Source organism: Stieleria sedimenti (genome assembly GCF_025060895.1).
Taxonomy (GTDB): Bacteria; Planctomycetota; Planctomycetia; order Pirellulales; family Pirellulaceae; genus Stieleria; species Stieleria sedimenti.
Genome location: NZ_JANZKV010000141.1, coordinates 1 through 46,013 on the forward strand (window position 1 = coordinate 1; position 46,013 = coordinate 46,013).

The following is a 46,013-nucleotide window of genomic DNA, read 5'->3' on the forward strand; positions in this document are numbered from 1 at the left end:
GCGCAGCGCCACCTCCGGGACGCGCGTCCCCACCCCCCCTCGACCCCGGACGGGGTCGCAGCGAATCAATCCGACGTCGGTGCCGCAGTCCGCGTTTGCAAAAGAGTTGATCGGGCGGCTCGTCCCCTCGGGGAAGCAGGCCAACTTCGAGGGCTCTGGCGTGATTTGCTTCGACACCCTTCGGGGTCGTGTCAGCCGGGGGCCGGATGTCCGGAGGTGTCGCTGCGCTCACCTCCGGCTACTGGCTTTGACCCCGCCGGGGTCATGCCGCGTACATCGGCGTTGAAGCTGTTAACGGAACGGCGCGAGCCGTCCGGCCTCGGTGTGACGCAAGCCTAAGAGACCGGAGGGCTCGGGCCCTGCCGCCAACCAAAAGAACTCGTTTGTTGTCACCGCCGAGTGCCAGCGAACCGAGTATCCACGTCGGCGTTTGCTGCGTGGTAAACTGCCGCCGAGTTTTTTCCCCGACGAAATGCTGAGGTCGCCGAACGAATGCCTGCCAGCCGTATCCGTTTTCTTCGTGCAAGGGTCATTGCCAGCACACTCGCTCTCGTATTACCGGGACTTCATCCGGCAACCAAAGTCTGCGGCCAAGACCCGGCGCCGATCGATTTGGTGCTACGCAATGGCATCTTGCACCTCGGTGATGGCAGCCCTCCTACGACAGGTGACGTCGCGATATCCGGTGACAAAATCGTGGCCGTCGGCGAGATTGATCCGGGCCGTTCGCCGATCCGCGAAATCGACTGCACCGGTCTGATCATCTGCCCCGGTTTCATTGACCTGCACAATCACAGCGACGGCGAGATTCAGGAGAAGGAAACGGCGTCGGGCATGAACTATCTGACGCAAGGTTGCACGACCCTGGTCACCGGCAACTGCGGCAGTGGTCCGGTCGACGTCGGCCGGTATTACGATGAAATCGACGAGCGAGGTGCCGGTCCGAACATCATGCACTTGTTGCCCCAGGGCAGCCTGCGTCGCAAGGTCATCGGTAGCGAACAACGCAGCGCAACCGCCGACGAGCTGCAAGAAATGCGCCGGTTGGCCGAACAGGCGATGACTGACGGAGCGTGGGGAATGTCGACCGGGCTGATCTATGTCCCCAGCTCGTACGCTGATACCGACGAACTGGTCGCGATTGCCGAAGTGGTCGCCGAGCACGACGGAATCTACGCCAGCCACATCCGCAACGAGGGCACGGGATTGCTCGATTCGGTGACCGAAGCCTTGGAGATCGGCAGCAGGGCGAAACTTCCCGTCCACATCTCGCACTTTAAATCCTCCGGCCAAGACTCCTGGGGACTGGTCCGCAGGGCCGTCGAACAAATCAACAAGCGACGCGGCGAAGGGCAAGTCATCACCGCCGATCAGTACCCCTACACCGCATCGAGCACGTCGCTCGGTGCGACCTGCATCCCCGCTTGGGCACGCGCCGGAGGACGCAAAGAGATGATCGCGCGGATCGACAAGGCCGATGAGCAAACCAAGCGGATCATCAACGCCATCGGCAAGAAACTTGAAATCACCGACAACGGGCATCGCATTCAAATCGCCTCCTATGCGGTCCAACCGGACTGGGCAGGACGCCGACTAGACGAAATCGCCGCCGAGCAAGGTGTCGACACACTGGATCTGGTCCTGCAGATCGAGCGCAGCGGCGGCGCGTCGGTCGTCAACCACAGCATCAATGAGAGCGACGTGCGGTTCGTGATGCAGCAACCCTGGGTCGCGACGGCGTCGGACGGTTCGGCGAAGTTGCCGTCGGGCTCGGTGCCGCATCCTCGCAACTACGGCACCTTCCCACGACGAATCGGCTACTACGCCCATCGTGAAAAGGTCATTCCCCTGGAACAGGCGATCTACAGTGCGACCGGATTGCCGGCGGAGATTTTGGAAGTCCAGGATCGAGGATTTCTTCGTGTCGGGTACGCCGCGGATATCGCCGTCATCGATCTGGACGCCTTTATCGATCGGTCCACCTTCGTCAATCCGCATCAGTACAGCGATGGGTTGGTGCACTTGTGGGTCAATGGCAGACCGGCGATCGCTGATGGCAGGGCGACAGGCGGCTTGGCCGGCCGCGCGATCCGCAAGAGCATCGATGACCAATAAACCTCAATCACGATCAACCATGAATTCCCCGACTTCCGCTTCCCGATCTGCCGCTGGTCCGTCAGCCCGGCAGTGCCTCTGGCGTTTTTTTGATCTGGCCGTTCTGGCCGTCCTGCCTTGTGTCGGCTTGGTCGCCCAGGACAAACTTTCGGATGACTTGGCCGGACGCATCACGCCACTGATCAGCGACTACCAGGGTGATGTGGGAGTCGGAATCAAGAATTTGTCCGGCGACGGAGAATTTTGGTACCGCCGCGATCAGCCGATGGCAACGGCCAGTCTGATCAAGTTGCCGCTGCTGGTCGCAACGTACCAACAAATTGATTCGGCGACCTTGGATCCCGCCCAATTGATCGAGTTGACGCGCGAGGACAAAGTGCCCGGCTCGGGGATCTTGACCCGACATTTCAGCCCGGGATTGAAGCTTCCGCTGATCGATGCGATTCGGTTGATGATCCGTTACAGCGACAACACGGCGACCAACTTGGTGATCGACCAGGTGGGGCTGCCGACGACCACTGAATCGATGAAATCGCTCGGGCTGCTTCACACGCAACTTCATGCCAAGGTCTATCGCCGCGACACGTCGATCGCTCCGAAGCGTAGCCAACGGTACGGGCTGGGCAGCACCTCGGCCGCCGACATGATCACCTTGCTGGAAGGAATTCATACGCATCAAGTCGCCAGCAAGTCATCTTGCGAGGCCATGATCGCACATCTGTTGAGCTGTGATGACCAGGTCAAATTGCCGGCGGGACTGCCATCGGGAACCAAAATCGCGCACAAAACCGGCGGCGTCTCCTCGGTTCGTACCGACGCGGGGATCATCTATGGTCCCGGTAAAGACCAAGCGTTTGCCATTTGTGTGTTGACCGAGAACAACAAGGATCGCGGTTGGTCGGCCGACAGCGCGCCGCATCGATTGATCGCCGACATCGGCCGCGCCGCCTACCAAGCCTTTTACGGAAACGACGACTCCGCCGACTCGGCCGAATCCACGCGGCTCAAACTGGGGGCCCACGGTGACTTGGTCGAGTCGCTGCAACGCACCCTGAACGCACGGATGACGCCGTCGCCCGGACTGTCGATCGATGGCGACTTTGGACCGATGACCGAAGCGGCCGTGATGCGTTTTCAGGAATCGAAGCAACTGCGATCGACCGGCATTGTCAACGAAGAAACATTTGCGGCACTGGGGACGTTGATCGATCAAGACGAAGCGGTCCCTGAGCCCGCGACGTTGAATTCTCAGTGGCCCGAAAAGGAACCCGCCGATCCACTCCAAGACGCTCCGTTCGTCACCGCCAAAGCGTGGGCGATCGTCGACGCGGCTAGCGGCGCGCTGATCGCCGGCCATCATGAAAACGACCCGCGACCGATGGCCAGTACCACCAAGCTGATGACCGCCATGGTGATTAGTGAATTGGCCAAACATGATCCGGGCATCTGGAGCCAAACGGTCACGTTTTCCAAACGCGCTGACGACACGATCGGTTCAAGCACGCGGCTCGGTGTCGGCGAGTCGCTGACCGTCGAGCAACTAATGTATGGGCTGTTGTTGCCCTCGGGGAACGATGCCAGTGTTGCCTTTGCCGAACACTTCGGGGCTCAGCGTGAATTGCTCGCCACCGCGTTTCCCGAGGCAACGTGGACGGCAACCGCGGCCTACGATCGCTTCATCGAAGCGATGAACGTGTTGGCGGAGCGCCATGATCTGCAACACACGACGTTTGTCAATCCGCATGGCTTGACCGAACCGGGACACCAGGCCAGCGCGAGTGATCTGGCCAAACTGGCTGTCGCGGCGAGTTCACGTGAGAAAATCATGCGTGTCGTCGCGACTCCGCAATACGGCTGCGTCGTAACCGGTCCCGGCGGCTATCAACGTAACGTCGCGTGGTACAACACCAACCGACTCCTGAAAATCAACGGCTACGAAGGCGTCAAGACCGGTACCACCGGTGCTGCGGGCGCGTGCTTGATTGCCAAGGGAACACGCGATGGACAGTCGCGGATCGTCGTGGTCCTCGGGTCGACCTCCTCGGATGCCCGCTACAGCGATACGCGCAACCTGTTTCGTTGGGTCTGGAATCGCTATCTTTCGGGCCAGGCGGACACGGACCGCCGGTAGCAGACATCAGCAAGTCGCTCGAAAACCGGCCAACCGCGCGACGCGGGAGCGCGTGTTGCGACCCGAACGCTGCCGTCGACCGATTCCCTATTTACCTGAATCAATCCCTTGAACGATCATCCCTACGGCTGGTTCAGCTTACTGCCCCCGCTGGTCGCCATCGTGCTGGCGATGGTGACCAAGCGGGCCGCGTTGTCGCTGTTGATGGGCATTTTTTGCGGCGCGTTGATCACCAACGGCGGTGACCCGATCGGGGCATTGGTCGATTTTTGCGAAGTCCATTTGTGGCCGACTCTGGCCGACCCCGGAAAGCTGCGAATCTTTTCCTTTACCCTGCTGATGGGGGCGATGATCGGCGTGATCAGTCGCAGCGGCGGGATGCTGGGGCTGATCCAATTAATTTCCCCGATCGCCAAAACACGGCGGGGCGGACAACTGACGACGTGGATGCTGGGATTGATCGTCTTCTTTGACGATTACTCCAATACCGTCTTGTTGGGCGGCACCCTGCGACCGCTTTGTGACCGGCTGAAAATCTCACGGCAAAAACTCGCTTACATCGTCGATTCCACGGCGGCACCGATGGCCAGTTTGGCGCTGCTGTCGACCTGGATCGCCGTCGAGATCGATTACATCGCCGAAGGACTCGGTGACATCGAAGGGGCAAACGTATCGCGCGCGATGGAATTGTTCATCGCCAGCGTGCCGTATCGCTTTTACGCCATTCTGGCGCTCGCCATGGTGCCGATCCTGGCGCTGATGGGACGAGATTTCGGTCCGATGCTGCGGGCCGAAAAAGCAGTGGTTGCCGGATCAGATCAGCGGCTGGACGATCCCGGTTCGATCGCCGACCCGTTGACCGAACCGACCGCGGCGGCGTCCTGGCGTGTCGCGGTCGTTCCGATCGCGGTGACGTTGGCCGTCGTGATCGCGTTGCTGTACACGACAGGAACCGCTTCGCTGCGGTCGGGTTCATCGGAGCCCGCCGGTGATACGCCGCCGCTGCGAGATATTCTCGGTGCCGCCGACTCGAGTCTGGCCCTGCAATACGGTGCGCTGTTGGGTCTGGCAACGATCGCAGTGATTTGTCTGACCCGAAAACTGCTGACGTTGCAGCAGGTCCGCGAAGCCAGCTGGGGAGGCATGAAAATCGTCCTGCCTGCGATCGTGATCCTCTGGACCGCTTCGGCGCTGTCACGGTTGACCGGTGGCAAGTCCGTGGATGGGCAATCCGGCACGTCGTTCGAATTCCAAGACCATCGGCTGTACACGGGGCAGTTCGTCGCCGAAACGATTTTGTCCGGGGCCAGGGTTTCTCCGCAGCAAGACTCGGCGACCCCGCGATCCCATTCGGTACCGATGGTGGTTCGCCTGCTACCCACGATCGTGTTTTTGTTGGCCGCGGTGCTGTCGTTTTCCACCGGCACCAGTTTCGGCACCATGGGGTTGCTGATGCCGATGACACTGACGCTGACCGCTCCGCTGATCGGATTGCTGCCGCCGGACGCTTCGACAACCGATGCGTTGACCCATCCGTTGATGTTGGCGACGATCGCCAGCGTGCTCTCCGGTGCCGTGTTCGGCGATCACTGTTCACCGATCTCCGACACCACCATCCTGTCCTCCCAGGCCTGTGGCTGCGACCACATGGAACACGTGTTGACGCAAATGCCTTACGCGGTCACCGCGGGTACGATCGCGATCGTCGCCGGGACCCTGCCGATCGGTTGGGGCATCAGTTGGGGGTGGCTGATCATGATCCAAGCGATGTTGCTGGTCGGTGTGGTGGCGATCATGGGGAAGCGGACGCCCAATGGCGCGGATGATTGAGTTTCCATTGCGTTTTCCCTGACGTCGCCACCTTCGCCAGCGGGTGGATTTCCCCTGTTCACTGTCTGCGTTCTGGCGACCGCAGCGACATCGAAGCGACCCGTGATTTCGAATCCCCCCCCGAACGAAGCCTGGCGCGGCAGACTATTGATCGTCTTGGCGGCGGTGATGTGGAGCATGAGTGGCTTTTTTGCCAAGGCGCCTTGGTTTGATGGCTGGCCGCCGGAGTCTCGGGGCGTGTTGCTGGCGTTCTTTCGCAGCCTGTTTGCGTTGGTCATTCTGGTACCGTTGATTCGTCGCCCGGAATTTCGGCCAGCGATGATCCCAATGACGGTCTGCTTCGCGCTGATGGTCTGGTCGTTTATGTCGGCCATGGTGTACATCCCGGCGGCCAGCGTGATCTGGCTGCAATACCTCTCCCCCGCCTGGGTCATGCTCGGCGCGGTGACGATTCTCAAGGATCGCGTGCGCGTCGCCGACGTCCGCATGTTCTTGTTCTGCATTGCCGGTGTCGCGTTGATTCTCGCCATGGAACTCCGCAGCGGAGGGAACTTGCCGGCAACAGCCCTGGCCGTCCTGTCGGGAATCACGTTCGCCGGCGTAGTCCTGACGATACGATCGATGAGCGACGTGGATTCGGCGTGGTTGATCACGCTCAATCATGCCGCGACCGTCTTGCTGTTGCTTCCCTGGGCCTGGTCCAGCCACCAAACGATTCAGGTTTCCGCGTATGTCGCACTGGGCGCGTTCGGCGTGATTCAGATGTCGATCCCGTACATCGTGTTCGCCCGTGGACTACGCCGGGTCAACAGCGCCGAGGCCTCAATGCTGATCTTGATCGAACCGATCCTGGTACCGATCTGGGTCTACCTTGCTTGGCGCCACCATCCCTCCTATGACGCGCCTCAGTGGTGGACGCTTGTCGGGGGCGGTTTAATTTTTGTCGGCTTGGTGCAGCGTTATCTGCCCGCGGTGATACGCAACACCAAGCGGCGGTTTTTGTAAGGCGACGCTGTGACGTCGCGGGACAGACGACCGCGGGGCGTCACCGGTTCGGCCCGACCGTTTGTTTGTCGCTGCGATGCGACCGCGTGTTGTGCCGAACCGAGTTCGCTTCGCGGGCCGCGGCTGGGGCCGCAACACCACTGCCGGCCAGATCAAAGACGTGTTGCGTTTCTTTAGCGCGAGCCATCGCGTCCTCATGGCTGCGACCGGCCTCGCGTTGCATGCCGTAAACCCCAGCGCCGATGGTGTTCTTGCTCATCCATTCGATCTCCGCAAGCATCTTTCGCCGCCGTTCTCGTTGCAGACGCTCGGTTTCTTGCTGGTACCGCCACTGATGCGAGCTCCGGTTCGCGCTGTCGATGTCGTTCTTGTAGCGTTTAAACACCTCCTCTTCGTGACGCAATTTGTCCGCCGGATCGCGGTAACACGGCATGAACAACAACGCATCGGCGACATGACCGGGAATGGTCAGATTTCGTTCCTTGAGAATACGCTCCATGACCGCGTAGCGTTTCTTCAAACGCGAGATCTCACGTTCGGTTTGCCGCAATTCCTTTTTCGCCGCGACGCGTCCGGCGGGGGCCTTTTGCTGGGCTTGGCGTTTGAGCTGCTTGGCATCGTTTTCACTCGCCGGTTTGGGCGGCGGAGTCGCCTTGGCTCTTTTGCGCAACGGCGGCGGAATGTAGCCCAGTGGAAACGGACCGTTGGGTCGGCGAACGGGCTCCCCGTTGATCTGCTTGATCGTCCGTGTCAGAGCGCGATGGACGCTTTGCGGAGTTCGACCATACTCATTCCACCACGCGTTGAACGTGACATCCACTTGTGCTTGCGTCAAAAACGTTGACATCGGATTCCCCCACTTGATTCGTCGGCCTGAAAACTCTCCCCTTGTTCATGCGTCCCTCGCATCCTGGTTCAGGCCGCAGGCTCTGCCCGTCAAGGCGCCCCATTTGGCAGAAATCACGACTCCATCTTCTCGCATCGACGATCCCAAAGCAAATTTTTTGGTCGCGATTGGCGAAATCGGCTGTCACGTCTTGATGGCCGACAGTGCCGTCGGCTGACTGACGAGCACTAATAGCCGCGAATTGATGCAAACGTTGGCCGTGTGTTAGACTGACCCGGGTTCGCATGACGGTCAGCGATGGACTCGACCTCGCTCCGGCCACCCCACCATTTCCCGAAACACACGCACCAAATCATGAAATATTTCGCCTACGGCTCGAACTGCAACGAGGCGATCATGGAAAAGAAGGGGGTCGCGTTCACGAGCGCCGAGCCGGCGGTGCTGAAGGGCTATCGATTGCTGTTCAACAAAATGGCGTTGCGGGAGGCGCTGCCGTCCGGAATCGGATTCGCCAACATCAACGAAGACCCGGCCGGCGAAGTCGAAGGCATTCTCTACGAGATTGCGGATGATCATTTGGGGCGTTTGGATGAATCCGAACGCTATCCCGATCACTACGGACGGATCGAAGTCACCGTGTCGTCCAAGGACCAGTCGGTGACGTGCATCACCTACCAGGCCCAGCCTGACAAGCTCGCCGACGGGCTGCGGCCCTCCCGCAATTACTTGAACCACATCCTGGCCGCCAAGGATTTTCTGTCCTGGCAATACTTCGAAGCGTTGGATAAATCACAAACCTTCACGGACGATTGCGCCTGCTGCCAAAAGCCCGGTGAAGTCGTGTTTATCAAGGAAGATGATCAACTCCACATGCTGTGCCAACCCTGTCGCGAGGCGCGACTGATCTGGGGCGACACCCGGGGGCGTCGCCTGACGGTGGCCGAGACTCGTGCGATGATGACGCAGTTGGTCGAAGGCGGCCCGGGCTTCAGCTCCGTCAGCGAACTGGTCCAAGCAGCCATCGCGACCAAAGTCATCGATCCCTAAGTCGATCAGGTTTGGATTTCAAATCCCTTGCGGCTTTCGCGCGACAGGAACGAATTGGCTTGTTCGTCGCCGATGATTTCTCGCTTGTCCGGATCCCAGTTGAGTTCGCGTCCCAGCCGCATCGCGATATTGGACAGGTGACAAATCTCCAGCATCCGGTTGTGGGTCCAGACGTCGGAGATCGGTTGCTTCCGCGATTTCATGCCTTCGATGAAGTTGGCGGTGTGGTTCTCGCTGACCGGTCCACCGTACACCGCTTCGACCGCCCCTTCGGGCAGAGGATTTTGGACGAGGTCCTCGACGGGCCGACCGACGATCTTTCCGCGATTGACAAAGAAACGGCCTTTGGTTCCTTCGAACAGAATGCCGTTGTCGCCTTCGCTGGTGATAATCATCTCGACATCGTTGGGCATGTCGACTCGGATGTTGAACTGCGTCGCCGCGTTGTACTGATCGGCGACGGTGGGATGACCGTCCTTGTATTCGACCGGCAACGAGTAATCGATCGGAGCGATTTTACTGGGACCGGTGTCGCTGGCGCCGAGTGCCCAGCACGCGATGTCGACGTGGTGGGCTCCCCAGTCGGTCAGCTTGCCGCCGGAATACTCGTGCCAGTTCCTGAAGGAATAGTGGCAATTGCTGTACAGCGGCACGCCGCCACCGTAGCCTTCGCGCAGCTCGGGGAGCGCTCGATAGTCAACTTTCTGTGCCGGTCCGAGCCAAAGATCCCAATCCAGCCCGTCGGGCACGGGGGCGACGGGAATCTTGGGGGACGCGACCATGCCGTTGATTCCGCAGGTGACTTTGTGGACCGTGCCGATGCGACCGCTGTTGACCAACGCGACCGCCTGCAGGAAGCGTTGTTCGGATTCGGTCCGCTGCATGGTACCGACTTGGAACACGCGTCCGGTTTCTTTGACGACCTTTTCGATCTGTTTGCCTTCGTCGATGGTCAGCGTGAGCGGTTTTTCGCAGTAGACGTCTTTGCCCGCATACATGGCCTCGATCGCGATCTTGGTGTGCCAGTGGTCCGGCGTGGCGATCATCACCGCGTCGATGTCTTTGCGGTCCAAGATTTTGCGATAGTCCTTGTAGGCATCGGGCGCCTTGCCCTGAGCTTTCTTGACTTTTTCGACGTTATCGCCCAGCACGTTCGCATCCACGTCGGCCAATGCGGCGAAGTCGGCAAAACGGAACGATTTTTGAGTGATCGTCCAACCTTGATTGCGAAGACCGATGGTGGCAAACACGGGACGCCCGTTGGCAGATTCGAATCCGACGGCACGGTTGGACGCGGACGGCAGAATGCTCGCCGCGCCGACGGCGGCCATGCCCTGAAGAATCTGACGGCGGGTTGTTCTGCGAGATGTTGACATCGATTGAATTCCTCGGGGCGGAAGCGAATGCAATGAAGGAGGGTGAAGGGGAAACTGTCGGACCGGAAAGACCGTCTGGCGCGGCAACGCACCACCCGTACGAACGGACCGTCACTGATCCGGTTCGTCCAGCATGACCGCTGATTATACTTCGAATATCAGACCGTCTGTTTCGCGATTTGGACTAACCTCGGTACCGTCCCCACGGTCCAAACCACGCTCCCCTTCGTCGCAATGAACCCGCTGAAACGCTTTCGCCGCCCCAGACTTGCCACCCAACCGCCCCAGGCGCACATGACCTGGGCGTCGCAGAGCGTGTCCAGCACCATCACCCGAACCGGGGTGTTCTTAAAAAAACAGCTTTGGGTTTGGCCTATTGTGGCCGTCGTGATCCTGTCGATCGTCGGCTATTTCGTTCGCGATGCCATTGAAACGACGATCAAAGGCAATGTCAGCTCGGGACTGCAGACGTTGGTGGAATTGGAGTCCGAGATGCTCGCCAAATGGTTCACGGTTCAAGAATCGACCGCCGAATCCTTGGCCAACGACAGCCAAGTCCGACAGACCGTCTACAAGCTGCTGGAATCCCCGGAGGCGGGATCGCCGCCCGCTGCCGGAGCCGATTCGGAACTGCACCGTCAGCTGGCGACGGAACTCGCACCCGCGCTTGCGGCGCACGACTTTGCCGGCTTCCTGCTCGCAGACAATCGCAAACGCATTCTCTCCTCGTCCCACGCGTCCCTGATCGGTCAGTCAGGGATCGACGAGTACGACCGATTTTTGGACCGGGCGCTTGAAGGCGAGACGTTCGTGTCGACGCCCTTTCCCAGCGTCGTCATGCTCAAGAACAGTAACGGCCAAACGCGGATGGGAGTGCCGACGATGTATGTCTGCGCCCCGGTGCGTGACGCAGCGTTTCAAGTCGTCGGTGTATTGGCTCTGCAAATCCCCCCGGAGCGTGAATTCACCGAAATCCTGCAACTGGGACGCATCGGATCCTCCGGCGAATGCTACGCCTTTGATTCCGCAGGTGTGATGATTTCCAAAAGCCGATTCGACGAGGACCTGATCCTGCTCGGTCTGTTGCCCGACCAAGCGGATTCGCGTTCCATGTTGCAATTGCTCGTCCGCGACCCCGGTGATGACATGACCCAAGGGTTTCGCCCCGACGTCCGCCGCTCGCAATTGCCGCTGACGAAGATGGCGGCCGAGGCGATCGCGGGACAGTCCGGTTTTGATGTCGATGGCTATCGCGATTATCGCGGCGTGCCCGTCATCGGCGCGTGGACGTGGATGCCCAAGTACGCAATCGGTGTGGCGATGGAGGTCGAAGTCGCACAAGCCTTTCGACCGCTCGTGATTTTGCAACGAGCGTTTCTGGCGATTTACACGTTGTTGATCCTCAGCGCGATCGCCATCTTTGTGTTCACGCTGATCGTCGCGCGGTTGCAGCGTCAAGCCCGCGAAGCCGTGATCGAAGCCCAACAGTTGGGGCAATACACGTTGGAACAAAAACTCGGCGAAGGAGGCATGGGCGTGGTCTACAAAGGCCGACACTCCATGCTCCGGCGTCCCACCGCGATCAAATTGCTGCACGCCGACAAGGTCAACGAAGGCTCGATCGCCCGATTTGAACGCGAAGTCCAAATTACCTGCCAGCTGAACCACCCCAACACAATCGCGATCTACGATTACGGACGAACACCCGAAGGCGTGTTCTACTACGCGATGGAGTATCTCGACGGAATCGACTTACAGCAGTTGGTCAATCAATATGGACCACAGCCAGAAGCCCGAGTCATTCACATCTTGATGCAAATCTGTGGGTCGTTGTTCGAGGCGCATTCCAACGGACTGGTCCACCGCGACATCAAACCCGCCAACGTGATGCTCAATCGCCGCGGATGCCAGCCGGATCTGGTCAAGGTGCTGGACTTTGGTTTGGTCAAGGCGATCGATCAAGACGATCGTCAGAGACCCTCGGACGATGGGATGCTGACCGGAACCCCGCTTTACATGTCGCCCGAAGCGATCCAGGCGCCGATGACCGTCGATTCCAGCACCGACATCTACGCGGTCGGCGCGATCGGCTATTTTTTGCTGACCGGTAAACCGGTGTTCGAAGCCGAGGGGATTGCCCAACTGTTGCAAAAACATCTCGAAGAATCACCGGTGCTGCCGTCCAAACGATCCAAGATCAAGGTCTCCGCCCAATTGGAAGACGCGATCATGGGCTGCCTGGAAAAGACACGGGCCAAGCGACCGCAGACGGCGCGGGATCTGGAACTGCAGCTTTCCCGCTGCCAAGCCGCCGGACAATGGACGATCGAAGACGGCGACCGCTGGTGGGGACGACACGATCGAACGTCCAACGACAAACCGATTATCAGCCCACTTAACGCCCCAATCAACGCCTCGCTCAGCGGCGTCGACCAGGTGGCCAAGATGGACCAAACCCTCGACGTCGACCCCAATGACACGTAGCCCCGCGAATCCGGCAGGGCGATGCGTGGTCAAAACATGAAGTGGTCAAAAAACACCCGCCCTGCAGCGGTCCCCAATCACCAGCACGACTTCATTTTTTGACCAACCTCTCCTTCGGCACCTCTAGTTATCCCGTTGCTGCTTGCTGATCCAGTCGAACAGTTCGGGCGTCGCGTAGGTCGCCGACCAGCAGTTGTGTCCGATGTGTTCGAGGGTCGTGAAGCGGACCTTCTCGCCACCGGCTTGCTTGATCGCGTCGAACATTTCGACGGACCGCTGAAACGGAACCGCTCCGTCCTGGTCTCCATGGAAGATCCAGATCGGCAAGTCCTTCAGCTTCTCTGCATCGGCCGGGTCACCACCGCCGCACACCGGGACGGCGGCGGAGAACCGATCCGGGTGGTCGGCCGCCAATCGCCAGGTCCCGTAGCCGCCCATACTCAGGCCGGTCAGGGCGACGTGGTTTTCATCGATGCTGAGTGTGCTGACGATGTGATCGAGCAGCTCGACGAGCCGCTTCTGTTGCGTGGGGTTTTTCCATGAATCATCGCCAGGGCATTGCGGGGACACCAGGACATACGGCAGATCGTCGCCACGAGCGGCAAAGCGTGGCGGTCCCCATTTCGCGACCAGACTGAGTGGTCCATAGCTTTCGCCGCGACCATGAAGGAACAGAATCAGAGGCTGTTTCGACTCGCCGTCGTAGTCCTTGGGCAGAGACAGCAGGTACGAAATACTGCCGCCGTCGCTCGTCTGCAACGTCTGTTCGATCTGCTTACCCGGAGTCGGCGCGGGAGGCTCTTCGGCGAGGATCGGCCCGGCACTCAAGAGCGCGACAGTCAAGAGGGCAAGAGAAGTGAACACCAGCTTCATGGTCAGGTTCCAAAATCAAAGGGGGAAAGAAGGGCATGTCCGGGGACGTGGCACAAGTTTATCTCATGCGAGCAAGCCGGGGTGTGGTGCGCTTTGAATCGCCGGATCGGGGATCGGAAAAGTGGTCAAGGCCGGCGGGCGTCGCGACGTCTCACAGCCGCCGATAGGCCTCTCTGATCGGTTGTTCCCCGTGCGTGCGTTCGAGCCGTCGGATCGTGAAGTGCGCCCGGGCCAGGTCCTGGTAGTGATCGATGAAGTAGCTGTTGATCAGTGCCCCGCCGACGGCCCCGATCACGGGAATGGCCTGCGAGCTGGAATTGCAGCTTTCCCGCTGCCAAGCCGCCGGGCAATGGACGATCGAAGACAGGGACGACGAAAACGCCGGGAGTTGATCCTTCACCATGCGGAGCGTCCGAATCCGATGTCAATCCAGGCGGCGTCATTCGTGGCGAAGCGCTTCAATCGGATCCATCCGAGCGGCGCGACGGGCCGGATAAAGTCCGAACAACAATCCTACTGCAAAGGAAATGCCAACGGCAAGCAACGGTGACCAGGGATGGATGATGGTCGCAACCCCCCCGACTGACTCCACAAGTCGGGCGCCTGCGAATCCCAACAGAACCCCCAAAGCGCCTCCCATGCCGGTTAGAACGAGCGTTTCGATCAGGAACTGAAAAACGATGTCAGAGCGGCGTGCGCCGAGCGCTCGGCGGATTCCGATTTCCCTGGTTCGCTCGGTCACCGTGGCCAGCATGATATTCATGATCCCGATGCCGCCGACCAGGAGCGAGATCGAAGCGATCGCCGCCAGCACGAGATGAAACACACGTTGGGTTTGTTCAGCCCTCGCTTGGAGGTCCAGGGGAATCAAGAAGGAAACCTCCTTGTCGCGGCCCTCTTGCATCAGGATCGAACGAATCAACTGCGCGACCGGTTGGACCTGATCAGTCGATGGTAACGACACGGTCAGCTGGCTGATCTCGACTTTCTCGGGAAGCTGCAGGCCACCCGGATCCATGACGGTGTTTTCACCAAACCGCATTCGATCGGACTGAAATGGAATGAACACATTTTCGTCATATCTTTCACCCGAGTCCTGGGACACGTCGACTTTCGAGTCGAGTACGCCGACCACGTAGAAGTACTGATCACTACCAATTCGAATGGTCTCGCCGACCGCCGGCGACAGCGGAAAAAGCTGATCTGCCACACCGGCGCTCAACACCGCAACGGCGTGTCGGTCGGTTTCATCCAAGCGGTTGATGAAGCGACCACGCGCAAGTCTTAGGTGATTCAATTCCGCAAACGCGGGCGTCACGCCGATGACACGACCTTCAATCTGATAGGAAAGGTGACGAATCGATCGCCGATGTTCGCGAGTTTGAGAGATCCGTGCGCCGTGCGGCAGCATGGCTGCGATACGACGCAGGTCGCGGTCGGACAAACCGTATCGGATCGCACCGCCGCTATTACCGTCGCGACTGACGGCGGTCGATTTGATGCTCGTGATGATGACATTTTTTGTTCCAAGCTCATTGATCATCGACACCGCTTTCGCCCGCGCCCCCTCGCCCACCGCGAGCATGACGATGACCGAAGCGACACCGAAGACGACGCCCAAGATGGTGAGCAACGAACGCAGCCGATGCAGACGGATCGTCTGAGACCCCAGTCGTATCGTACGCAATAATCGAAACAAATTCACACCAAACTCTTCACCATGGATTTGACTTAATGCGCGGCCGGAGGAACAGATTGTTCACCGTCCTGACCGTGAGTGAAGCGGTGAGCGGCAAGACGGGATCGCGAGTCCAGTGCCACTGCGTCTCCCCGCCCTAATCCGGTCAATACCTCGACGTAGTTCTCCGTGTTCTTGCCCAACTTCACTTCGACGCAATCGAAGCGTTCGTCGGACTGGCGAAAACAATAATAACGACCGGACTGTTGGGCGACCGCGGCAACCGGAACGATCACGCCATCGGATAACTGCCCCACTTGAATCGTGACCTGGGCAGTCATTCCCGGCTTGATACCGGCGTCCGCTGGGAAACCGTCGATCGAAATTGTGGTCGCATATTCTTTCACGCCGCCCGACAACCAGTGTCGCGTAGCATCATAGTACGTCGCAATGTCGACCACTTCGCCTGCCAACGGCAAGTCTGGGAAAGCATCAACTCGGATCTTCGCAGGCATTCCCGTCTGGACCTGTTGAATCTCCGATTCGTGGACGAACGCCATGACTTTCATCTCCGAAAGTTCTGGAAGGCTGAACATCAGCTGCTTGAATCGAACCGCTTCACCGAGTTCGATCTTTTTGTTCTTGTCCTTGGCATAGATCACGGTCCCGTCAACCGGAGCACGCAACTCGCAAAACTTGAGCTGTTCCTCGATCCGTTGAAGCTGCTCACGCTCCAGCTCGGCGGTGGCGATGGCGACCTCCAAATCGGTCTCCGCTTTGCTAATCGCTGCACTGGCGCTGCTGCGGACACGTTCCAACTCGCGGATCGTCTCTTCGGCTTTTGCGGTCAACTCGACCTGTTGGCGTTCCTTCGTAAAGCGTTCGAGCACCTGCAGTTTTTCTTGGTCACGGCTGAGTGCATATCGCGCCCGCTCGACCGCCTGAACCTTGGCTTCAAGCTGTTCGGGCGTGCGGAATCCCTTGCGGACCAGCTTTTCGTAGTGGTCGACCATGTCATGGGCGTCTTGAAGATCTGTTTCAGCCAACGCGATTGATCCACGCAGGTCATTCAACTCGACCTGATACTCGCCCTCAAGATACTTGCGTCGATCTAATTCGGCGAGAGTGACGGTGAGTTGAGCCTCGGCAATTGCGCTGGCCGCGAGATTCCGCTGGATCTTGAGTTCTTCCGCTGCCGCTTTGGCGGCCGCATTGACTTGAGTCACGGTGATCCGTTGCTGAGCGTGACGATCATTGATCTCAGACGGATCGAGTTGGATCACCACATCTCCCGCCCGAACTTGCGTGCCTTCGGGGATCATCTCAACGACCTTCAATGCCGTGCCTTCCACTTCACAGACCACTTCAACGGCCCGCGCGCTCAGCAATTCGCCCCCGGCCAACACGCGATAGGGAATTGAGGTCACACGCGCCACCGCGGTGAGCGGAGTGGGAGCATCCGCGGCGGTCCAACTGGCGAAGGACTCTGCCACGCGATGGCGAAATAAAAACAGGGCGATGCCCAGGGTGGCGACCAGGATCGCGACGACACCCTTGATGATTCCGGAACGCCACCGCAGCGCCCACGCCGCCGCCGGACGGATCGGATCGCGAGACGCCCGCTGTCTTCGATCGTGGCCACCAGGGCGATGCTCGGGCATCCCTTCCTGTTCGGAAGATTCAGCCGGCGTTGTCTGGCCGCGGCAAAGCCTCTCTGGCAGGGGGTGTGTTTGCACGAACGTCGTCTCCGATCTGACCGTACTGGTCCAGGTCAAGTGATTCGATATCGAGTAATAACTGCATCCGCGCGGTTTCGTAGGCAACCCATGATGCGATCAGAGAATTTTTCGCCGACAATAGGCTGCTGAGTGCATTGAGTGCATCTTGCGTCGTGCTCGAGTCCCCGGACTGGTCCGGAGCCAACAATTGTACTCGAGCCTGTTCGACTTGTCGCGCCGCGGCCACCAAGCTGTGCCGGCTAATTTCAAAGTTCAACTTTTCCGCGTCCAGCGTGCGCAGGTCGCGCCGCACCGCCTGAACCACGACATCCTGCAACCCGATTAGATCACGTCGAGTCCGCTGATAGTTGATCAGCTCGGCTCGATACTGATTTCGTTCGAAACGACGATTCAACGGCCCGTCGAGCGACACCCCCACCCGATAGCTGCTCGCCTTGGCAGAAAAGTCGATCGGATTGGTCGAGTCGCCTACGGTGCCAATATCCGCCCCCACAAAGACGTCCAGATCGGCTTGAAGCGCATCTTTGGCCACGCGGACCTTTCGCCAGGAATCCACCACCATTGCCTGCCGGTTCATCACGTCAAGTCGGCGATCCAGGGCAAGACGCACGGCGTCGATCTGGGAGACTTCCACGGTCTTGAGCTCGACCAGATATGTCCTTACCTGAGTTTGGATGACGTACAAGTCGGATACCAGGTTGGATGCCAGTCGTAACAGCGGCTCCAGCGACAACAAATCCGCGATCTCCCCACCTGTCAAAGCTCGGTCGATCTTGGTTTGAAGACGAATTGTCTCGCGACGGAGTTCCTCCATACGATCTCGCATCAATCGCCGGTCCCGACTCGACCGGCTACCGGTCTCCGTCGGGTCAGTCTGGCGGGGTTCACCCTGCTCCCAACGTTGTAGCTCGCCGGCGACCAAGTCCAACTCGGAATGCATCTCAGCGAGATGCTCGGCGAGCCTCTGATAGCCAGACTGTCGGCCGCTGGCGTCTAACTCCGGCCCGGCGCTACGCACCGCATCGAGCAATTCGTTGATCTCGCTTTCCAACTGACGCACTGCGGGCGACGTGAGTTCAAAACGATTCAACGGAACATCGTCGAGAGCGATGGGATACTCCGGAGGTATGCCGAGCCGGATCTTGTACGCGTCGAGCGAGTTATCCAGAGCGTTGCGAGCACGAATCAACGCCAACCGACCGGCTTGGTAGCTTTGAAAAACCTGGTCGACCTGTAGCGGTGTGACGATTCCCGCTTCGGCAAGCGCCTCATGGGCAAGTAGATTCTGTTGCAGGGCTTCCAAGTTCTCTTCGAGGTTTCGGATCGCTTGCAGCTTCAGCAATAAATCTAAATAACCTTGGTCACCCGATACGATGTCAAAGTAGAACTGTTTGCGATACCGCGCAAAGTCCCGGATTGCGTACAGTACGTTCCTTTCCGCCTGGGTCAGGTTTTCAAGGCGGATGTCGCGGAATGCGCCTCGCAGCAGCGGCTGAATCAAATCGATCGTCAAATTGGAAACCGCAAACGTATTCTTCCCCCCAGTGAATTCCCACACGAATGTGTTTGCAAAATTCACGAGCAATTCACCGCCTGCGGCAAAACTGCGAGTGAAACCCAGGAATGCATTGGACGCCACTTCGTCGCGTTTGCCGTCCGCTGTCAAACGTCCACCATTGCGGTATTCCGTCGCTGTTCCACCGAACCACTGAACGTCGAATTCAAAGCGTTCCAGCGTCAGCGCAAGCGCTGTCAGATAAACGTTTTCAAGTTCACTTTGAAAGCTTCGACTATGTACCAATCCCAATTCGAACGCTCGATCTGACGATAACTCGATTTCCCCGTCATCGTTGGTGGAAACGAAGTCGAGCCAAATGTCGGACTCAATCGATGGGGCGTCACCGTCGGCATGCCAGTGACGGAATCCTGACACCCCGCCCGCGCAATGCATGTAACGATGGGCAGCCGGATCGTCCGGCGGCATCGGGGGACAGTCCGGCGGACCAGGGTCATAATTGCGAGAGGCTACGGGAGGGGCCACGGCCCGCTCTGGAGCGTAGCCGGGAGCCAATGACGCTTTCTGCGACAGGATACGCCCGACGTCGCAGTCGGCACTCTTGCGGTACATCGCCGGTGTCGCGCACCCGCCTCCACAAACGACCATCGCCGCCAGCAGAAGAACGCATCGAAAGTTGCAGGAGCGCATCAGGATTGGTGCAGCGCAAAACGGTCGAGGAAGCTAGTCCGTACACTCTCGGTAATCGGCAAATCTTACCCAGGCTGTTTATTCGTTTTTCAATGGCGACGCGAGACGAAGGAAGAAAACACAACGGGCGACGGCGCCTGGAAATGCTAGCAAGTGCGACGGGTGCCAAGATGACAGGTCGGACGTCTGCAACTCAACCGCTGACAGCCTCCTCAAGCGTCGACGGAATGGGGAGCGGTGGGGGCGAGCGAGATGAAGCTGTTGATGGTCGATCGTTTGATCGGTGTTTCAGATTCTGACTCAGCCGTACGCTCGGCAATTCGAACAATCGATACATCAATTCGGCGCCCAAGATGCTCGTGGTCAACCCGATTGCAAGAAGGCACAACGTCGTGACCGTGGACTGGTCGGACGCCCACAGCAGATTGACTTGTGGTCAAGTAGGGTGGATCCAATCGAATCGACCTACGGAGAGCAAAGTTTGCAATATAACGCCCCGACAATTGGCGATTGCCAATTGAGTAGGCAATGACAAAACCACTGAGAACGAAAAAGACCTGCCACGAGCGATAACATGATCAGACACGCCGACAGCAACGTTTTTGATCTGACCATACGTCTACTTTCAATAGTTTAACGGTGAGTGAGACGCACCTCGATCAGACATCGCAAGACCGCAATTATTGGCCGCTCGGGCCTTGCGGCGCTGATTGGCGAAGTTCCCATTCCACCAATCCGCGGATCGAATCTGGATGGACCCTCCAATCTGGTGTGGCGACATCGCTGCCCCAAGCCCCCTCGACGTCCTCCGCGTAGAAAAAGACGACGCCTTTCAGTTTCTCGTAGTCGCGTAATCCCATGAACGCCTGGTGCAACCAGAAGGCTTCGAAGTCGGAGCTGCCGCTGACACCGAGTTCCGTAATCAAGAGTGGGACGTCGAGTTCTTCCACGACCTTCGCTTTTTCTTGAAACGTTGTGCGAAAATCGCGGATGTATCCATAGGTCTTTTGATCCCATCGCGGATAGCTGTAGACCGGCATGCCGACATAGTCCGCGTACTCCCCACCAGGCCAATAACGCAAGCTGCCTTCCTTCATCACCCCCGCCCAAATCCAGCGGAGTTCGGTTTTAGTGTTCTCGCGCAGCGAGTCGACGACGTGACGATAGGCACGAACGAATTGATCGGGATCGGTCCCAGACCAGGGATACCGCTCCGTCAAATCTTGATCCATTTCATGTCCCCACGAAACGTAGACGGGCCCATTCAGACTGTCCAAAATCCCGGCCAGTTCTTCGAGCGTCTGGTCGTAGCCGCCCGACAGAATCGCCGTCAGTAAATCGTCACCGCGACCTGGGATGGGCCACGGCTCGATCGTCAGTAGAATTTGAAATCCTCGGGTTTCCATCGCAGCGAGTGATCGAAGTAACGTATTTCGATCGAAGTCTGCCCACGAAACATAAACGTGTCGCAATCGCAACGAGCGGTCGCGTTCGAATTCCCCGTCGGGGTCATAAACACCAAAAATCAACGTGTCATCTCCCTCGGGAATCGCTTCAGCGGCAATGGAATCGACAGGGATCTCGCTCGTCGCCGCATTCAGGTTCAACGCAATCACGTCAGTCCCATCGCTCTCGTGTACAGAATCCCTTGCATCACGCGTCTTCCCGGACGGTTCGGAAAGGATTCCGTAAAAGGCGCGCGCACCGTTGACGGCAATCATCGAAACGGGCAGGACCGCCAAAACGACAAGGCTGACGATCTGCACGGCAAGCCGTCTATCGTTTTTCATTTGAGACTTCATGTTGATGAATCAATACCAAGGAAAAGAGTGCAATCGCGTAGAATACCTGCGTCAAGATGATGAAAAAATAATAGCCGGAGGCGCGTCCGGCCTCCGAAATCACCATCGTTGGAATAAACGTAAGAAGCAAAACCGCGATATACGGACAGAGCACGCGCCACGGAAGCGAGACCGGATTCGTCCCGCCCTTCGGTGTGACGCGGAACTCAACAACTTGGCGACGCACGGACATGTACGCCCCCATGACCGAACCGTAAAACGACCAGGGCCACCGCACGATCTGGAATAACGCGGCCTCCCAACTCAGCAGCGGGCTATCGATTGGACGCAAGACTCTGTGTTGCTTTAAATGCGATTGAATGGCGAGCAGCAACAGACACAGCGGTAGCGTATGGACAACAAAGTCCATGTAGCTGACCTCCACCCAGGGCTCACCTGAAACGATCGCCCAAACTGGTAACACCAAACCCACGGGAATCGACACGGAGAACAAGGGGTACCAAAGTTCGCTGAACAGGAACTGTATCCGAAATTTCCAAGGAAGCCGGCGCCAGTACTTCGGCAACAGCGTCAGCAGCAACACCATCAGGCTGCGCGACCACTGAAATTCTTGCGTTACACAGTCCGCAAATGTTGGGGGTCCCTCCCCGTGAGCAATGGCATCGAGCGCGTGGATTCCTCTCCAACCGTGACCGTTCATCATCAGTGTGGTGCTGTGGTCCTCGGCAAGCTCCGGACCGAGGCCACCAATCTCACGCAAGGCGGCCGTTCGGACGGCGTAGTGCGAACCGATGCACAGCGGCGCAAAACCGTTGGAATACCCCGCTTGCAACGGACCGTGCATGATTGCTTCGGCATACAGTCGCCCCCGCGCAGACCAGCTGGAGTTTGACTTCTTGTCACAGATGCTCGGCGCAGAGACGTAACCCACCGAATCGTCAACAAATGGACGAAGCACGGCCTCCAGATATCCCGGTTCGGGCACATGGTCCGCATCTAACTGGGCAACGAAGTCGTACTTCTCATATCCAAAATGATCATAGAAATACGCCAGATTCCCCTCTTTGCATTTGGTCCGTCGTGGCCAAGTTCGCTGATGGTACTCGGGTGAATCTCTTCGTGTCGAAACGCGAACGCCTCGGTCCGCACACCACTGCAGGATGTCGTCGCTAGGGGCTTCGTCCGCCAACCAGGTGTCGTGCGGATACGCTTGATCCAGCATCGCCAAAAGCGTCTCTTGAACGACTTCGAACGGCTCCGACGGAGCACGTGTGGTCACCATCGCCACCCGCCACGTTTTCGGTATGGCAATCTGTGGATTGACCCGCTTCATCTGAACGACAAAGAACAACAGATATGCCGGAATCACCGAAGTCCATGTGACCAGCAAGGTGTTGAGCGCGAATTTGAACGCACCGGCCACATGAGTGCCATCAAACCACCAGAGATAAAAGAAGACGACACCCGTTAACCAGCCGGCGATCAAAACGAGTAATGTCCTCCGTTCCCGATTCGAAAGGACATTGACCAGATACTCTCGGTCAGATTCCGCTGCCGGTTCACACCACGTCTCCGTCTCAACGGAGTCTTGTAACGGATCCCGCGAACGCTTCCCGAACGACGGATTCGTGCCCGGAACGGATCCGGTTTCACCAGCGGGCCTGTAAGTTGAGGTGCTCACTTGGTTGCGCAGCAGCGGTTACGAGTCAAGGTGTTCATAGCCATAGATGCCGGCCCCATCGCCCACTGTAACTATTCTCACGCCAGCTTCAACTGAGTTCACACCCGCAATTGCGAACACTCCTCCGATCACCGCGTGGCTGTCGTCACAACAACTGCACACGACCATTCCGCCTACTTGCGTGTACCACGACCCCGCTAACCGGTAATTGTGGGGAGGTACTGCAGCAACTCCAACGTGCTCCCGTTTCTGGACCGTTCAGACTGCTCGTTCATGAGCGACCGGAACGAACCAGACAGATCCATTGACGCAACCTAGAGTGACGAACCACGCCCCTAAATGCGGTCGATTTTTCTGATGACACCGTTGCATTTCTTGACCAACCAACGCGTTCGATCGCACTCATCAACAGAGTGGACGGTGCGAGGACCAGTGTGAGGACCAGTCATCCCAGAACGGCAGCGCGACCAACGCGTCTCAGTCCAGCCGCCGATAGGCCTCGCGCACGGGTGCTTCCCCGTGGGTGCGTTCGAGCCGTCGGATCGTGAAGTGCGCCCGGGCCAGGTCCTGGTAGTGATCGATGAAGTAGCTGTTGATCAGTGCCCCGCCAACGGCACCGATCACGGGAATGGCCTGCGCGGCGATTTTTTCGCTGACGACGATCCCGAATCGTTTGCCGATCTGTGCGATCAACCGAACCAGCGGCGGTGCGGCTGAATCGGCCAAGCCGTTCTTGACGATGTACTGCGATGCGTCCTTGATTTGTTTTGCCATCGCCGCCCGGACCGCGAAGTAACCGATCTCGGTATCGTCGTTGACGTCCGACGGCTTACCGGGATCCAGGGCAAAGACTTCCAGGCACGCCAGACGCGTCTCGATCTCGGCCAGGTCTTCGCCTTCGCTGCGGGCGATGTCCGCGACACTTCGCAAGATCAACACCGTCGAGACCGGTAGTTCCGCCGCGATCGTGGCCCCACCGAGCGCCCCGCCGGCGGCACCACTCAGCCCTGCCAACAACTTGTGCGTCAACAATTTGGGTTTTCGACCCTTCTCGGCTCCCTCACCGAGCGTCTTGACCGCGGCATCGAGCGCCACCCGCAGCGACTTTTCGATCGCGCTGTGGATCATGCCTTCGGCCGCATCGGGCAGCATCTTCAACGACGCCGTGATCGGCGCCCCGACCAATTCGGTCAGACGGTCGGCGATCCCGTGGTGCTCCAGCACCCGCTTGGCCTCACGCAATTCGCTCAACGATTCTTCCGAAAGCCCGACGCGGATCAAATCATTCGTCATCTCAGTCTCAGTCACTCAATCGGTTGGTGATCAATCTCGCCCGGCATCGTCGACCGGGCCCGCCCTCTATAACGTACCCACAACCGGACGCGACCGGATGGACTCCCGGCGAAAATCCCGGTGCGCTACCGCGAGAGAAAACCGGGGTGGCAGAAAAATCGCGGGCAGAAAAATGGAATCGCCGAAAGTCGGAACGGCTGGAAAATTCGTGACAAGAAAATGGATCGCCCGAAAAAGTTTCCAACCGGTCGACTCAGCCAAACGCGGACGCGTCTCAACTTCCCGACGCCCCGATCTCTCCATGCCGAATTTTCTTGTCAGCCATTTTCCTGTCTCCCTTCCTGCCCGCAGTCCCACCCACTTTTCTGCCCCCCTATTTTTCTGCCATCTCGGTAGCGAACCGGGTGCTAATGAATGGATGAATGGTTCTCCGCCGCTTTAGATCGCGTCGACACAAACCAGGCCGAATACGGCAACGCAAACGCGGCGTAAATGAACGACAGGATGGTGATCGGACGATCCCCTTGTGGAGGTCCCCACGAGTTGTAATTGATTAGGAACACGATGAGCGATGCGAACACGATTGCGGAACTGCCAAAAATCATTGAGGCGTGATCGCGATTTCGAAAAGCAAAAATGGCGATGATCAGCCCAACGAGCGAGAAGATCGGGCCGGAACCGACAATCGTTTCGTGCTCGTACGCCTCGACGGCGAGTGATACGACAATCACGATTGCTTGCACCACAATCAATCGACGCAGCCAAGGCGTTTGAGACGGAGCCGCGTCGATCAGGGGCGTGTCAGAAACCGTCGAAGGTGGAGCGTATGGATTCAGATCAGACGGTTCGGCGGCCAATGTAATCTCCGTGACTCGAAGGGGGGTACAGTTCGCGTTTGTTCGTCAGTCTTCCAACGGCGATGAATGGTGCCACCGAAATCGCAAACGCGTCTGATTGAGATGGCAGAAAAATGGCGGGCAGAAAAATGGAATCGCCGGCAGATGCAACGGCTGGAAAATACGTGACAAGAAGATAAACCGCCCGTAGCAGTTTCCCATCGGCCGACTCAGTCACACGCGGACGCATCTCATCTTAACGACGTCCCAATCTCCCCATACCCGATTTTCTTGTCAGCCATTTTCCTGTCGCCCTTTCTGCCTGCAGCCCACCCATTTTTCTGCCCCCACTTTTTCTGCCATCTCGGTAGGGGGAAAGCATCTGATGCATGGTGCCTAACGAGTGTTCGTCGGCGCGTTGAACATCGGCAGTTCGTCAGAGCGGCCCTGCGTCACAGGATCCGATTGGAGTTCCGCGATCCGAGTGCTGTGGTCCATTGGCACCAGAATGGAATCGAACGTGCGGACTTTGACCTCGATTGGGTCTTCGTGATCGACGGCCGCATCGTTTGGCGGCGGGGGAGTTGGCAAACGGGGAATTCGATTACTTGCAAATCGATGTTGGTTCGCGTGATTGTGATTCGCGCAATGGCAGTGGGTGTGTGCCGACCTCTTCCGCGTGCTGCGGTGTAGACATCCAACTTGTGAACTGACTAATAATCCGGCAACGACAAAATACAGGGAACGATTCATCCGTGAAATCCTTTGGGAGGTAAAGGGATTGACGGCAGCCACGCTTCCAAGCGAATGCTACTCATCTAGGGCATGATGATCGGACCGTGAGCTTGCCACGATGTGGGGAAAACGGACATTCAGAAGCACTGCAGATTGATCCCTCCCTACACCTCGGCAAACAGGGTGAATCCAATCCGTCGATCCATTCGGACGACCCCGGACAGCAAGTTTTCGTCGAATCATTGCTTCGGGCCAATCATCTGTCGGGGCCGAATCAACCGTCTCAATTGATACGAGCACGGTTTGCAGCGGTTGCAGCAGTTTGGCGTCCGAAGACTCTGCAGCTTAGGCGGTGACAGGATGAATGGTGCCACCAAATCGCAAGTGCGACGGATTGGGATGGCAGAAAAATGGCGGGCAGAAAAATGGAATCGCCGTGAGGCGGAACGACTGGAAAGTAGGTGACAAGAAAATGGATCGCCCGAATAAGTTCCCCATCGGCCGAATCAGTCACACGCAGACGCCGCTCAGCTTCCCGACGCCCAGATCTCTCCACGCCCCATTTTCTTGTCCCCCTTTCTACCCGCATCCACCCATTTTTCTGCCCCCTATTTTTCTGCCATCTCGACAGGGGAAAGCATCTGATGAATGGTGCCAGCGACCATCCGTCCATTTTTTGACCCCAACCTCCTCGTCGGCCAACTGGCACGCCCAGGAGGCGTGCGAACAACCGCCTAAAACACGGGGAAATAGACCTGCCGATTCTTCGGTGGTGTCACCGGTGGTGTCATCGGTGCACGAGGACAGTGATCTGGCGGCATTGCAGGAGATTTGGGACTCGCTCAACTCCGAGGCCAGATCAGCCCTTCTCGCCCACGCCCGCCGGCTGGCATCGTGTCAGCAGACGTGAGGCGAGACTACAAGATTGCCTTGAGGTAATCGACCGCCATTAGCGTGATTCGGTGCGGGATGCCCCGGGGAGTGTCCCTGCCTGCGAATCCCGGTGGCCCAGTCGCTTCACAGGCGACGGCACCCGCCGCACTTCACGTGGTGGCCGGACGGCCAGTTCCAATTCGTTGAGTGCTTGTTACTTCGCGGGAACAGGCTAGTCCGAGCGTGACGCCATCAGATTCCGCCGGTGGCATCTGAGTGCCGTCGAGGGCCGCTGGAACGCACACGAGTCCGGCCCACAGTCGGGCAAGGCTAAAGCGATGTCGTCTTCGCTTGACGCACATGCACGGGGAGGAACTCCTACCATCCCTGACGGTTGGCCGTACGATTCGGTCTGGTCATTCTTCATCCAAGGCCATCGCGCTTGGCGACCCGACGACCAGCCGCTTCGACCACGTAGCGGTCGCATTCGCCGGCTGGTACGCAATCGAACCAATTCGTTTTCGCCTGCGTTGCTAAAGGGGGCCCCATTCGTCGCAGTATTTTGACCCGCAAATCCGATTCTCGGTTTGCTGGTACCTGAGTTACCCCCTGTCCCGGCTTGTGGCGTTTCCAGCTGCTTAGCCCTCGTCATTGCAGCGACTTTCGGGACGAATTTCACTGAAGTCACTTCAGTGAATCGCGAAAACTGGTGTCAGTTCGGCGGGTGCCGGCCCGTCGCGATTCACGGGTGATGATCCGGCGATTGCGAACGAAGGAATCTCAAGCTAGCAGTAATATCGTTAGCCCAAACCGGGGTTTGGTTTTCTATGCTCGTTGTCGCTGGCAAGATCCTTGACGACCGAAAGCCAAGTAGGTCGAGCGCAAGGGAGGACGCCCAAGAAAGGCCGAGCCCCCCCAAAGGTGTTGTGAAGTCACTTCAGTACTTTTGAGCCGGCAAATTATGGGAAAACACTTCTTCGTTTGCAAGTTTGGCATTCAATTCATCGATTCCAGCGAAGAATGATCGGCTCGTTTCTGACGTGAACCGAACGTGAATCCCGGCGACGAGCGCGGTGGATGGTTTACCTCCGCAGATGTGAATGGCTGGACCCCAAAGGTGTCATGAAGTCACTTCAGTAAATTGCGACGAAGAATTCGATGATTTCTCACTCGAAGCGACGATCGTGACGGATCCGAAGGTCTATAAACGCTTCGGATACAAGCGAGCGATTCGCACCTACTGTCCGGGCTTGCAAGATAAAGTCGCCCCGCTGCGTGACGCCCATGCGGGCTCATGGTGAAAGAATGTCGGGGTGGGCAATGCGATATGCGCTTGCTTTGCATCGGGGATTGATCGTCGTCCCAGGCAACTTACGTAGAAGACGCGATGTCCTCGACAAAGTCATGAGCGTACTCGAGTTGCGACCAGCGAGCGGCTACACCAGATCGCCCCAGTTGGCGTTAAACAATGCAGGGCGACATTGGGGACGAGTGAAACGGCACAGAAGCGTGAGGGGCCCCAATTCTCAGCAGGTTTTGAACCGCGATTCCGGTTTTCGGTTTCCTGGTACCTGAGTTACCTCCCGTCCAGTCATGCGGCGTTTTGGCGGCAGACGGTCGTTTCGAGAATCCGTGAATATCGCCATCTCAAAATCACCGAGCGGAAATAAGACTCCGTGTCAACTGAACTCGCTTCAGTAAAATGCTTTCCGTAAATGATTGGGGGAAATTCACTGACGCGCCCCATTCGGGCTTTCGGTTGCTCGATCTCGACAATGAATTCACTGTCAGTCCCAAGTCTCGAATTCTGCAATCGTCCCACAATGCTCCCCTGGTACGCAGCTGGGAAACCTCGCGAATCATCGAAGATGGTTAAGGCGTCATCGGCTATCGGTTATGACGGAAAAGCCCTTTGGAAACGCGAGTGAACGAAGACTCGATCAAATTGCGTGCAATGGACCATTGCCCCCTCAAGAAAAGCAAAGCAGGCTCGTATTGAAGTCACCCCCCCCGGCCCTACTTGAGGTTTCCGTAATGGCAATGATCCCATGTCCTGAGTGCAAGAAAAGCGTCAGTGAGTTCGCAGAATCTTGCCCGAAGTGCGGAGTGACCCTCACGGCGGAAATGGTCGAAAAGCAAAAGAAAGACACCCTTGAAACCATGATTCTCACAGGTGGAATGTCTGGAGCAGCAGTATTGTTCTTCGGACTTGTTCTAGCGTTCAATGGTGATGACGACGACCGAACACCAACACGCCAGACTTACACGCCACGATCAGTCTCATCGGCGCCACGAACTGCATTGGGTACGCCTTCCTACAGCCGGCAGAAGCACTATGAGGATGCGAAGGAGTTCGTGCTGCGGGATGGAAGGGCAGCGGTGCGAAAGGGGCTGATGACCAAACGTGAATTCGAAGATTACACTGGCGTGGAATACTGACCTTTGCAGGCCAGTCACCGCGGGAATTTGCACAGCCGTTGTGATCTGCGTGAAGACACGAGCAAGTCAACCTGATGTAAATTCAGCTGACACGCGGCTTCTGTTTGCCCCAGTACTTCTGTTCTGTCTGGTCTTGGTGATGCATCCGCCACGAACAGCTTAAAGGTGAAATTGCCGGTGTCTGAACGAAATCCAACAAGGCCATTGATTGGTGCTATTACGCGCGGTTCAAGTGGGGCCAGATCAGACTGTTTTGTCATCTCCGCCAACAGTGCACGTGGATTTTCCTTAACCCGAGTACGCAATCGACGTGTCTGAAGCGTCGTAGCCGTAATGCCAATGTCTTTCAGTGGTACGTTGGCAATGTTGATGTAACCGCGAGCGCCGTTGTCGTCATGGGTGGATTCACCGGGATTCGATTTAATCTTTACGACAATTTCCTTCACCGACTCCATCTTCAATAATACGCACAGAAGATTGCGTGCTTCTTGAGGACTATCTGGCGGACGAATCCACCGGACGAAAGTTTCGAGGTTCGTTTAGATGGACCTCGGTAGCGGAATTGCAATGTGGCGTCTTGGTGCGTGCCTATCTTGCGTTGTGCCCGCTCCTTCGGGCCGACAACAGTGAGAAAACCAGATCGCGTTTGCGACACAGACCCAAGCGTGACCTTAAGGTCGGACTTTACGGTGTCGATGAGTTCTGGCGTAATCAATGCCAAGGCTGCCGCTAGTAGATTGGGAATCATGTTTTCGATGCACAGTCGTCCGCGATAGCCGAGTTACGGAGATTGATTTTCCATTGCCAAAAACGGCGACGTCCGCGACTTCGGTTTATCGATGGATCGTCACACACGTCTGTTTGGGGTTCAAGTCGATTCTAGATCTGGTGGAATTGCCGCAAGAAGTCCCGCTTCGTCGATTTGAATTTTAGGTGGGTTTCATGGAGTAGTCTGCGTGACTGGTCTTGAAACGCTGGTGCTAGGACTCCCCAGTCTCCATTTCGGGCAAACAGAATCAAATAGTCGACATTGCTTCCCTGCCAGCAGTTCTGAATTTGCTGATTGTCGCGAGTTGACGTAAAGGTCTTAACTTGCAGGCGATGGAAGTTGGGTCCGTCAGAAATCAGCAAATCGGTCTTGTGCCCATGGTCCAGCATTGGTGCGTAGACTTCCCATCCGTCATTCATAAGCCAACACGCGACCATCTTCTCGAATGAGACGTTCTTGAGTGTTTGGTGAGTCGGGGGTGCAGTTTTGGTTCTACGGCGTGGCAACGGTCGAACGTTCCAAGAAGGCTATGAACTGGCTTCGCAATAGATACCTTCCAATGGCCTTGGATGCAAAAACAAACACCAAATACTGGCCGCGATGCCGTCCTTCATGACCATTGCACCTAGAAAGGCCCATTTAAGTTGAGTGAAGCCGCACTGCCGATGCTTCTTTGTCGAGGGTTCAACTTCCCGGTGCTCGAGGCTGTGTAGGTGGTCATTTCGAGCACTTTCGAATCGAACCAACTCCAAACTCGCGTTTTTTGCAGGGTCAAAACTACTGAAGTGACTTCAGTGTTTGGCTCAGAATCTCGAACTGTTGCCAGGTGAGATCCGTCATCTTCGCAGCGTCTTGGGCCTCAATTGCTGCAAGGAATGCAGTAGCCTACGCTCCGGAAACCAACGCCACCAAAGTAGGGCGACAATTCATGAAGTCGCTGAGTCGACCTGGAGCCCGTCGTCGGTGATCGGCGGAACTGGTCAAGCAGGTTGGGTTCAGCCCGTGCCGACGAGTTCGGTACGAGCTTGCAAGATAATTAAGAACCAGCCGTCAATGAGCGATCTTCGGCGAACACGCTGGCGCGTCGAACACTGACGGATTTACCATCCGAGTGGACGATGGCACATCGCCGAATTGCGGCAGCCTTGAACTAGAATCGAGGCCAGCCCGCTGCATCTTCAACAGTGGCAGACTTCGATTGCTCGACGCTGTCGGATGGAGTGCGAGCCACAATTGCTGGTGCCATTTCTAACGGCTTTAGCGAACCCACTGAACTCCGCCGGCCAGTGCATTGAAAGACGATCGCGAGTTGGCTTGCCCCTGATAGGCAAGCGACGCTCGGCCTCCCAGAAATCGGAATAGGTCGAGTTGCACTCGTAAGAATCCCCAGTCTCGTCCCGAGTCGATGCCGCGATCAGTAAGTGGAGACAGCACGTCCGTATTTGCGACACTGGAGACAAAGACTTCGTTCGGATCGAGATATTCGTGCATCCAACCGCATCGGATTCGAGTGGTTAAGGGGCCAAGTTCGGTTCCGCCTGATTGCTCCAACCCAAGTCCCAATACTCCCCGAATTGAGTCGCCGCTACCACCTGCGTTCGAAAGTGCGAAATCGACATCCCCCGTTTCGTCGATGGGGTCCAGCTCGACGCGTGTTCCGTGAAGACCCAGATACGGTATCCAGTTGATCGCATGCCATGAGAAAATGGTCCCCGACTCGAAGTATCCAAACTGCGCTGATCCATCGAAAGAACTTTGGGCTGCCGTTGACCCTTCGATGGCGGCTAACGAGCGGTACACATCGTACGTTTGCACACCAGCACCACCGGCGGCGAGCAGATACAAAGACTCACCTGTGTATTCGATGGACCCACCACCGCGATAGGATTCAATATCAGCATGCTGGTCCGCACCCGAAGATTCAAGTTTTCCTCCGGCAAGATGCGCAAACGCGTGCGACGATAAGCCATTCTTGTCGCTAACGGCCACGCCTACCTCCATGCCACCAAATTCTTGGTAATACCCAAGCGTTTGGCAGTGATCGGAATCCGCACTTGATGAGACTCCGTAGGCTCGAGCCCACGACATGATCGCCGGCGGTTCGATGCCAGGATACCGCTGAAGCAATACCCGGTCGCGAATGGACTCCATGTTGTTTTGAATATGGACGATTTCGGCACCGATCAGTGACGGGTAGATCGACCCCGATAGTGCATTCGCCGCCGCGACCATTGCCTCGCCGGATGAGTTCACAAGCGTGTCTACGCCTGTGTGGGACATTCCTCGCAAGTCCTCAAATGCCGAAACGGCAGACAACTGGTTACATCCGGTCACCACGGATGAAAACGGATTCCCATTGTCTTGAATGGCGAATCCAAGCTGATCGGCGGGCAATGATGGATCGAAAATCAAATCAAGAAATGGACGGTCTGGAACATCAAGTGCGAATGTGGGACTCGCAAAGGCCGGAACAATCGATGCCGCATCCATGACCAAGAAGGTCTGGCCGTCCACAAATTGATTTCCGTTGAAACGAATCGAAAGGTTAGCTCCCGTTAATGTTGCCGTTCCCAATACGTTCACCTTGTCGGCAGATGTCGTGCCTCCCGTCGAACTCAGATCCACCTGTAGTGTTCCGCCGGTCAGATCGAGATCTCCCAAGACTCCAAACGTGCCGAGCGTGCCCGGGGCCTCATTGGTTCCCGGAGAAAGCGTACCGGGGATCGTCAAGTCTCCCGCCAGGATCCCGTCACCCACGATTGTCGTATTGGGACTAGCAATCAAATCGGGATCGTCCACCGAATTGATCACAAACAGGTTGGTCGGATCGATGGTGCCACTCGCCAGATCCAAGGCCGCCGCTAACCCATTACGATCAATGGTGACACTAATCGGATTGTTCGTTGCAAAGGACAAGTCACCGTTAATGGACGGCAGATCACTTGTAAGCGTGATCGTTGTATTCACCGCGAAATCGAATACCACTCGATCGCCGGATGCAGCATTCGCGAGTGCTTCGCGCAAAGAACCCGTGCCGGAATCGGCACTGGATGCGACTACCAAATCCGCTGACTTTGCCGATTGCGTTGAAACTAGGGCCCCAAAAACCGCGAGCAATGCACATCGTCGGAGATTCCTTGGCAGCCGCAAGCGACGTTTCTTGAGCATGGTTTTGAGTCCTGACGTGAAAGTGACGATTGGGGTATCGACTGCCCGCCAGTAGAATGCTTCCAAGAAATGCCACCCCGATAACAGACTTTCCGAATACAGGCGAGTTATTCATCAGTATCGTCACGTCTTGCCTTATCAAAACGTCTCGCTGCAAATCGCCTCGGCCTGTTCCAGTACCAGTTTCGTCGCAGCCGCTTGCAGGTCTGGCGGATAGCCGTGCTTGCGGAGGATCCGGCGGATGATGACTCGGATCCGTGCCCTGGCGGATTCTCGTAGCGCCCAATCGATGGTGACGTTCTTTCGAACGGCGACGATCAACTCGGTGGCGATCACCTTTAGCTTGTCGTCTCCGAGAAGCTCAAAAGCAGATTCGTTTTCGGCGAGGGCGTCGTAGAATGCCAACTCATCATCGCTGAGCCCCAGCGCATCACCGCGACCGGCAGCGGCACGCAGTTCTTTGCCGAGCTTGATCATTTCCTCAATGATCTCATGCGTTGATATGGCCCGGTTGTGATATGCGTTCAGCGTCCGCTTCAGCATGTCCGAGAAGGCTCGTGCCTTGACGACGTTTCGTGGTGACCGCGTTTTGATTTCGTCGCTCAGCAGTTTCTTCAATAACTCGACCGCCACGTTCTTGTGCGGTAGCCGGCGGACTTCTTCGAGAAAGTCGTCCGACAAGATCGAGATGTCCGGCTTGTCCATTCCAGCGGCCGTGAACACGTCGATCGGTTCGTCGCCCGTTGTGACGACTGCCTTGCCGACCAATTGGCGAACGGCGTAATCGAGTTCGCTTTGAGACTTCCCGTTTTCTTGATACTTACGCATCATCGCCGCGACGGTTTGGAAGAACGCCACGTCGTCGCGAATCTGATGAGCGTAGGGTTCCGTCGGGCAAAGTGCGAAAGCCTTCGAAAGCGAGTTCACACTGGCGAGCCACCGCTGTTTCCCATCTTCCTGGTCCATGATGTGGTCTTGGGCAGCGACCGGCACTGAAATGAGTTCAGTTGGCTTACCGCCATGCCATGCAGACCAGTCGAACCCGTGGAGCATGTCGCAGCAGATTTCGTATTGATTCCGTAGTGCGGCGACCGCCTTCCCGGTGTCGATCGTGGTTTCACCCTGACCGCCGGATTCGGTGTAGGTCCGGAGGGCGGCACGAAGCGAGTCGCCAATCCCCAAGTAATCGACGACCAGCCCGCCCGGTTTGTCACGGAACACACGATTGACCCGTGCGATCGCCTGCATCAGTCCGTGACCTTGCATCGGTTTGTCCAAGTACATGGTGTGCAGACATGGGGCGTCGAACCCGGTAAGCCACATGTCTCGGACAATGACCAGCTTGAATTCGCTGCCGGGTTCCTTGAACCGTCTCGCGAGTTCCTTGCGTCGTCGTTTCGTGCGAACGTGTTGTTGCCACTCGGGAGGATCGGACGCCGAACCCGTCATGATGATTTTCACGGCGCCGGAAGCATCATCCAGTGAAGCCACTTCATCACGAGCGACATTTAGCTCGCCCACTGCCGACTCAGCGACCAACTGCGGCTCGTTCGAATCCGCTGGCGTGTTCCAGCCATCTTGATTGCTCAACTGGGCTTTAGCTGATGAACCGGCCCATTCGGGACGCAGCTTGATAATCTCATTGTACAAGTCCACGCAGATTCGCCGACTCATGCAGACGATCATTCCTTTGCCAGGCATCGCCTCACAACGAGTATCGAAGTGCTTGACCAAATCCTCGGCCAGGACGCGCAAACGGTCGGCATCGCCCACCATCGACTCCAGTGCCGCCCACTTCGTCTTTAGCTTCTCCCGCGTCGTGACTTCCTCGGATTCGGTGACTTCGTCGAATTCATCGTCGATCGTCTGCATCGACTCGTCGGAAAGCGTCAGCTTGATCACCCGGCTTTCGTAGTAGATTGGGACGGTCGCCTTGTCCTCGACGGCTCGCTGGATGTCGTAGACGCTGATGTAGTCGCCGAACACCGCTCGCGTGTTCTTGTCGTCCAGTTCGACTGGCGTGCCGGTGAATCCGATGAACGAAGCGTTCGGCAGTGCATCACGGATGTTCCGGGCGAATCCGTACGACACTTCGCCGGACCCCTTGTTGATCTTTGCCTTGAACCCGTACTGACTGCGGTGGGCTTCGTCGGCCATCACGACGACGTTGGATCGATCGGTTAACTGTGGGAACTCTCCTTCCTTCTCCGCAAACTTATGAACGGTGGTGAAGATCACGCCTCCCGATCCAACCTGCAACAACTCACGCAGGTGCTCAACGCTTTCGGCTTGGATCGGCGTTTGACGCAGAATGTCGTGACAACGCTGAAACTGCCCAAATAGCTGGTCGTCCAAATCGTTGCGGTCGGTCAGTACGATCAGCGTCGGGTTGTTCATCTCCGGGTGCAAGATCACCAAACCCGAATAGAACAGCATCGTCAGGCTTTTGCCGCTGCCCTGGGTGTGCCAGACGACACCACACTGCCGACTGCCATCACTACTTGTCGCTTCGATCGTCGCGTCGATTGCGGTAGCGGCGGCGTGGAACTGGTGGTATCCCGCAAGGATCTTGTGGACTTCTCCGCTATCCGGGTCTTCTTCGAACACGACGAAGTTCTGGATCAGACGAATCAGTCGCTCGGGATCGAAGGCGCCGCGGATCAGCACTTCCAGTTCGCTCAGCCCCTTCACAGGCTTTTCCGAGTCAATCGCCCGCCAAGGCTTGAACCACTCGCGTCCGGCCGTCAGGGAGCCCATGCGGGCTTGGTGGCCGTCGCTGGCGACAAGCAATTCGTTGTAACCGAAAAGGGTTGGAAACTCGGCTCGATACGTTCGCAGTTGACTGAACGCCTTGTCGACGGTCGTTTGCTCATCGGCGATGTTCTTCAATTCGATGATCACCAGCGGTAAACCGTTGACGAACAGCACGATGTCCAATCGCCGATCATGTCCGTGCTCCTTGACAATGAATTGATTCACCGCGAAGAAATCATTTACTGAAGTCACTTCACCAAGCAACTTGGCATGGTCCCCGGCGATCGAACCATCTTCACGCCGATACTCGACCTCCACGCCGTCCCTGAGTCGCTGATGGAACGCTCGGTTGTTCTGGATCACCGTCGGCAGATCAGGCCTCAGGACCTTGCGCAGGGCGTCCTCGCGAGCTTCTTCGGGGAGGTTCGGGTTCAGCTTCGCGATCGCCGAACGCAACCGGTCAACGAGGATCACGTCTTGGAACGATTCACGCTCGGGACTGTCACCATCTGGCGCGATCGTCGAACCATGTGCGGTTTCGAATCCGATCTCGGAAAGCCATTCCAGTGCGGCTAGTTCGACGGTGTCTTCGTTCGGTTTGCTCATCGCTCGCCCTTACTCAGCGATACCTTCGTCGGGCTCGTAATCTGCCGGGTCAAGCGTTCTTGCAGCCGATGAGAAAGTTGCATGGAGTGCGTTCAGTTTCTCGTGAATCCAAGCGTGTTGACGTGGCCAGTCTTCACGATTTGCGGGATCGGCGCCGGGCAATTCCACCTTGATCAGCTTTTGTTTCCTTGAAGGACGTTCCAGCCATTCGAGCGGGCCGCCGAAGCGGGCTTCGTACTCCGTTCGGTCTTTTTCGAGCAATTTGAACAGGACGAGTGAGTCATCCGTTCCAATTGTTACCATGACTGAAACGCTTGGTGGGTTGACCCGAATGTGGCCATTGAGCCAGATCCCCGACTTGCCTAAGGAGAAGTTCATATAACCTCCGTCTTGCGGCTTCGTCGGCCTGACGGCACCGCCACGTTTTTGCATCAGTTCTTGAGATGCCGTCCAATACTCAAGCATGATTTGGCTATTGCCCGATGAAGACCTGCCAGCGGTCCGAGCCGCGGAGGAAACATTGCGGGACCAGTCATTAGGCTGGCAAACGACATTGAACTTGGGCGCTGCCATCGAGTCACCGATCTTCCATAACTCAACTTCGAGTCCAAAGAAACTGAACTCATCGGACGTGATTTCATTGAGCCAATCGAGGGCGGCGCGATGTTCGTCTGTGAATCTTGCTGCAACCCACACGATGGTTGCAGCTTGCAATCCAGCCGCGTAGGTAACTACTTGACCAAGGTGGATATGGTCCGTTCGCTCGAGTTGGTTTTCGACCAAAACCCAGGACTGACTCGCGGTGTCCTTACACAGGATGTCAGCTCGGAACGGGCCTACGTTCTTCTCCTGGGCTTCAACCTCAAGATCCAGACCGATGGTCTCCCCTAGCAACGCGATGTTCTCATCGCTGGCAAGCCACGGAGTGAAGTCACCGGGCTCGCTTTTCCAAATGTCGCGTATCTCGACTTTTGCGAGCCTTCCAAGTTGTGGATTCATTCGTTCGTCCTGATTAAAAGTCAGTCCTGTCAACACACACGCTCGCATCCCGTTTTTGTCACTTCGACACATTCGTCCTCGTCGCAAGGAGCCGAGTGGCAATCCTGCTTTTTTCGCCCGTGAACTGGCTCGCCCAGTTTTACCTTCGCGTACGTCTGCCACATCTCAGCTTTCAATTCGAGTAATTCTTCGCTAAGTCGGGGGCCATGATTGACTCGGTGTCCCTGGCCCATGCCTTCTACGAGTTTGGTGATTGTGGGATATGAACGCTTCCAGTCGTCGGTTGCGGAGGCGCCGAAGTAGCGGAAATCCTTGCTCAACAGCACGCTGGCGTTTCCGTATCTCGAGTACCGGCCTACGTCGCGCGGTCTGGCGTCGGCATGTTGGTGGAACTTGGCGTCGTCCTTAAGGACCAACTCGTCACCAGCCGTCCAGCGGTAGATGCAGTCCGGTCGCTTCGCGAACCTTGGTTCGTAATAGTAGTCACCGCCCGTGGACTTTTCCGTAATCTCGGCGATGTAGACGAGGCGATTCGGGATTTGCTCATTGTTTCCACCAAAACCAAAGACCAAATCACCGACTTTGGCCGTTCGACGAATGGCCGGCTTGCAAATCGCCAGCGAAAGCAGGTTTCGGTAGACGCAAGGGGCGCCGCCACTGTCGACAATGACCTTGTACACGTAGCAGCGCGGTCCACAATCGGTAGGGGATGTAGCTCGCTTTTTCATAGTACTGTTCGTCAACGCTGTCTCGGAATCACTGAAGTCACTTCAGTGATCGTGGTCATCGATCCCGACCGCCACTTCTGCCGCCGCAATCTTTTCCTCGTGCCATTCCGCGTGCGATTTGTCCGATGACGGGATCTTCCAGTCTTGCCGCCCGTTGCAGTTCCTCGCCATGACGACCGAGCCGGCCGTGCTGGGACTGCTGAACGCTACGACTTTCGGCAAATAGCAAGAACGCCGGATCGTCCGCCGAAACAAATTTACCCCCACGCCACGTGGCTTGGATCGACGGAGTATCCACATTCGGAGCATTTGGGGTCGCTGGCTGTCACCGTGCCGGCTTCACAGTTCGGGCAACGATCCGAATCAAGCAACAGTTTGACTTGTTCGCCCATTTCGATCCCACACTCGGGGCACGCTGGATTGCGTTCCTTGAAGTCCCACGGTCCCCAGCAGCCCGGACAGCGATCGTGTGGGACGATTGCCATCTCCCCATCGACAATGTAGCGTTGCGGTGACGAATCGCCCCAGACTTGATGCGGTGCCGCACCATCGGACGTAGCCAGTCCCGTCTGCAACAGCGGAAGGCTGTTTTCGCGTTCGGAGTCGAACACCTGCACGCTGATGTCGAGGGAAACGGACAGCCCAAGCAACTCGCGACTGATGTCAGCGAGCTTGTTCTTGATCTCGTTCAGTGAGTCGCCGTCGACCAGCTCATCGATCTGGTCGGCGACTGTGTCAACCAGCGGATCAACTTTCTCAAAAACGTGTTTTTCCATTGAATGCCTACCGGTCGATCGCGGTGGAGAACAAAGACTTATTTCGATGACCACCGCTCATGCCTCGGCCCCCGCCGGTTCGTTGGACGTATATGACATCGCGTCGTCTACCTGTTTCATCGCGTCGCCGACACGAAGTTTGCCCGAAAGCAGTCTTGGCAGAAGTGCATCGCGAAGGGCGGCGAGTGCGCCGGATTCTCGTTCGTTAGAAGTAATCCTCATAACCAATGGTTCCACGCGTCCACCAAAGGCGTCCAAGACCTGTCGATCAGGTATCAAGATGGGGAACTTTCGTAGAAAAGTGAGGTTGATGTGCGGGACGCCGGATGCGGTTGCGTTCGCCAAGATGTAAGCCACGGTGGACGACTGACTGAAATAAAGAAACACGTAGGATCCCGGAACACCTTCAGCGCATGTCATCTTCATTTGCGATTGCGAGATGACATATCGGGGAAAGGAAGCATCGGTGGGTATGATTGCTACTTGACCGAGTGTGCCTCGCTGGGTGAATACAACATCGCCCGGCAACGCCATATTCGTGGTGAGTGTTGTCGCTTTCTCATCCGACACAAAAACGAAGTCGCGGTCGTTGAACCAACTGCTACTTCCGCTCATATTCGCACCGCGAATGACTGGTACTCCAAAGTCAGTGTAGTGCTTGCGGGACAGCTTAGAACCGAAAGGACCACCCGCGATTGCGTGTCTACCTTCCGCGGCCAATTCTGAAAGCGGCCCAATCTCCCATCCGCTCGGCACCAATTCCCCATCCAAATGCTCAATCGAATCGGGGAACAGTGCGGCGGTGGCTTCGTCCATGCCGGTGGGCTGGCGACCGTCCATCTTCGCTCGGACCGGGTCGAAATCGACGAACCAACTTTTGAAGATCGCCCGAGCCATCGACTCCAGCGTCTCATTCATCCGACGGTTCAACTCGATCTTGTCGTCGAGGGTTCCGAGGATGTGGGCGATGATTTGTTGTTCTGCAAGTGGGGGGACTAATATCTCGGCGTTGAGCACTTGGGATGATGAAAGATTGGCTTGTCCACCTGAACTTGTCGCAATCGCGATGAAAAGATGTTGATACTCGTCTGCTCCCATTAGGTAAGCGCAACATCGGCTATTAATAGGGGCGTTCGGTTTAGGGCGGAGAATCGCCACGCGCTGGTTCAGTAAGAATCGCCCCTCATTTCGAAATTCTGCGACTTTGCCAACCCAGGTTTCTTTTGAGCCGTCGAATCGGTTGCCCGATAAGGTGATGAGAATATCGCCTCGCCGAATCAGGTAGTTCTTTCGTTGTTCCTCAAATTTGGGATCGACGTAGCTAAGATTATCAAGAACAACTTCACCGGCCTTCACGTTCTTTATCTTCACGACCGGCGTGCCGCTGTCGGAGAAATCGCGACTTTTGAACGCGAAACCGGGTGTGATGTCAAAAATGTCGCCTATCTTGCAGCGAGCCCAACCGTTCTCACCCGCCATAACCCAGCCCCTCCAAATTGGACCGAATTGCAGCTTCCAATTTCGCGGATTCCGCGAACTGCTCATTCAGCTCGCCGACCAACCGCTTCATCTTGTCGTCGAACGGTTCGTCGTCTTCTTCGACCGCTTCGGCGCCGACGTAGCGACCTGGTGTCAGGACATACTGATGCTCGGCGATCTCATCCTTCGTTGCGGACTTGCAGAAACCTGGGATGTCCTCATAGCTTTCCATTTCGGACTTCGGATTGCAGAACTCCAAGTCACCACGCCAGGCGTGATACGTGTCCGCAAGCCGCTGGACTTCTTCGTCGGTTAGTTCCCGGTGTACCCGGTCGATCAGCTTGCCGAGCTTTCGAGCGTCGATGAACAGCGTCTCGCCTCGACGATCCCGGCGTCTGCCGTCGTTCTTGTTCCTTGATAGGAACCAAAGGCACACCGGAATCTGCGTGCTGTAGAACAACTGCCCCGGCAATGCGACCATGCAGTCAACCAAATCGGCTTCAACGATCGCCTTGCGGATGTCGCCTTCGCCCGACTGATTCGACGACATGCTGCCGTTTGCCAGCACAAACCCGGCGAAGCCGCCCGGATTTACTGAAGTCACTTCAGTGTTTTTGCCTCCGGTCCGTTTTCCAGCCTCCGCCCCAGGAGCTAAATGGTGGATGAAGTGCTGGACCCACGCAAAGTTGGCATTGCCCTTGGGCGGTGTTCCGAATTTCCAACGAACGTCCTCGTCGTTGCGATACCAGTCCGAATCGTTGAACGGCGGATTAGCGATGACGAAATCGGCTTTCAGGTCCGGGTGTAAATCACGCCGGAACGTATCGGCATGTTCCTTGCCGATGTCGCCGTCGATACCGCGGATCGCCAGGTTCATCATCGCCAAACGTCGCGTCGTCGGATTCGACTCCTGACCATAGATTGCGATGTCCCCGATCCGACCACCGTGATGCTCGACAAACTTCTCGCTTTGGACGAACATCCCGCCAGATCCACAACACGGGTCATAAACGCGGCCCTGGTACGGCGCCAGCATCTCAACCAACACCCGGACCACGCAGCTTGGCGTGTAAAACTGACCGCCCTTCTTGCCCTCGGCCGATGCAAACTGGCTCAAAAAATACTCGTAGACGCGGCCCAGGATGTCCTTGGAGCGATTCTCAGCGTCACCGAGCCCGATTGTGCCGACTAGGTCGATCAACTCGCCCAAACGCTGTTTGTCGAGCGCAGGACGAGCGTAGTTCTTCGTGAGCATCCCCTTGAGCTTGGGATTGTCCCGCTCGATTGCGTCCATCGCCTCGTCGATCAGCTTGCCGATCGTGGGCTGCTTGGCGTTGTCCTGGATGTGCTGCCACCGAGCTTCCGGCGGCACCCAAAAGACATTCTCAGCCCTGTACTCGTCGGAGTCTTCCGGATCGGCGCCCTCGTACTCACCTTCGCCGGCGATGAGCTTCTGGTGCAATTCCTCGAAAGCGTCCGAGATGTATTTCAGAAAGATCAGTCCGAGCACGGTGTGCTTGTACTCGGAAGCGTCCATGTTCGACCGCAGCTTATCGGCCGCGAGCCACAGCTTCGCCTCGAACCCCAAATTAGCCGCCTGCTTGGCGTCCTTCGCCTTCTTCTTGCCCATATTCAACGACACCATGTCACGAAGTTTCCAAATCCCGTAGGCTCCACAGTGTACGGGATTGGAGGCAGACCGATGAGGCCTTTGCAGCGGAATCGATGCTGATGGTAGTTTCCTGCGTTTTCCATCAGCGCAAAGCAATTTACCGGAAAAAACAAGTGCTGAATCGCATGGCGTCTGTCTGGAGGGAGCCGAGTTTCTCCACGGTGGACTACTGTCCGGTTAGACTGTCAGTCCATACAGATTTGCGGATTTCAGGGAGGATCCTAAACCAGCGAGCACACTGCCATGAACACTTCATTGCAGCCGACACTGACGTTTCGGCTACTAATCGGGATCGTCCTTAGCCATATCTTTCTGGCCTGTATCAACGTGAATGCCGCCGAAGTCGTCACGGTCGACATGGAGGGACTTGCCCCCGAAGGTGGTTTCACTACCGACGACGACATCAATCAGACATTTGGCATTTTTTCGCTGATCGTGCCACACGGTCACTTCTTTGACTCGGCGTATGCTGGTGGTGGCGGACGGCCGAGCAACGGAACTGATTGGTATATGAATGACTGGCCTGAAGAAAAGCCCGGATTCTCAATCGAACGGACTGATGGTGGACAATTCACAGCGATCAGCTTCGACGCAACCGAGTGGTCCAGCGGGTTCGACACCCAGACACAGATTACCGTTACCGGTCAATTGGCGGATGGTGGTACCGTCGTTCAACAATTCACCACAGACTCCGTTGCAGCGACTTTCGAAACATTCACGCTCGACCCATCGTTTACCGGTCTGTCGCGATTGGATTTCCTCGACGAAGGACACTTCGCCGGCCATTTCGAGGGAGTGCTCGGATATGACAACATTGTGCTGACGGCTGTCCCCGAACCCACAATGTGCCCCATACTTGGACTTATGGCGGTTCTCACAGTAGGACGACGATCAATCCGTCGTCGTTCTCGAGCGACCGTACTGAGGCACGTAGACGCCTGAACCCGCAACGCAGCACCGCTGGAAATCTTGGCACCTTTGCCCGGCGACCACGAGCGCTATTTCCACGAGAAGTTCCGACGCCATCGATTGGAAGGAGAATGGTTCCAGGGCGACGTTGTCCGCACCTACTTACCTAGCCATCAATTCGAATCTTTGCAGCAGCGGCTCACCAACCCTCGCGGCACAAGCGGCTGCTTCGTTTTGATCGCCGATTTGTCATCCGGAGTTGCCGGGCAGTTGTTAGCCGTGTTCAGCCGAGACGGATCGGATGGTTGTTCACCGCGTCGCAATCACGAAAGGTTTTGACTCCGGCCGCTGGGTATATCTCGGCATTGAGCCGGGCGGGCGTTTCGGGCCGGTGGTTCACGCTACGGTCAGCCCCAAGCGGGGAATCGCACATGCGTCCTTGTGGTGGATCGAAATGCCTGATTGTGTGCGCCGCCAGGGTTTTGCCGCTGAGCTGCTCGCGGTGCTTGAGGCCGAGCACCCTGCGCTCCGAGTCCAGGGAGTGACCGACTCAGGCGTGCCGTGGGCTGAAGCGATGGGGCATCCTTCGCCAAGTTACAGATGAAATGACGGACCGCCCGAAGATCACGATCACCCTCGACCACGACGATGACCGTCAGGCCGACCGAGACTTGCGCCGGTTGCTGAAAGCGTTGGGAAGGCGGTATCCGAAGCGATTATCGATTTTCGGTTCCGTCACGATCGTTGCTTCGAGCGAGAAGTCATCGACTTCGCAGTCGCAATTTACTGAAGTGACTTCATAACACCTTTGGGGGAGGCTTCGTCCCGTCTTGGGCTCCTTCCCTTCCGCTCGTCCTACCTGGCTTTCAGGTCGTGAAGAACTTACGGCGACAACGAGCATCGGAAACCAAAACCCGCTTTGGACTAGTGCTGTCACTGCTAGCTTGAGATTCCTCCGTCCGCAATCGCCGGATCATCACCCTCGAAACGCGACGGGTCGGCGATCGTCGAACTGGGTCCAGTCTTCGCGTTTTACAGAAGCGACTTCAGTGATTGCAGCGGAGCAAACGAGGAACGACGCACAGGACGGAGAACATGGCGATGACAGAATCAAAATCCTTCGCAATCAATTAGGACGCCGCCGCCAACCCCGAACCCGCAACACAGCACCGCTGGATTTGTTGCCCTCGGGCCGCGGCGAGTCCGACGCTCGGGCCTTTGAGCAGATGACTATGATGGACAAATCGCGCGAGTATCAATTTGCGATTGATCCTCGTCGAACGCCGAACTTTCAGATGCAGGCATCTTTGCCGTTCGAATGAGACGAGACACCAAATGGATAATGACGCTGCCACCAGGCTCCAGCAAGCCGCCCTAGACGACCAGTTTGCTGAATGGGTCCAAACCGGGGTTTGGCGATTTGCGGAAAACTTCACTATCCCTGTTGGTCGGTTGTACACAGATGTGACTCGGCATTGGCATGAGCATGGCGGTTTCGTTGCAAATGGTCACCCGTTCGATGAAGGTACGGTAGGGGGCAACGAATCACCATTGGACGTGAAGCATGTATTGCGCGAGGCGTTCAGTGGTAAGGACGAAAACCAAGAAGCCATCTACCAAGAAGCCGTGGAATGGTCCCGAAATGGAGCTCGCTGCCTTTCGTGCGGTCGCGATCTCAACAACAAACTGATTGATTTGGCAACCCTCAATGACGATTCCCTAAAAACGCTTGTTGCACTTTATTTGAAGGGATTGGGTGATAGTGTTCTGCTCGTTGCTAAGCCGCCTGACTGGCTTGACTGGCTTATTGGTGATGACCGTGTTCGTGCAAAACTTGGCTGGTTGGTCCTGTTGTACGCCGATCCGAATGACCCGCGTTTTGATCGCATCGACTTGGTGATCGATAAGGTGCTGGCGAAATGGAAGAAAGACTCGGCCACGTTTCGTCGTGGCGAAGACGAAGTCGAATCTGAGCAAGCTGAAAATAGTGCAGCTAAAGACGATGGCAGTTATTCCAAGAAGCCGATGACCCCTCAGCAAATAACGATCAAGGCGAGTGGGATATTGGTGGACAGACTCCAAAAAGGAAACCCCGTCCAATCACAATCAGAATTGGCGAAACTGGTCGATTGCAGCAAAAGTGCCAAGGCACTCAAGAACGCTTGGAAACCATATGTTTCGGCTGGTGGCGGCAAACACAAGAAACCATCGCGTGAACCATTTCATGATGGCCTCGGTGAGGGAGAAGGGATACTAAAAGAATTGACTCACGCCGAGCAAATTGAGCTTTTAGCGAAGGAGCAAGAAGCGGATGAGCGATCATCCATTTATCCGAATCGCATCGATCCATAGGCGATCACGTGCGCGCCCGTGCGCGCACAGTCGGCACGAGAATAGGCCTGGAATTTACGACACTTTCCGAATTTCTCGCGCACAAAACACCGTCTGGTGAGGACGTTTAATTATTCACCACACGGAGTTGACCCAATGACTGACCATTCTGGTCCAGCCCTGCTAACGTCGGGGCGTATGGCCACGCTTCTTAGCGTGCCCATTCATCGAGTGCGTTATGTGCTCGAAACCCGCCCGGACATCCGACCGACAGCATACGCCGGTCAAGTTCGTCTGTACGATCGGCGTGCACTCGCGAGGATCCGACACGAATTGGCGGCTATTGCCTCGCGGCGAGATGATGACCGATCGAGCTTCACGGAGGGCGACGTAAGCGCCCGAGGAAACCATTCTTGGCGCGTGGCTTAGGCTGGTGGGTTTTCACTCACGTAACCAGGAGGTTTCCATGGTTCGCTTGCCAGACCCCGCCGTTCGCCAACGTTGGTCGCGGCTGATCCAACTTCACGAGCAGTCCGATCTCGCCATCTCCGACTTTTGCGATTTGCACGAAGTCTCCACCGCATCGTTCTATCGGTGGCGACAAAGGCTGCAGGACGACGCCGATCAGAGCGACGCGTTTCTTGCCGTGCAGATCGAGCAGCCGCGTCCCCAAATCGGCGGCACCACTGTCCGCTTTCCCTGTGGCACGCAGATCGAGCTTGCTTCCTGCGATGCCAACAGCCTGATGATCATCGTCGACCGGTTGGCACCACAACCAAGCGAGTTGCAGCAATGATCGCGCTACCAACCACTGGCGGCATTTTTCTCTACG

31 protein-coding genes and 1 pseudogene are annotated in these 46,013 nt (G+C 57.0%); 12 read left to right on the top strand and 20 right to left on the bottom strand.

The features are described 5' to 3' along the window. Positions 1–492: 492 nt before the first annotated feature. The 4 genes from NZK35_RS17715 to NZK35_RS17730 all read left to right on the top strand — a co-directional run bounded on the left by NZK35_RS17715 (position 493) and on the right by NZK35_RS17730 (position 7,081). Positions 493–2,115, top strand: a complete 1,623-nt coding sequence (locus NZK35_RS17715; protein ID WP_259633868.1) for an N-acyl-D-amino-acid deacylase family protein — start codon at positions 493–495, stop codon at positions 2,113–2,115. 19 nt (positions 2,116–2,134) lie between these two features. After that, positions 2,135–4,246, top strand: coding sequence for a serine hydrolase (locus NZK35_RS17720; protein WP_259633869.1), 2,112 nt, complete (start codon positions 2,135–2,137; stop codon positions 4,244–4,246). Positions 4,247–4,354: 108 nt separating this feature from the next. Continuing rightward, on the top strand, positions 4,355–6,076 hold the full coding sequence (locus NZK35_RS17725) for a Na+/H+ antiporter NhaC family protein (protein WP_259633870.1): 1,722 nt from the start codon (positions 4,355–4,357) through the stop codon (positions 6,074–6,076). 102 nt (positions 6,077–6,178) lie between these two features. Then, positions 6,179–7,081, top strand: coding sequence for a DMT family transporter (locus NZK35_RS17730; RefSeq protein ID WP_259633871.1), 903 nt, complete (start codon positions 6,179–6,181; stop codon positions 7,079–7,081). 40 nt (positions 7,082–7,121) lie between these two features. Here NZK35_RS17730 and NZK35_RS17735 read toward each other — a convergent pair whose 3' ends face one another. Then, the gene (locus NZK35_RS17735) at positions 7,122–7,928 is read right to left on the bottom strand and encodes a hypothetical protein (RefSeq protein ID WP_259633872.1); all 807 of its coding nucleotides are present in this window, start codon (positions 7,926–7,928) and stop codon (positions 7,122–7,124) included. Between the two features lie 354 nt (positions 7,929–8,282). Between NZK35_RS17735 and NZK35_RS17740 the strand changes: the two genes are divergently transcribed. Beyond that, positions 8,283–8,975 (top strand): gamma-glutamylcyclotransferase family protein, encoded by a 693-nt coding sequence (locus NZK35_RS17740; RefSeq protein WP_259633873.1) that lies wholly within the window; start codon positions 8,283–8,285, stop codon positions 8,973–8,975. A 5-nt stretch (positions 8,976–8,980) separates the two neighbouring features. On the opposite strand, the gene NZK35_RS17745 is transcribed toward NZK35_RS17740, so the two are convergent. After that, positions 8,981–10,306 carry a Gfo/Idh/MocA family protein gene (locus NZK35_RS17745; RefSeq protein WP_407699802.1) on the bottom strand — a complete coding sequence of 442 codons (1,326 nt, stop codon included), beginning with the start codon at positions 10,304–10,306 and terminating at the stop codon, positions 8,981–8,983. Positions 10,307–10,585: 279 nt separating this feature from the next. Here NZK35_RS17745 and NZK35_RS17750 point away from each other — a divergent pair, with 279 nt between their 5' ends. Then, complete coding sequence (locus tag NZK35_RS17750) at positions 10,586–12,835, top strand: serine/threonine protein kinase (RefSeq protein ID WP_259633875.1); 2,250 nt, start codon at positions 10,586–10,588, stop codon at positions 12,833–12,835. A gap of 123 nt (positions 12,836–12,958) precedes the next feature. Here NZK35_RS17750 and NZK35_RS17755 read toward each other — a convergent pair whose 3' ends face one another. The 9 genes and pseudogenes from NZK35_RS17755 to NZK35_RS17795 all read right to left on the bottom strand — a co-directional run bounded on the left by NZK35_RS17755 (position 12,959) and on the right by NZK35_RS17795 (position 24,964). Next, the gene (locus NZK35_RS17755) at positions 12,959–13,699 is read right to left on the bottom strand and encodes a carboxylesterase family protein (RefSeq protein ID WP_259633876.1); all 741 of its coding nucleotides are present in this window, start codon (positions 13,697–13,699) and stop codon (positions 12,959–12,961) included. Positions 13,700–13,859: 160 nt separating this feature from the next. Continuing rightward, a pseudogene (locus NZK35_RS17760) lies at positions 13,860–14,021 on the bottom strand (EcsC family protein); the annotation flags it as partial. A 126-nt stretch (positions 14,022–14,147) separates the two neighbouring features. After that, positions 14,148–15,413, bottom strand: coding sequence for an ABC transporter permease (locus NZK35_RS17765; protein WP_259633877.1), 1,266 nt, complete (start codon positions 15,411–15,413; stop codon positions 14,148–14,150). A 26-nt stretch (positions 15,414–15,439) separates the two neighbouring features. Further along, positions 15,440–17,047, bottom strand: a complete 1,608-nt coding sequence (locus NZK35_RS17770; protein WP_259633878.1) for an efflux RND transporter periplasmic adaptor subunit — start codon at positions 17,045–17,047, stop codon at positions 15,440–15,442. Between the two features lie 19 nt (positions 17,048–17,066). Further along, complete coding sequence (locus NZK35_RS17775; RefSeq protein ID WP_259633879.1) at positions 17,067–19,109, bottom strand: TolC family protein; 2,043 nt, start codon at positions 19,107–19,109, stop codon at positions 17,067–17,069. Positions 19,110–20,011: 902 nt separating this feature from the next. Beyond that, positions 20,012–21,121 carry a glycoside hydrolase family 26 protein gene (locus tag NZK35_RS17780; RefSeq protein WP_259633880.1) on the bottom strand — a complete coding sequence of 370 codons (1,110 nt, stop codon included), beginning with the start codon at positions 21,119–21,121 and terminating at the stop codon, positions 20,012–20,014. Then, positions 21,108–22,814: a glycosyltransferase family 2 protein gene (locus tag NZK35_RS17785; protein WP_259633881.1), complete on the bottom strand. Its 1,707-nt coding sequence runs from the start codon at positions 22,812–22,814 to the stop codon at positions 21,108–21,110. The genes NZK35_RS17780 and NZK35_RS17785 overlap by 14 nt, the downstream gene beginning before the upstream one ends. Positions 22,815–23,291: 477 nt before the next feature. Next, positions 23,292–24,107: an EcsC family protein gene (locus tag NZK35_RS17790; RefSeq protein WP_259633882.1), complete on the bottom strand. Its 816-nt coding sequence runs from the start codon at positions 24,105–24,107 to the stop codon at positions 23,292–23,294. 407 nt (positions 24,108–24,514) lie between these two features. Continuing rightward, a complete protein-coding gene (locus NZK35_RS17795) occupies positions 24,515–24,964 on the bottom strand; it encodes a hypothetical protein (protein ID WP_259633883.1) in 450 nt (149 codons plus the stop codon). A gap of 2,687 nt (positions 24,965–27,651) precedes the next feature. On the opposite strand from NZK35_RS17795, the gene NZK35_RS17800 reads away from it, so the two are divergent. Further along, positions 27,652–27,852 carry a hypothetical protein gene (locus tag NZK35_RS17800; protein ID WP_259633884.1) on the top strand — a complete coding sequence of 67 codons (201 nt, stop codon included), beginning with the start codon at positions 27,652–27,654 and terminating at the stop codon, positions 27,850–27,852. A 733-nt stretch (positions 27,853–28,585) separates the two neighbouring features. Then, positions 28,586–28,990 carry a hypothetical protein gene (locus tag NZK35_RS17805; RefSeq protein WP_259633885.1) on the top strand — a complete coding sequence of 135 codons (405 nt, stop codon included), beginning with the start codon at positions 28,586–28,588 and terminating at the stop codon, positions 28,988–28,990. Positions 28,991–29,004: 14 nt separating this feature from the next. On the opposite strand, the gene NZK35_RS17810 is transcribed toward NZK35_RS17805, so the two are convergent. From NZK35_RS17810 to NZK35_RS17845, 8 genes are all read right to left on the bottom strand, one after another. Beyond that, complete coding sequence (locus NZK35_RS17810) at positions 29,005–29,436, bottom strand: hypothetical protein (RefSeq protein WP_259633886.1); 432 nt, start codon at positions 29,434–29,436, stop codon at positions 29,005–29,007. A 1,580-nt stretch (positions 29,437–31,016) separates the two neighbouring features. After that, on the bottom strand, positions 31,017–32,993 hold the full coding sequence (locus tag NZK35_RS17815) for an autotransporter family protein (RefSeq protein ID WP_259633887.1): 1,977 nt from the start codon (positions 32,991–32,993) through the stop codon (positions 31,017–31,019). 72 nt (positions 32,994–33,065) lie between these two features. Then, entirely contained in the window at positions 33,066–36,287 is a 3,222-nt protein-coding gene (locus NZK35_RS17820; RefSeq protein ID WP_259633888.1) for a type I restriction endonuclease subunit R, read from the bottom strand. Positions 36,288–36,296: 9 nt separating this feature from the next. Next, positions 36,297–37,286, bottom strand: a complete 990-nt coding sequence (locus tag NZK35_RS17825) for a DUF4268 domain-containing protein (RefSeq protein ID WP_259633889.1) — start codon at positions 37,284–37,286, stop codon at positions 36,297–36,299. Between the two features lie 29 nt (positions 37,287–37,315). After that, positions 37,316–38,014, bottom strand: a complete 699-nt coding sequence (locus NZK35_RS17830; RefSeq protein WP_259633890.1) for an Nmad2 family putative nucleotide modification protein — start codon at positions 38,012–38,014, stop codon at positions 37,316–37,318. 257 nt (positions 38,015–38,271) lie between these two features. After that, positions 38,272–38,790 (bottom strand): hypothetical protein, encoded by a 519-nt coding sequence (locus NZK35_RS17835; protein ID WP_259633891.1) that lies wholly within the window; start codon positions 38,788–38,790, stop codon positions 38,272–38,274. Positions 38,791–38,847: 57 nt separating this feature from the next. Then, on the bottom strand, positions 38,848–40,269 hold the full coding sequence (locus NZK35_RS17840) for a restriction endonuclease subunit S (protein ID WP_259633892.1): 1,422 nt from the start codon (positions 40,267–40,269) through the stop codon (positions 38,848–38,850). Further along, positions 40,259–41,914 (bottom strand): class I SAM-dependent DNA methyltransferase, encoded by a 1,656-nt coding sequence (locus tag NZK35_RS17845; RefSeq protein WP_259633893.1) that lies wholly within the window; start codon positions 41,912–41,914, stop codon positions 40,259–40,261. Before NZK35_RS17845 ends, NZK35_RS17840 begins: the two co-directional genes overlap by 11 nt. Positions 41,915–42,184: 270 nt before the next feature. On the opposite strand from NZK35_RS17845, the gene NZK35_RS17850 reads away from it, so the two are divergent. Continuing rightward, a complete protein-coding gene (locus NZK35_RS17850; RefSeq protein WP_259633894.1) occupies positions 42,185–42,883 on the top strand; it encodes a hypothetical protein in 699 nt (232 codons plus the stop codon). Positions 42,884–43,133: 250 nt separating this feature from the next. Here NZK35_RS17850 and NZK35_RS17855 read toward each other — a convergent pair whose 3' ends face one another. Further along, positions 43,134–43,370, bottom strand: a complete 237-nt coding sequence (locus tag NZK35_RS17855; RefSeq protein ID WP_259633895.1) for a hypothetical protein — start codon at positions 43,368–43,370, stop codon at positions 43,134–43,136. Between the two features lie 85 nt (positions 43,371–43,455). Here NZK35_RS17855 and NZK35_RS17860 point away from each other — a divergent pair, with 85 nt between their 5' ends. The 3 genes from NZK35_RS17860 to tnpA all read left to right on the top strand — a co-directional run bounded on the left by NZK35_RS17860 (position 43,456) and on the right by tnpA (position 45,977). Next, positions 43,456–43,653 carry a hypothetical protein gene (locus tag NZK35_RS17860; protein ID WP_259633896.1) on the top strand — a complete coding sequence of 66 codons (198 nt, stop codon included), beginning with the start codon at positions 43,456–43,458 and terminating at the stop codon, positions 43,651–43,653. A 532-nt stretch (positions 43,654–44,185) separates the two neighbouring features. Beyond that, the gene (locus NZK35_RS17865; protein WP_259633897.1) at positions 44,186–45,202 is read left to right on the top strand and encodes a hypothetical protein; all 1,017 of its coding nucleotides are present in this window, start codon (positions 44,186–44,188) and stop codon (positions 45,200–45,202) included. Positions 45,203–45,647: 445 nt separating this feature from the next. Then, positions 45,648–45,977, top strand: a complete 330-nt coding sequence (tnpA, locus tag NZK35_RS17870) for an IS66 family insertion sequence element accessory protein TnpA (protein WP_259633898.1) — start codon at positions 45,648–45,650, stop codon at positions 45,975–45,977. Positions 45,978–46,013 lie beyond the last annotated feature (36 nt).

Bases quoted from the DNA above. Each gene is read 5' to 3' on its own strand.
- NZK35_RS17775 (WP_259633879.1), bottom strand. From the start codon at position 19,109: ATGCCGCCGGACGATCCGGCTGCCCATCGTTACATGCATTGCGCGGGC.
- NZK35_RS17850 (WP_259633894.1), top strand. From the start codon at position 42,185: ATGAACACTTCATTGCAGCCGACACTGACGTTTCGGCTACTAATCGGG.
- NZK35_RS17770 (WP_259633878.1), bottom strand. From the start codon at position 17,047: ATGCCCGAGCATCGCCCTGGTGGCCACGATCGAAGACAGCGGGCGTCT.
- NZK35_RS17745 (WP_407699802.1), bottom strand. From the start codon at position 10,306: ATGGCCGCCGTCGGCGCGGCGAGCATTCTGCCGTCCGCGTCCAACCGT.
- NZK35_RS17750 (WP_259633875.1), top strand. From the start codon at position 10,586: ATGAACCCGCTGAAACGCTTTCGCCGCCCCAGACTTGCCACCCAACCG.
- NZK35_RS17830 (WP_259633890.1), bottom strand. From the start codon at position 38,014: ATGAAAAAGCGAGCTACATCCCCTACCGATTGTGGACCGCGCTGCTAC.
- NZK35_RS17780 (WP_259633880.1), bottom strand. From the start codon at position 21,121: ATGAAAAACGATAGACGGCTTGCCGTGCAGATCGTCAGCCTTGTCGTT.
- NZK35_RS17805 (WP_259633885.1), top strand. From the start codon at position 28,586: ATGGCAATGATCCCATGTCCTGAGTGCAAGAAAAGCGTCAGTGAGTTC.
- NZK35_RS17800 (WP_259633884.1), top strand. From the start codon at position 27,652: ATGGCTGGACCCCAAAGGTGTCATGAAGTCACTTCAGTAAATTGCGAC.
- NZK35_RS17845 (WP_259633893.1), bottom strand. From the start codon at position 41,914: ATGGTGTCGTTGAATATGGGCAAGAAGAAGGCGAAGGACGCCAAGCAG.
- NZK35_RS17835 (WP_259633891.1), bottom strand. From the start codon at position 38,790: ATGGAAAAACACGTTTTTGAGAAAGTTGATCCGCTGGTTGACACAGTC.
- NZK35_RS17820 (WP_259633888.1), bottom strand. From the start codon at position 36,287: ATGAGCAAACCGAACGAAGACACCGTCGAACTAGCCGCACTGGAATGG.
- NZK35_RS17840 (WP_259633892.1), bottom strand. From the start codon at position 40,269: ATGGCGGGTGAGAACGGTTGGGCTCGCTGCAAGATAGGCGACATTTTT.
- NZK35_RS17860 (WP_259633896.1), top strand. From the start codon at position 43,456: ATGACGGACCGCCCGAAGATCACGATCACCCTCGACCACGACGATGAC.
- tnpA (WP_259633898.1), top strand. From the start codon at position 45,648: ATGGTTCGCTTGCCAGACCCCGCCGTTCGCCAACGTTGGTCGCGGCTG.
- NZK35_RS17790 (WP_259633882.1), bottom strand. From the start codon at position 24,107: ATGACGAATGATTTGATCCGCGTCGGGCTTTCGGAAGAATCGTTGAGC.
- NZK35_RS17720 (WP_259633869.1), top strand. From the start codon at position 2,135: ATGAATTCCCCGACTTCCGCTTCCCGATCTGCCGCTGGTCCGTCAGCC.
- NZK35_RS17715 (WP_259633868.1), top strand. From the start codon at position 493: ATGCCTGCCAGCCGTATCCGTTTTCTTCGTGCAAGGGTCATTGCCAGC.
- NZK35_RS17735 (WP_259633872.1), bottom strand. From the start codon at position 7,928: ATGTCAACGTTTTTGACGCAAGCACAAGTGGATGTCACGTTCAACGCG.
- NZK35_RS17825 (WP_259633889.1), bottom strand. From the start codon at position 37,286: ATGAATCCACAACTTGGAAGGCTCGCAAAAGTCGAGATACGCGACATT.
- NZK35_RS17865 (WP_259633897.1), top strand. From the start codon at position 44,186: ATGGATAATGACGCTGCCACCAGGCTCCAGCAAGCCGCCCTAGACGAC.
- NZK35_RS17740 (WP_259633873.1), top strand. From the start codon at position 8,283: ATGAAATATTTCGCCTACGGCTCGAACTGCAACGAGGCGATCATGGAA.